The organism is Erysipelothrix sp. HDW6B (genome assembly GCF_011301115.1).
GTDB classification, from domain to species: Bacteria; Bacillota_I; Bacilli_A; order Erysipelotrichales; family Erysipelotrichaceae; genus Erysipelothrix; species Erysipelothrix anatis.
In genome coordinates this window covers 803653-859867 of record NZ_CP049860.1, presented here as the reverse complement: position 1 = coordinate 859867, position 56215 = coordinate 803653, and the positions used below count along the sequence as shown (strand labels likewise).

Below are 56215 nucleotides of genomic sequence, written 5' to 3'. Positions count from 1 at the left end.
CATAAAAGGATGAAGGACTTTCACAATATTCTTCAACATATAAGCAAGTGTTGCTTTTGTTGCATAGACAACTGTTTCATCCTCACTTTGAAGTCCTGATTTGCTAAGTTCGATATACCAACTGCAGAAATCATCCCATACAAAACGTTGTAAAGTATTTCCTACAAGGGCATATTCGTATTTGTCCATATTACGATTAACTTCATCGAGTGTTCGGTTAAATTGATGAATAATGTGACGATCAACCATTGATAGTGTTGCTTTTTCTATATCATATACTTGATCGCTGGTATGCATGTTGACGAAGCGTGAAGCATTCCAAATTTTGTTGATAAAATTCCATGAAGCTTCAACTTTCTCTGGGACATAACGCATGTCTTGCCCTGGTGTCGAGTTTGTCGTTAGGAAGTAACGTAGCGCATCTACACCAAATTCTTCGATAACATCCATTGGATCAACACCGTTTCCTAATGATTTACTCATTTTACGACCGTGTTCATCTCGGATTAATCCATGCATTAGGACGTCTTTAAATGGTTTGGTTCCTGTAAAGTAGCGCCCTTGGAATGCCATTCTCGCAACCCAGAAGAAGATGATATCATAACCTGTGACTAATAAGTCAGTTGGGTAGTATCGTTCAAGATCTGGTGTTTGTTCTGGCCATCCAAGTGTTGAGAAAGGCCATAGTGCTGATGAGAACCAGGTATCTAATACGTCAGGATCTTGTGTCCAATTTTCGCTGTCTTTAGGGGCTGTTTCTCCTACATAGACTTCTTGGGTTTCGTTATGGAACCAAGCAGGAATACGATGCCCCCACCATAACTGACGTGAAATTGTCCAGTCTTCAATATTTTCAAGCCATTGGTTGAAGGTATGGCTGAAGCGTTCTGGGTAAAATTTAATTGGATCTGTTTCCTGGAACTTCAAAACTTCTTGCGCAAGTGGTTGCATTTTAACAAACCATTGATCGGATAAATACGGCTCTACAATAACACCTGTACGTTCCGAGTGGCCGACCGAATGTATGTGTTTTTCAATACTGATTAACTTCCCATTTTCCTTAATGTAAGCTACTAACTGTTTTCGTGCTTCAAAACGGTCTAGTCCTGCAAATTGATGTGCAAGTTCATTCATGGTACCATCTGGATTCATACAAATTGGCATTTCTAAATGATGGCGTTTTCCAATTTCATAATCGTTAGGATCATGTGCTGGAGTACATTTCATAACACCTGTACCAAATTCAATATCGATATAGTCATCCGCAATAATTGGTAAGACATCACCATTTGCAGGATTTATCGCATGTTTCCCAATTAGATGCTGATAACGGACATCATCTGGATGTACAACGATACAAACATCTCCGAACATTGTTTCAGGACGTGTTGTTGAAACCGCAAGTTTATCGCCTGTTTCTTCAACCGTATATTCAAAAGTATAGAAATTCCCTTCAATTTCTTTGTGCTCTACTTCAATATTTGAAAGCGCCGTTTGGGCTTGAACGTCCCAGTTGATGATGCGGTATCCACGATAAATCAAACCATCGTTATAAAGATCAACAAAGACTTTATTAACCGCTTTGTTCAAGCCTTCATCTAGGGTAAAACGTTCGCGCGAATAATCAACCGAAATTCCTAGTTTTTCCCATTGAGCACGAATGTGTGAAGCATATTCTTCTTTCCATTCCCATGATTTATTGAGGAACCCTTCACGGCCTAAATCATATCGCGAAATTCCTTGCTCACGCAGACGTTCGTCAACTTTTGCTTGAGTGGCGATTCCAGCATGATCCATCCCCGGAAGATACAAGGCATCTTTACCTAAGAGTCGTTGATAACGAATTGCAATGTCTTGCAAGGTATTATCCCATGCATGACCTAAGTGTAGTTTCCCAGTAACATTTGGAGGCGGAATTACAAGGGAATATGGCTTTTTACTGATATCTCCAGCAGTAAAATATCCTTTGTCTACCCATTCTTGGTATTTATCTTTTTCAATATCTAAGTGATTGTATTTTTGTGCAAGCTCTTTACGCATCTTACATCCTCTTCTTTCTTTTCTGTTTTATTTGAACTCTTCATCAAGCATCGCATAGTAGACGATATCACTGTAGTGTTCATCAATCTTAACCAATCGTCTACGGACGCCTTCATAAGTAAATCCTTGTTTTTTGATAATATTTCGAGATCCGATATTCTCAGCGTTATGACGAATTTCCATCCGTCGAACACCGAAATCTTCAAACGCAAACTTTAAGACTGCACGGCATGCTTCTGTCATGAGTCCTTGACCCCAATACGCTTGATTAAGGACATATCCCATTTCATACGTATTGTCACCATCAACTCGCCAAAAGTCACAGGTTCCAATCATTTGATGTGTCGTTTTATCAACAATTGCGAATGCTTCAGGAGATCCGTTATCGGGACGTTTCATAAAGATGTTTGCAATCGCCCATTGTGCATCCTCGACAGATGTATGTGTCGGAAATGACAGGTAGCGTGTGACCTCAGGATTTGAAGTATAAGCAAACATATCTAATGCATCATCCATAGTTACAGCTCTTAATATTAGTCGGTTCGTTTCGAGTGTTGGAATTCTTAACTTGTTCATCATTTACTCCTTTTCTAAACACAAAAAAACATCATCCAAAGGACGATGTGTTAGTCGTGGTACCACCTTAATTTACTTGTTTTCAACAAGCCTCAATGTGTTAACGCCACCAACGGATTTACCTACTTAAGTTCAGTATCTCATCTCACATACGACTTTCCCGTTTCCAACGATTGTCTTTCACCAGACGACAACTCTCTAAACGTTTTTACACGGTACTCCTTATGCTCATTGATTTTTTTATATTTTAGCACAGTCTTTTGTGATTAGCAATTTTTCAAAGTTCTTATTTTAAAAGTTAGCTTGTTTTTTCCGCTACTAAATTACTGACGTATGGAACCACGCCATTTTGGACGTCCGTATAGTAGTTTTGTTTCTTTTCAAGAAATTGTAGTGACGCTTCAATTTCTTTTTGTTGGTTCTGTAACTGTTCATATGTTTTTTTAAGCATCGCTTTACGTTCTGAAATTGAGCCCACACCTTCAAGACCTAATTGAATATATTGCTTCATATCCTTCACCGACATACCACATCGTCTTAAACAGACAAGGCCTTCAACACAAGCGAGATCACGTGCATCGAAAATTCGGTGGTTGTTGTGATCACGTTTATGAAAGGGCACAAGGTTTTCATTACAATAGTATTTTAGTGTATCATAACTAATTCCCGTCGCAATACACACGTCACGCATTGTCATTAATTTTGTCATTGTACAATCCTTCCTTGACCGGGAGTAGCTCCCTTAGTTTATGCTTCTATTATAGATGATTCATTAAAATCATCAAGGAGGTCTCTATGACAAATTTGAAATACAATGATACAAAAACGATTTATCTAGTTCGCCACGGTCAAACACTCTTCAACCTCCAAAAGAAGATACAAGGATTCTGCGATTCACCACTTACTGCGCTCGGCATTCAACAGGCACAAGCTGCTCGTAAACATATTGATTCGCTAAACATTGTTTTTGACGATGCTTATTGTTCTACTTCGGAGCGGGCAGTTGATACGCTCAAAATTTTAACTGACATCGCATATACACAGTCAAAAAACCTACGTGAGTGGAATTTTGGACGTCTAGAGGGCGAAGGAGAACATCTCAATCCGCCGCTCCCCTACCAAGATTTTTTTGTGCAATTTGATGGCGAGGGTGAAGCCGACTTTCAAGATCGTATTAGTCTTGAGATAGCACAATGCGTGACTAACTCAAAAGGAAATCAGATTCTTATCGTTTCGCACGGTGCTGCGATTGCACAATTCTATAAACGTTGGGAATCCTATAGCTCCGTGCGCCGTCAAAATCGAATTCCCAACTGTGCGATTTTCAAATATTTATATGTCAATCAGTCATTTATACTCCAAGAGATAATTGAACATGACATTTAAAATCCGGACATTTGTAGTGGTATAAAGGTGTCTTGCATTGTTTCCCTTCTGAGCATTGTTTGTGGTCAATGAATGCGATATAATTGATGACGTATAAGAACTTATGGAAGGTGATATCATGAAAAAATTTAAATATATGATTCAGCGTATTACAAAAATGAATCATAAAGCTATGTATGAAACAGCTAAGGAAGTTCATAAGCGAACGGGCAAGAACACCTTATTGATTCTAATCGATATCATTAAAACCGGATTAAAATATCAAGCTGGATATGTAGATTATTTGGATTTCGAATTATACAACGTTCCCGAATCAAAACGTAGCACTTTCGTGACTCGAGGTGTCAATAATGCTTATGTCGCGAAATTTAACAGTCAAGAAAAATGGGATACACTCGATAATAAGGTTGAATTTCTCAAATTTTTTGATGGGTATCATAATCGCGCCTGGCTTGATTTAAACGCGACCAGCTTTGATGATTTTGAGCATTTCTTCAAAACAAACCCACGAATTGTCGCAAAGCCAGTAGATGGGATTGGTGGAAAAGGTATCGAATTCTTTGATTTTGACGGTACCAATGCAAAAGCCGTATATGACTCGATGCGTGCGAATAACCAAACACTCGCGGAGGCGTACATCATTCAAGATGAACGGATGGGGATTTTACATCCTGCATCGGTAAACACTGTACGGATTGTTACACTGCAAAAGAATGGCCATATTCGAATCCCCTTTGCATGTGTTCGTTGCGGAAATGGAAAAAGCGTTGATAATTTAAACAGTGGTGGATTTGCAGCGCGCATTAATCTAGAAACAGGGGTTGTTGAAACCGATGGCGTTGGTAAATTCAATAAGATCGCTGCCGTTCATCCGCTAACTGGTATCACATTCAAAGGATTTGAAGTCCCTGAGTTTGAGGCAATGATTGAACTTGCGAAGAAAGCTGCCCTTCACATACCTGAATTAGGAATGGTCGGATGGGATGTTGCTTTGACTAAAGATGGACCCATGCTTATCGAAGGTAATCAGTTCCCAGGGCACGATATTTATCAGTCACCAGGATTCCTAGGCGAAGCACAAATAGGTGTCAAACCACTCTTTGACCGTCTAATTGCCGAACTGGATAATACACAAAATACCGAGAAATAGTGATCGAACACTATTTCTTTTTTTTTGACTAATTTACGAGACCTTTTAATACCCCTAAAACTTAAGAATACCCACTATTCAAGCCGTATTATGCGTTTACGCATCTTGTTGTTTATCTTGACACATGAGCCTAAAACCGATAACATAGTAAGGACAGGAAGGTATTTGTATGAAAAAATTATGGTGGCGTATAAAGTACTACTTTAAACGTCTGAAACAAATGGATCGTCAAGGATTCAAAGACGCAATTAACTATGCTCATGAAAAGAGCGGAAAAAGTAAATTTGTAATTCTCATTGATATGATGTGGTGTTCATTCCGATACACTGCGGGCTATGTTGATTACAATGAGTTTGAATTTTATCTTTTAAACGGTAAAGAACGTAAAACTTATATTACATTAGGACATTCTGACAAAGTCGTTAAGTACTACAATGATCGCGAGTATGTTGGACTTTTTGATGATAAATCCCAATTTGATGTATTATTTGCAAAATTCATTAGCCGTAAACACATTGATTTAGAAGAAGTAGATGTTGAAGCATTTAAAGCTTTCGTCGTTGAACATGGCAAAGTTATGGCTAAACGTAAAAACGATTACGTTGGACGTGGTATCGATAAGATTGACTACAACGAAACTCCAGACATCGATTTCGAAAAGCTATACAATGATTTAAAAGCAAATCGCCAATATCTTATTGAAGAATTCTTTACGCAACATCCAAAGATGTCAGAGCTATCACCTACATCTGTTAATACAATGCGTATTATTACATTTTTAGATAATACTCAAACACCTCGAGTGCTTATTGCAGCATTAAAATCAGGTTTAGGTGGTCACGTTGATAATATTGGTCAAGGTGGTATGTACACAATCTTAGATGAAAAAGGGACTGTTGTTTACCCATTCATCGACAAGCATGGTAACCAACATACAAACCATCCACTTACAGGTGAAAACCTTATGGGATTCCAAATTCCAAACTTCGAGAACGTCGTTGCTCAAGTAAAAGAAGCGTGCCTCGTCATTCCTCAAGTACGTTATATCGGTTGGGATGTTGCTGTCTCACAAGACGGTAATGCAGAGCTTATCGAAGGAAACAGTTCTTCAGGACCATTCCAAGTTATTCCATCACTATCAAAAGATCGTGTTGGAATTCGCCCTGTTTACGAAAAATATATGACAGACATTAAGTTCTAATTCTTAAGCTATCCCTTATACGGATAGCTTTTTTGTCATAAAAAAACCTGCTTTCGCAGGTTTTCTTTTATCAAATCTCAACCGCACCACTATTCATTTTTAAAAATTCTATCTCTTAAGCAGTTTTAAAGTCAAATATTTTACGCGGCATTGAGTTGATTTTAAAGGCAATGTCATCAAGATATTGTTGTCCAATGCTGTAAAGTGACTTTCCTTTCGGTATAAATCTTCTAACTATCGCATTGGCTCGTTCATTAGAACCACGCTGAAAAGAACAGTAAGGATCGCATTTATATAGTTTGACACCGAGTCGTTTTGCAGTAATTCCCATTGTATTAAACTCTAATCCATTATCAACGGTTATTGATTTCGTCACTATTTTGTTTTCTTCTATAAATTTTCTAATTAATGAGGATGTGTAATAGTCCAATCGATACTCAGCCTTGATCAGCCAATTCATTCTGGAACATCGATCTACGATTGATATTATTGCTGCACTTTCATTTTTCTTTCCGATTATTGAGTCAATTTCAAGGTGACCGATTTCATCTCGGGCCTCTATATAATTGGGTCTCAGACTAATTGGTAGCACAGTTCGATTTTCCAAATTCCATTGAAAGTGGTTCATCATTCCACTCATTCGCTTCTTTCGTCTACGTCTTTTGTAACACATCCTAAGAGAGTCAATCGTAAGTTTTCCTTGGTTGATCCAGTTATACACTTGTTGAACGGATACACAGGGTTTATGAGGATGATACCTTCTATAGTTGTTGAGGCAGACATCGATAGAACGGACTTTCGGATCATAACGAGAATTGAGGTAATCGATTAAGTGGTTATATTTATGTTGAATATCTATTTTTCTTTTCTTATAATGATTGCTTTTATACCTCGAAACAGTTGAATGCGAAATATTCAGTTCGCGTCCAACTTGTCGCATCGAATATCCTACACTCAATAAAATATCGATTTGGTCTTTTATTTTTTTATTTAATTGCTTATACTTCATATGGGAGCTCCTTTTAGTCGGGTGGGCTCCTTTTATTATACAAAAACAACCGCACCTTGGTGGTGCGGTTGAGATTTGAATTTAGGAACCTGCTTTCGCAGGTTTTATAGAACACTTCGCATATATTCAATAATTGGTTCACGAGTATCATGGTTCAGACTTGAAAACTCAAGCACTTTTACATCAGGATATTCTTTCTTGACAGCACGTCGCTCATTCGCGATTTTATTACGTGACAACTTATCGGTCTTCGTTAGAACGATAGCATGTTCAATGCCATTGTAACGTGCGAAATCAAGCATCATAATGTCATCTTTACCAACGCCACGGCGGACATCAATCAAGATAAGCATCATAGCTGGATGACGTTGTTGGAAATAACTATCCATTAGCACACCATACTGAATTTGTTCTTCTTTAGAACGGTTCGCAAACCCGTACCCGGGAACATCGGTCAACAATAACTCATCATTAATATGATAAAAGTTAATGAGACGGGTCTTACCAGGACGCTGTCCTACGTACGCAAGACGCTTACGGTTTGTAAGTGCATTAATAAGGGATGACTTCCCAACATTAGATTTACCAACCATTACAATTTCCTTCTGTGTCGTTTCAGGAAACTGTGATGCAGATGCACATGAGATAATCAAATGTGCATCTTGCGTATTCCAATTAATCACTAAACAAGTGCCTCTTTGATGACCTGGTCAATGGTTTCAACCGGAATGAACTTAACGTTTTCTTTAACGACATCCGGAACATCAACTAAGTCTTTTTCGTTCATTTTTGGAATCACAATTCGAGTAATACCAACGCGGTGAGCAGCTAATGACTTCTCTTTTAAACCACCAATTGGTAGAACATTTCCACGAAGTGTAATTTCACCTGTCATAGCTATATCTGCAGCAACCTTACGGTTGGTAAGTGCAGAGATAAGCGCTGTGGTGAACGTAACTCCAGCAGATGGGCCATCTTTCGGAACAGCACCTTCAGGAACGTGAACTTGAATGTCATGTTTTTCAAAGAAGTCAGGCGCGATTTTTAACTCTTTGGCATGTGATTTCACATATCCAAAGGCAATTTCTGCAGACTCTTTCATTACATCTCCTAATTGTCCTGTGACGATAAGGCGTCCTTTTCCGTCAAATGAAGTTACTTCGATTGGAAGCACATCACCGCCGAATTGTGTAAAGGCAAGACCTGTGACGACACCCACTTGATCTTTCTTTTCTTTTTGTCCATACTCAAAGATAATTTGACCTAACCACTCAGAGATTAAATCTTTAGTGATTGTGACTGACTCTTTTTCATCTTTAAGAATTGCTAATACCGTCTTACGCGCAAGCGATGAAATGGTACGTTCTAGTTGACGCACTCCTGCTTCACGTGTGTAGTGACGAATTAAATAACGAAGCGATGCATCGCTAATTTTAAACTGCGATTTTTTCAATCCATTACGTTTAAGTTGTTTCGGAATTAAGTGTGCTTTCGCAATGCTTAATTTCTCTTCTTCAGTATAAGAGCTGAGGTTAATAATTTCTAAACGGTCACGAAGTGCTTCTGGAATATCACCAAGATAGTTTGCTGTTGCAACGAACATAACTTGTGATAAGTCATATGGCTCTTCTAAGTAGTTGTCAGAGAACAGTTTGTTTTGCTCTGGGTCCAATACCTCAAGCATCGCACTTGTTGGGTCACCCTTGTAATCTGATGCCATTTTATCAATTTCATCAAGTAAGAATACAGGGTTTACAACTCCTGCTTTTTTCATCCCTTGAATAATTCTTCCTGGCATTGAACCAAGATATGTACGACGGTGTCCACGAATTTCCGCTTCATCACGTACACCACCCAGTGAAGCCTTCACAAACTCACGACCTAGTGAATCTGATATGGACTTCGCCAAAGAAGTTTTACCAACTCCTGGAGGCCCTACAAGCGCGAGAATAGGAGCTTCGAGGTTCCCTGTCATTTGTTTAACAGCCAAGTACTCCATAATACGATCTTTAACTTTATCCAATCCAAAATGATCTTCATCAAGTTTTTTACGAACGTCATTAAGGTCTTGAATATCCGTAGTTTGTTGCCACCAAGGTGTCTTTAACAACCAATCTAGATAGGTTCGAACCACACCTGATTCACCCGATGCTTGAGGAAGCATTTCATAACGGCGAATTTCTTCAAGTGCTTTTTCACGAATGTGATCTGGATAAGGGTTGTTTTCTAGAAGTTCTCGGAACTCATCACTGTCTTCTCCAACATCCGTTGCATCTCCCAATTCTTCACGAATAGCGCGCATTTTTTCACGTAAGTAGTACTCACGTTGATTTTCTTCAACACGATCTTTAACTTTTTCATTAATTGTTGTTTCAATAGTTGCAAGAGTCTGTTCGCGTTGAATTTCTTCAATGATCATTAAAAGACGCTCATTAACATCAAGTTCTTCAAGTAATGCTTGTTTACGCTCAACTTGTAATGGGAAGTACTGTGCAAATTGATCACTCAATTGCGACGCTGACACTCCCAAAGTAAGCTGATTAATCAATTCAGTTGGAATCGTAATGTTTGCGGCGGATACTTTTTCGATTTCTGATGTAATACGACGAATAAGCGCAATTTCTTCATTTTCTGAACCGATGATATCCTCAAGGAGTTCAACAGTTCCAAAAAGCATTTTTCCATCATCTACAAGTTCACTGATACGTACACGTTGCAATCCTGAGAATGTAACACGTAAGAATCCTTGTTTACGTTTAACAGATTTAATATGGACTAAAGATCCATATTGGAACAATTCATCTTTCTTAGGATCGTCAATGAGAATGTCTTTTTGACTTACGAGTATGACGTGTCCGTTGAAGAATTTTTCTGCTTCATCAATCGCATTTATACTTTTATGACGACCTACTTCAATCATTATTTCCTGTTCAGGAAATACGATTACCCCGCGTGTCGCAACGACAGGGACATTCATAATTTTATTTTCTTGTTTTTCGCTCATAGCAATCCCTCCTTTTAGGATAAAAAAGACGCTAAGCGTCTTTTAATTAAGCACGAGTTTCTTTAACTAACTCGATTGCCTTACGAAGTAAAATGTCGTATGTTACAGCGTCGATTGAGACAAGTTCTTTAACTTGTTCGAGTTCGATTCCGTATGCTTCTGAGATCGCAGCAAATTCTTTTTCTACTTCCTCATCATCAACTTTTAATCCTTCAACTTCAGCAATTTTTTCGAGTGTTAAACGTGTGCGAACGCGTTTTTCTGCATCTTCACCCATTTGTGATTTAACATCTTCTTCTGTTTGACCTAAGATTTGTGAGTACAATTCAAAGTTCATTCCTTGTTGTGCAAGACGTTGTTGGAATTCATTGAACATTTGGTTCAATTCTTCTGTAATCATTGCTTCTGGTACATTGATTTTTGCATTATCTGCAACTGTTTGAACTAAAACGTCATTGACACGGTCTTCTTCAGCGTGTTGGCGGTTGTGTTCTAAGTTGTGTTTGATTGATGCTTTCAATGCTTCTAAAGTTTTAACTTCTTCATCATCTAACAATTCTACAAACTCATCGTTAAGTTCTGGTAATTGTTTTGATTTAATTTCATGTAGTTTCACTTTGAAAACAACAGGTTGTCCTTTTAAATCTTCAACATGGTAGTTTTCTGGGAATGTAATATTTAAATCTTTTTCTTCTCCAGCTGCCATACCGATCATTGCTTCTTCAAATCCTGGAATAAATGAGTTTGAACCAATTTCTAATGTATAGTTCTCACCTTTTCCACCTTCGAATGCAACGTCTTCTTTAAATCCTTCAAAGTCAATAACAGTTGTATCTCCTGATTCAACAGTTCCTTCTTCTTTAAGAACGAGTTCTGCTTGTTCTTCTTGTAATTTTGCAAGTTCAGCTTCAACATCTTCGTCTGAGACTGTGATATCTTCTGCTTCTACTTTAATCCCTTTATACTCACCTAATTCAACTTCTGGTTTTACAGTTACATTGAAAAGTAATGTGAGTGAATCAGCTGTCATTTCTTTAACATCTAATTCTGGTGTTGCGACTGGTTCTAATTTATGTTCAACCATTCCTGCAACAAATGCGTCATTAGCAATTAAGTTCATTGCTTCCATCATGACTGAGCTGTCGCTAATTTGTTTGCGTGCAAGTTCTTTAGGAGCTTGTCCTTTACGGAAGCCTTGAACCTCAACGTCTTTAGTTAATTTATCAACTGCTTTATCTTGTGCTTTTTTCCAAGCATTTTGTTCAACTTCAACAGTTAATAATCCTGTTGAGTTTTCGTTTAGTTTCCATGTAGATTTCATGTGTTCCTCCTAGTACGTAACTATTATAACATACCTTTTAGCACAGTCAAGCAATGAGTGCTAAAAGTTTTAAATCATTGATTGAGATAGCGATTTACAGTGTCCAAGATTGATTGTGCATCAATATTTTGGGCTTCTTCTGGAAATGCCTCTAAAACTTTTTGATCCAACTCATCAATGCAAAGCATGAGTAGGCTCGGATTTACAGATTCTAGCATATCACGAAGTGATGCTACAGTTTGTAAATATGCTTCACTGCCAATTGGATTTTCAAGTTTACGAATTTCAAGTGCGTACATTTTATGGTTCAAACGTACATCTATTGAAACATCAATATTTTGCTCCATCAAATAAAAGACTAACTGCTTTTTAAGCCAATCATCAATCAGTTTATCGCGCATAATATCCTCAAGATCATTCAAGACTGCACGTAAATTCATACGTTCGAGTGATATGAGTGCTTTTTGTTTCAGAGCATCATTCCCTTTCAACGCATCAAAAACCTCTTCCATTGACTCGAAGTAACGCGCTTTCGGGTTTCTATCGATTCGTAAGTTATCTCGTAAATCACGAAATACTTGGTCATACGGCTGAGGTATAAATGGCATTGAAAGTTCTTGGTCTAAAAGTGTCAATGCTTCTGCATGATTTTCATCAGCAATACATTGTCGAATCACTTCTAAACATGATTCATAGTAGTTATTCATACGTATCCTTTCATACTGTTTCATTTTATCATAAGTTGCGATATTTTGACATATCAATAGTTTTTTATTCACCTTTGAAATTAATTTTCAATCATAGTGTATTTTATGAGATTTTATACCAAATTGTATTGACTTACAATTAGTTCAATGTTTTAATATAGGTGCATGCATGTGTAGTATATAACTAATAATGAATGTCTCTTCTCTATTAACAAAACTACACTTACACCAAGCGATCCAAGTTCGCTTGGTTTTTTTTATGAGAAAAGCAGGATCTTAAGATCCTGCTTTTGTATTTCTTAATAACCAAACAATTGCACCCAATACCACTCGCCATTGCTTGCTTTAAAGACCGCAACACTTCCCATAGGGAAGTCTGAAAGAATATTCTTCCGATGTGTCGGCGAATTCATCAGTGCATCCATCGCCACATTTACTTTGTAGGCTTTGGTAGCGAGATTTTCAGCATAGATAATATCAGGGTTAAGACTATCCCATGCAGACCCATCAGGTCTTCTGTGGTCAAAGACTACCGAGATCTCTTGTGCTCTAATTTTTGCATAATCATAAAGTTGATTCGACCATCGTAGGCGACTTAATCCGTTTTGTTCCCGGATATCATTCATCGCATCAAACATTGATCGCGCAAGTCCATCATCGTAATTTCCTTGAGGTACTGCTACTTCTTGAGTTGCTGGTTGCTGGCCACTTGAATTTGATTCACTTGACCCTGCACTAACTTTAGTCCCAACAACAACGACTTCATCAATTGGTGCGGTCACTGTATTTTCTGAGACTAATGTTGTTGCTACGAACACATCCCCTTCATATTCATCGTTATATGTGCTTTCAAGCATTCCTTCAACACCTTCCACACTTACATACGAATCTTTTTCTTCACGCGTATCGTCATACACATACTGTGTATCAAACGCGATAGGTGTATTCTCTACACGACTCTTATATGTTTGGACTTTTTCTATTTTTTTGTCATCCGCTTGTGTGCCATTTCCAATTGCCGCATTTATGTTGCCTGAATGGGGGGTGGATACAGGAATTATATTTGGTTGGGATCCCTGTACGTTTGGAGATGTATTTTTCGACACCGAGCCTGCTAATAATGCTTCAGTTACCATCACGCCCAAAATGAGCGTAATTATTAACATGCTTCGTTTTTTCACGTTCTACCTCTTCTGTCCAAACATTGAATCGGTATAAGCTTACAATATCATAATTTATTTAAAAAAGCAGTTTAATGCTTAAAAAAAGAGGTATTTTACCTCTTTAAATCTATTTTCACACCTTGGATAAGATTTTCAATATCAATACGATTCACAAGAACTGCATCACCGTAGACAGTATGTGCCAAAACACCACTCGCTACGCCGTACGTTACGATATCCTCTGGTGCCTTGCCTTCAAGTATACCGGTGAGTGCTCCTACTGCAAACCCGTCACCACCACCAATACGATCTATTATTGTAAGTGGATATCGATCGGATACATTGTACGCATCATTGCTCACAATAAACCCTTGGATGGATTGCTCAAAGCGTTCTGTTCCTAAAACATATTCAAGCGCATAATGTTTCTGGAACGCTTGCATCAATGTTGCTGAATCCCCGTCAATACCAAGTAATTTAACAACGTCTCGAGGACCCGCAAAGACTATATCTGCACGCTTGAGCATCGCTTCATACATTTCTTTGTATAAATGCATGCGATCATCTTGCCACAAAGATGGCCTGAAATTACTATCAAAAACAACCGGAACATGATGGTCTTTCGCAATATCCATCAATCTTAGTGCAGTGTTATATGTGTTTTCGTTAATAAGCGAAATACCACAAATATGTAACATATCCGCATTCGCTACCACAGATTCCCAGTTTTCGAGTTGATAGTTCGTTTTCGCAAAAGAACTTTCAGTACGGTTCAAATATGTTACTTGGGAACTTCGCGCACCTGCCCCAAACTCAATGACGTATGACCCTAAATGATTCCCTGAAAAGTCGATATAACTATCTTTGATACCTAATCGTCGTAAATGCGATGCAGCAGCATATCCGACATTATTGTCAGGTAATGCAGTTAGTAAAGTAGTTTCAAAACCAAGACCATAAAGACCTGCCAAGACATTAACACCCGTTCCTGTAAACATAAAATCAAACGTCTGTGCTTGCTGAAGTGTTGTATACATTGGGGGTGCTAATCGCATCATGACTTCGCCAAACGCGACTATTTTCTTTTTCATTGGGTTAGTTTTTTCATTATGGCGTAGAGTGTCGCAACATCTTCAGGTCGAGTTGCTCCAGTTTCGGGATCAATGATTGATGAATAAACATGAGGAATCACGCGTTTAACACCTGCATCAAGTGCCGTCTTAACGACGATTTCAAAATTTTCTAAATCCAATCCGCCTGTTGGTTCCAACATAAAATCATATTCTGCACATGCATCACAGACTGCTTTGTATTCTTCGAAAGTTGACAATCCATTCATTGGAAAGAATTTAATTGATGATGCTCCCATTTCTTGCATCATACGAATTGCCGTACGAATTGGAACGAGCGCTACCTCTTCTTCACGACTTTTTATACCTGTAGCAACATTTACATATCCTACTTTCCCAGATGGTGATACGAGACTGTTAACAATCGTTTGATCTTGGCCTAGAAGTCCGCGTGTATATCCTGTTGCTGTAAACATTTGATTAATATGTTGAGGTTGAATAATCTCAGAGATTTGAGCAACCATTTTCCATTGCCCTGGATCGCCAGCTCCCAATCCTACAGATATCGCATTATCGGTTGCACTTTGATAGCGTTTCATATCTTCAACCGCAGCTTCAACCGTTGGATAATTTTTGGACAATACACCTACTAATACATGCCCTTCCGCAGCCTCTACGAGTGCTTGAGCATTTTCTACTGAATTGGTTAAGACATTCAGTGCCAGTCTGTCGTTTAAATATTTCACATCTAATGTCATTATTTTAATCCTCCATACAGTGTTTCTATTGCCTGCGCAATTTCTTCTAATTCCGTTTCACTTACATCACGAAGATCCACCTCGATTATGCCTTCATTTTTTCGATAATCGCGAGTATATATTTTGGGATCATTTTCTTGTAACGCTTTCGTAATTTGCATTGCATCTTTGGCATGTGTAAATGTAATTGATGCACGATAAATTGGGCGACCTGCACCGTCTTGAACACTTACAGCACTCACACCATCAAGTGCATTCATCCGAGCCAAAAGTGGTGCCATGAACGCTTCTTGCATCGCTTTGGTTGCTGGTTGACTCTTTTTGAAGTGAAGTAACGCAGCCATTAGTCCGAATATCGATTCCTTTCCCACTTTCATGACTCGACCAATCCCTTGCCCTTGAAGTTTAAGCAGGTCAATAAACGCTGCTTTTCCAACAACAACCCCTGACGTAGGTCCTTCAAGAGCTTTTGTTCCTGAATAGATTACAGCATCTGCACCTTTGTTTAAATAAAGATTTAAATCGCTTTCTGCTGCAGCATCAACGATTACGGGTACTTTATATTTCTGTCCAAGCTCAACGACTTCTGCAAGTTCAAGCATGCCTTTTTGTACTGCATGGTGTGATTTCACATAAAGCAGTGCAGCTGTGTTTTCTGTAATTTTTGTTTCAAAATGTGCTTTTGTGCAAGCATTTGCGAATCCTGCTTCAATGATCGTACCACCACCCATTCGGATTGGTACCTCGATTGATGTTCCGTAATCTACAATATGCCCTTTCGCAATCACAATCTCTCGCTTGGTAACGTTAGGTGCATAGGGATTAAGTATTACATCCAAGTTATCCTGGGCGATTGCTGCAGCAACGGTCTGTGCAATGCCAGAAGATGCGGAACTCACAATCCATGCCGCTTCAACGTTATAATTCGTTTCAATCCATTGACGCGATTTCATCATCAAATCAGACATAACATAAAAATTCTGAGAGCCATCGCACATTGCTTCTGTTACTGCTTCTGATAATTTAGAGCCACCTAAGATGGTCATTTTACCAGATGCATTAATCACTCGAGTTAACGATAATTCGTTTCGGATTTGACTCATAATTCAATATACTCTCCTTTAATCACTACAGCCTCTACTTGAATTCCACGTTCTAATGTTCGTGTCACATCATGAGAATCAACCAAGCTCTGATGGATTGCTTGTTCCTTAAAAATCGTAAGATCTGCATAATTACCAACCGCGAGGGTGCCTAGTTTGGGAAGGCTCATAATCTCTGCCGGTCTTACTGTTACCATCTCAATTACACGTTCTAGGGAATAACCCACACTTAATAGTTTATTCATTGTATGTGCCAAACTATAAACGGGTCCTTCGACGCGGTTATGATGGTAAATATCGCTGCTAATCGTATCGCACAACAAGCATTCTTTGAACGCTTGCACTGCTACATCAAAACTAAAGCTTTCGCGGCCATGACCAATATCAAAAATGACACCGCGGTTGTGTGCATCCCACACTTCTTGGCGAACTTTTCCGAGATGATTTAAAATTCCATTCTCTTTACCGTTAAAGATGTGAGTCACGATATCCCCTGTTTCCAAACGTGTCAAAATATCAACAAGTAGCGGTGGATTTGACCCAATATGAACCATTAATGGTTTCTGAAATTGTGTCTGAATGGATTTTGCGATTTCCAATGGAACAATCCCATTATCCCCAATTACAGATGCACTCATACGTACTTTAAACCCAATGACAAAATCAGGATATTTCATAATCGCTTGATCTATCATTTGGATGTCGATGTTGTTTAAGTCGGCGAGTTCATTTTGAGTTTTAATGCCTTGTTTTGCAATATTTATCATTGCATAGACTCGAGTTTTTTTTAATCGTGTATCGGCATAGAATGTTCCAATATCAAGGGCACCGGTAGTTCCTGCATCAATCACTGTTGTAACGCCTGTTTTATAACCAATTTCATCTGGATCATCATAATACAAATCCATTCGCTCGTAGCAATGTGTGTGCATATCAATCCATCCTGCGGAAATATAGCTTCCGTCAAGATCGATAATTGATGAATATCCACTTTCGTTAGTGGGATTAATTGCAATGATTAATCCATTTTCAACACCAATGCTAATTGCCTCACCATTCACGAGCTTTCCATTTTTATAGAGTCGCATTATTTCACCCCTTTATAACATTATAATGATATCACATTATAGGATGTTTGAGGTATCATTTATCAAAACAATTTTTCCGTTTGTTTGTTTTCGCTCAATTTTTTCATGTGCATCCCGAATAGCCTCAACCGACATTGGAACAATTTCGCCAATGATTGGGTGAAGACTTCCATCATCCAGTCTCGCTACGAGTGCTTCCAATACCTCCACCGATGATTTATTACTAAAGAATCGAACTTTATCTGACTCAACAACTTTTCCAACTATCGTGACAATACTCCCAGTCTTATTCAACACATCTATACTTTTTATCTGAGTATCATTTCCAATCGTATCAAACACTAAATCAATGTTAGATACTACCGTTTCGAATTGTGTTGTATGATAATCGATTACTACATCCGCACCAAGTTCCAACAAGCGGTCATGGTTCTTTGTGGATGCTGTAGTAATTACAAATGCACCTACTTGGTGTGCAAGTTGAATCGCAATACTTCCAACACCACCCATACCGCCATGGATAAGGACGCGTTGTCCTTGTTTTAAGTTACCATGGATAAATAATCCTTGATAGGCAGTAGCTGCAGCTGTTGGAAGTGTCGCCGCAGATTCATAGTCAATGCTATCAGGAAATTTTGCTAGGCGATTTTGGGGTACCACTGTAAATTCACTATAGGTTCCTTGATCCTTAGGCGCAGGATCGCCTACAACACGATCGCCAATTTTAAATTTGGAAACCGCCGAACCCACCGCGATTACATCCCCTGCCACATCACGTCCTAGGATTTTGGGAAAGTGTTTATTTGGAAAACCTAGCATCAATCCAGCTCGGATTTTGGTATCAATCGGATTTACGGATACTGCCTTCACTGCTATTAATACTTGGTCAGATCCAACTTGTGGAATCTCTAGTTCAATTTCATGCAGTGTATCAACACCGCCAAATGTATCGATTGCGATTGCTTTCATAATTTCACCTCTAGTATTATTTTAGCACATAGATTCAATCTGTCATCACCCGTACTTCAGACACTTACTTTTTATGAGAATTAACGTTTGGGGTCATCATAATCACACGGACATGGGTTTACACCATAGTAGTTACGAGGCTCAAATACGCATAATAAAAAAAGGCCCTCATCATAGGGCTATGATGAGGGGCCATTACTGACTGCTGATTCGATTTGAATTACGAACCTTATTCTAGTTCTTATCGAATACTTTCGTGATGAAAGTAATGCAAAGGAAACCTGCAATACCAAAGACTAAGCTCAATAGTAATTCCGGAATTGATCCAAATGATATCTCCGCGAACATACTTATGCAAGATCCTAAGATTAGCCCGAGTATTGAAACATACACAGTTTCTTTGTGATTTGCGATAGCATATTCAATGAATCGCGTAAAGAAAATGACACCCAGTAATATTCCCAAAAGTAATGGAAACAAAAACTCTAAATCAAATGTTGTGATACTTGTTAGGGTTTTCTCGTAAATTCCAAAGACAAGAAATAGATAGGAAGTCGATAAACCTGGAAGAATTAGGGCAACCGATGTCGGAATCCCAATTAAAACCAGTGAAACAAAGCGGAACATACCACTTGCTTCCATAATATTGACCAAACGTCCTTCTGTATAAGTAAGAAGCATCACTAATAAGAACGACACAACAAATGCCATGACATGTCCAAAATCAATTTTAATTCCTTTTAGTAACTTACCAATTTCTAAAACACCACTGAGAATAACACCCAGGAAGAATGTCATCGCATAACCACTATACAAGGATAAAATGATACTCATAACCCCTGCAAAAAGCGTGATTCCGGTCAAAATTCCGAATGCCATAACACAATAATATGCTAGTCTATAGGGTTTAAATTGTAGTAATTGGTTTAATGCATGGATTGCATCGTCAAAGACATTAAGAATAATCATCATCGTCCCGCCGCTTAATCCCGGAACTAAAAATGAAATTCCAATTAAAATGCCTTTGATAAAACTTTTCGTATACGACATGTTACTTTCCTTTTATGTTCATCACAAAAATCCCTGCAACAATTAATGCGATTCCAATCATTTTCCAAACCGTAATACTTTCACCAAGAAAATAGTGTGAACCGGTTAAAATTAATATATTTATTACCGCAACGGATAATGGATAAATAAATGATAAATCAGATTTTTGGACAATTAATAGCCAAAGAATAAAGCTAATACCATAACATAGAATTCCTAAAATCGATTTAATACTGAGGGACACGGATAGTACACTATTGATGTACGTCGCTCCCTGTGTTCCTGCTGTGCCGCCTAATTTAAACAGAATTAAACCAGCTGTCGATAAGATTACATATATGATAAATAAAATCATAATTCAGACTCCTTGTTCTCGCGTGCTTTCATCAAAGACACTTCTTGTATTAGTGTTTTTGAAAGTAATTTTTGTTTGTGAATTGTCATATTTTGTTTAAATATAATGATTAGCATTACAAGTAAACCTGCAAAGAAGACAAAATTTGATGGTGTTTCAAATCCAAGTGTCATTGATAAATCCATCGGTATTGATGGAAATAATGAGCACAAGAAAATTCCCAAAGCCATGATGAGCCAAAAGAATCCATCACTGATTCCAAGTTTTTGTTTTTTTAATGATAAGATAACGATTACTAATATTAGCAATGACGTTATCCCTAACACAATTCTTAAACTGTCTGTCATCTGCTACCTCGCCATACTTGCAATTATTATTGACAAGCCTACTTTGATCATATACTTAACAGAATTTAATGCGCGTATTGATGAGACACCAAACTCACGCTCAAACATTGTTACACCAACTTCCTTGACCGTATAGCCACGTTTGATGACATGAACAATACTTTCTGGCTCTGGATATTCCGTTGGGTATTCATCAGCAAAATACTCGATTATGTCGCGGTTGCATGCGCGATTCCCCGATGTTACATCGAGGATTCGCTTACCTGTTGTGATTTTAATCAACGTTGATAGAATTGTAATCCCAACACGTCTCATAAAGGATGATTGAAATTCACTACTGCTATCCGAGACAAAGCGAGATCCAATTACAAGCTCACCTTCCTTGGAAACAATTGCGTCGATAAGCGTTTGTACTGAATCAATATCATGCTGACCATCACCGTCAAATTGAATTGCAATATCATAATCATTGTCTTTCGCATAACGGTATCCGGTCTGAACTGCACCACCGATTCCTAAATTCTTTACAAGCGTCACGTGATTGATATTGTGTGCTTTCAAAAGCTCGTCTGTATTATCCTTGGATCCATCATTGATGACCACATAGTCAATATCAGGCCGTGCTTGGTTGATTTTTGCAACTAGTGAAACAATGCCTTCGCCTTCATTATAGGCTGGGATTATTAGTAAGACTTTCATTTCGCACTTTCACCTTTCGTTTAATGAATTCATAGAATGTTCCCAGTTCAACCATCAGTGCCACAATCATCAGGAAATGAAGCGTGGCCGCATATCGATTAAACGAGAATGTGAAACTATAAATTATAAGGTTACCATAGTACAGCGACCCGAGTAGGAACATCAATGTTCGCGTTTTCTTCGAAATAAAGAATCCAATCATTGTTGCTAGAATTCCCACTTTGATTAAGCGCGGATGGAATGTACCTAAAGTCTCGATACCAAACACTGAATGCCAGTAAAAGTAGGATTCGACCATTTCTTTTGGTTTAGAATAAACGGTGCTATAAATGTAACTTTTCAGATTTTCACTACGCCATGCATCAAGGCGGGCACTTGCAAAGAGCGCATCATGCTCTAACGCAAAGTACTTACGCATATAACTTGGTGTATAGGTATCCGTTTCAGGATCGTAATACCCTTCACGAGCCTTATCGAAATCATCTTGAATACTTTCTAAAAATCCTTCATCTCGAGACGGATCTGGATATCCATAGCCTTGATAAGTCCCTAAAAGTGTTGGATTCCCTGCTCCATATGTAGTCGGGATAAAATGATCAAATTGAATATAGTTACGAATTGTCCATGGAATCAGGAATGCAATAAGAATCGAGAACATAATGAGTCCATGTTTGAACCAAAGCTTGATTGGATATCTTTCTAAGAGCAGATAAATAAAAGCAAATGCCGGATACACACCAAAGTTCGCTTTCAATAAGAACCCAAACATATAGTAGAAACTAACCCACAGTAAGTCTTTCAACGAGCGAGACTTCGCTAATTTTATGGTATAGTAGACCGCAAATACAAACGCAAATTGAAATGCTGATTCCGTAAGGACAAGATTATCCATCCAAATGTATGGCGGAAGTATAAAAAATAGCATACCCAAATAGCCAAACAGCGGTTTTGCATACATTCTAATAATCGCATAAACTCCGGCTGCAGAAGCAACACCGAAGACAAACATCAAGATTCTTCCGAGAATAAGCGTTCCTTCGAACGTTCTTCCAAAGATTGACAGAATTGCTAACATCCACGTCAAAAGTGGCATAATCTGCGCACTACGGACTCCGTGCATAATGAGCTCTCCTGTTTTAGCAAAGTGCATACCACTCAAAACATAGTTTGCATCATCACTATCGAGATTGTAAGTAGCTCCTAGGTCAAAGAAAGCCGCTACCCTCACTGCAAATAATAAAATAATAATCCCCCAAAAGATATATTTCTCAGTCGTCATTTCCTTAAAATATTTTTTCACGATATTCACCCCATGTATTTATTCACGTATATTTTATTATAACATATTAACTTTTTTATATACATAAGTTCATAACTTTCATTAGAATCAAAAAACTTTGTCTTATCATTGATTTTAGAGGTTCTTATCGAACACTTATACCAGGCTCAACGCACTTCGATCCGACATTACTGATTTTCAACGGAAAACCTGAAACGAGATAATTCTAGAATGATAAGGTATACCTTTTTGGATTACAAATTTGTTTTCCCCTATTCTAGAATAATCCCATCGTCCCATACAATACAACATAAAAAAACACACCAAAGGTGTGTTTACTTATCTTATTGGCGTCCTCGGAGGGATACTAAAAATAGATGTTTATGATGGTGCTTAGTATTAGAAAAGGCTACTAAATAGTGCGTTTCGGCTAATCTAAATTTTCCGATTTATTTACTTGTAGGGGTTCTGTAGGGGTTTTTACCAGTAGATTATTTCCTCAAGAATTAACTTAACAATCACCATGCTATTTCTATAAACAACAATCCCAAATATAATAACTTGCTTTTAGTCATAGATACTGATACAATAAAAACAACATATGACTAAACACATTAAATAATACCTAACACCTGTTATTATATGAGACATATTTTAGAGGGAGGTATTTTTTTATGGAATCAGGAAAAGTAAAATTCTTTAACGCTGAAAAAGGCTTTGGCTTTATTATCGTTGACGGATCAAACCAAGAAATCTTTGTTCACTTCTCAGCTATTGCTGAAGAGGGTTACAAATCATTAAACGATGGACAAGCTGTTTCATTTGATATGGTCGAAGGCCAACGTGGAATGCAAGCAGAAAACGTACGTAGTTTATAATTTCGGTACACAGCTAAGAAGGAGCAATTGCTCCTTCTTTTTATTAAGATTATATTAGTTACATTAAACTAGAATTTGTGTTACTCTTTTAGTAGAAAGTGAGGTATTCAAATGGCAGATAAAGGAACTGACGACAAAGTATTAGGTAAAGCTAAAGAAATTGTTGGTGATGTAACTGGTGATGACAAAACCAAAGCCGAAGGAATTATTGACCAAGTAATTGGAAAAGCTAAAGAAGTCGCTCACGATATTAAAGAAAAATCAGAAGATGTTGTCGACGATGTAAAAGATGCTACAGAAAATATAGTTGAAGACATCAAAGATAAATTTAAAAAATAGCTCGAAAACGAGCTATTTTTTTATTAGTCTACATCTATTTACAATTATATATTCAGAGGGTATCAGTTTTTATGTCAGATTTTCATATTTATTTTTTCATTAAACTCCAATTCAATTAATCCATGATGAGGTTTTCTTTGACTACTTGGCGGGAAAGAAAGATAATCTCCATATGTGTTATGCAGTATGAATTGATAATTATTAGGGATGGGCAGAAGTATCTTTTCAAAAGCATAATAAGAAGGTCTAAGATGATCATGTATTCGCCTTCTATATTCTCTGTATGTTTTAAATCCCTGAGTCATATGCGTTACAAAATCTGAATCACTATGTGTATCATTGTATTTCGTCATGACTTTGGTTTGCATTCTGTTTAACTCTTGCATTGAATTAAGAGATAGAGGGCAATGTATATTCGCTCTCTCCCATAACACTTTATCATTATCCCTGAGTAATTTAACGCGCTTTAACTTCGCTTCTTGTAGAATGTTAATTTCTTCTTCATGCAATCTTATTGCATCAATTGAGGATGGCATAACATCATAGGGGAATATATCAATAAAAATTCCATGATGTATATCGAGATGTGACCATTCTTCTTGTATTGCCTTCGAATTATTCAAACGAAGGCGAGTAAATGAATGGACATATTGCGGGTCAGTGGTATAATTTTGAACAAAAACTTGATCATTATTCCAATTCTTAGTCAATTCTAAAAAGACATCATAATCCCATCTAAGCATCGCTATATCTATATCATCATCCCATGGAATGAACCCGCTGTGTCTTACTGCGCCAATAATTGACCCGAAATCCAGCGTAAAGGGAATCATGTGTTTTGAACAAAAATCATTAAACTCTTTTAACAAGTACAGTTCGTTTAATTGCAACTTTCTGATCAACTCTTTTGACAACGTTTGATCGGAAATAATCATATTTTCAGACCTCCTTTTAAAATCAGAAATCCATAAATATTAGACTAATTAACCTTAGTATATCACTATTAACTCAAATACCCTAGTCATAGGTCATTACAGTAAGTATTATAATAAAAAACACTCTCAGTTAAGAGAGTGGATGATCATTTTTTCTTCTAAAATCTTCTCGTAGCATAATTTGGTTTCTCATAGTTAAGACAACATATGCTTCTCTAATCACCAGAAGAACAATTATTGATTGGTAATTGTCAACAAATAATTTACTCAAAATAAAATAGAATAAAACTACATCTAACGCAATAATCAAACCATCTGAAATCTTCAATCTCAATCACCTCTAACTAGTCTAATACCCTGGGTTGGCATAATAGTAGTAAGTATAATATTTGCTACCTGTAAACGATTGATTTCCCACGTATGTTATCATCTGCCAGGTGTTTTTTGCAGCTGGTGCAGCTGAGTGTAAAGCTTCCCATTTATTTGTTTTTACTGGAGCTAGATATTTTCCAGCCACGGAAGCGACTACCCCTGCTGCAACCGCAGCAACAAGAACGGCTTTAACAAATGTCAATGTAAATGCTGCTTTTATCGCAGCCACGGAAAGTTGACCAATAGAGCTTAACTTTGTAATTGCAGTAGTAAGCCCTGCACTTGTTCCGATAAATGCAATATTTTGATTATGACTCGTATTCACGACCCCAATAAATCTATCAGCTCTATAACCTGTTGTGGGAGGAATCACATCCCAATACGCTTGTGCCATTTGTCTCGACTCCACTTCAGGAGCTACCACATCTTCGACAAATATTTGACTATAATTAGACAAGTAAGTTGTTATCGGATGTTGAGAATTATCTAAAGACTGCTCTGTAACAGCCTCTAAATAGTCTTCTGGTGAATACTTATAACCCGCAACTTTAACATATGAGTCATCTTTAGCATGAATTATTTCTATTTCTTCTCCACTATTTTTTATAACAAACCTGACACCTTCACTGTGTTCTGATGCAGTTAATAACTCATCGGTAATTTTCCCCTCTGCACTAACAGGAATGACCATCACCAATAACAAAAAGAAAGATAAAAGCGAGACACTGCATAGCTTAAAAAGCTTATTCATTTCACTTCCTCCTAAGACCTTTCGGTTCATGATGTGACCATACCATAAATCAAATAAGTTTTGTTAAGAAAACGTTTGCATTGTTGTTTTTGATGATTAATATGTAAAAAGCGCCTTGGAGAAAGGGCGCTTTTTGTACCAAATAATCCCCACCGATCATTTGATTTACAGTTATATACATATTTCTTTATCTGATTAGATAAAAGAGTTGAGAGACAGTATATAACCAATTGTGAATGTACTGATCACGTACATCAGGAAGAAAGGAAGTTCTTCATTGTTCCTTTATCAAATAGCTATTATAGGGAATACTATTCAACAGTAAAATTGTACTTGAAGCTGTACCATTAGTACATAAATCATGTTTAAGTTGTTGAATTCAATGACTAAAGTGTATATGAATATACAATAAAAGACCTCCAATTTGTATACGGAAGTCTTATGCTAAACGATCCACCTAGGTGTACTCTAAGTAGATTATATATATGAGTGAGTAAGCAGTATAAAGCGATAGCTATATTTCTTACAAACATATTATATCATAATTTTAGAATTAGTCCCCATAAGTAAAAAAACACGCCCAGGGGGTGGCCGTGTTTCCGAAGGTGGGTTGAGTTGGAATTCAACCACATGTTAAGCTTAGAATAGTATATGATATTATTTATATTAATCTGTCTTAACAAATTAAATTATAAATTATTTTTTATATAAATCAATAGCCATATTTACTCGTTTGTAATATCCTTCCATATTCATTCACCATCCACAATTATTAATCATTAAGTATCTCTATTTTAAAGTTTGAAGCTTCGAAAGATTTATAAAATGAAATTAGTTCTTTTTTTGTCGGCCCTTCCACTCCTTTAGAAAACGCAAAAATTTCATCCAGTGGATTCACAGTTAATTTCATTAAATTAATTCCGTTTAATGAAGCAAATTCAATTATTTTTTCTACAACGAAAGTAGCTAAACCTAAATTCCTATACTCTTCATATGGTACATATAGTATTTCTATCTTCACAGATTTTTCTGTCAAAAATCCGTCTGTAGTATAAAAATCAACAACAATAACTTCCTTATTATTACTTTTATCTATCAGGCAAAAAGAATAACTAATATCTGTTCTATATTGAAGATCCTTAACTGATTTTGAATTACCGCCAAATTTATATTCAAATTCCCCTTCAAGATTTCCCGGGGTTCCCCAACCTTTTATTATCTCTTCCACGACAACACCTCCACTATTACCTTTCACTATATTTGTATACTACTCTTTTAACACTAAAAAAGCCACCCTCAATCAAGAGAGTGGCTTTTTCTTTTACTTTAATACTATTTTTAATAATGCAGCAACTACGGCACCAACTACAGCAAGAACTAACCATCGCTGGTTATCTTCAAGTTTTGTGGTTCTTCGTTCAATATCTTTAAACCGACCATTCACACTGTCATCGATTTTACTTTCTAAATTAACAACACGTTTATCTACTTTATGAATGGCATCCAACAGACTTAATTCTTTTTCATCCATAGGACTATCCTAGAATCTCGTTTACACGCGCTTGAACTTCATCTGCATCATACCCTTCAGCACGTAACTTATCATAACGGGCTTGACCATTACCATAGTCGCCACGAATTACTGCATGCGCTACATCATCGACTGATTTTGTAGGTGTTACTCCGCCGTTGATAATGTCCTGGATAGCATAGTAGTCATAACCTGCATTTGTAAGACGATTGTAACGATCATCACCATTACCCCAATCACCACGCATAACTTCTGATGCAATCTGTTCATTTGATTTAACAACTGGCTCAGGTTTAGGAGTTGGCTTCACTTCTTCTGAAGTTCCGTTTAATGCAATGTTGTAGTATTTGATAATATCGTTGACGATAGCGCTCATTCCCTTACGCTTGTAGAACGAACCGCATGAGGTGTATACAAACTCACTATGTAATCTTACGGTCTTTGTGGATGGATACAAGCCCAATTGAGCCATTGCGTATCCAAGATACTTAACAAAGTTAACGTAACCTTGTTCAATGTCCTTTTCAACTAATTCGACACCAATTGAACGTTGGTTAATATCCTTATCTCCAGCATGGTGTGATACATCACCAAAACGGACCGTTTCATAAACTTCTTTTGCGTCGGCAACTGCATTGAATGAGTTTGTACCATTGTTGTTCGCAAGGTTTTCTGCTTCATTGACTGCAGGCGCGGTGTTAGCTGTTGTATGAATAACAACCATCTCAATTGGTTTGCGATGTGCTGCACTTGATGCACGTGTTGATCCGTAAACTTCACTTACTTTTTCTGTGAAGTTTTGTTTAACGGTTAATCCCACTTGTTTTACGTAATCTGCGAATTGTAACATTACTTGTCCTCCAGGTACTCATACGTACCGCTTTCTGTTTTAATTACTTTATTCTCATCAATAGTTGTTGGTTGTTTAAAAATTAATAGAAATAATGCGAAGATATCTTTCACGTATACGGCAACTGATCCCGTAATAACGACTGTAACCGCCTGTACGAGTGTTAAACTCGCTCCATTAACATTGACACTCAAGTCATCACTTAGAGCTGCCATGACGGAAAGAACCGCGATTGCCGTGTAAATTAATAATCCTTTATACAATCCACGTTTCAGATAGTTCCAATTCAATTGATTAGATTGTTGTGCATGACCTGCACCTAGTAAATTCTTCGCTAAGATTGCTAGCGGTAATAATGATAAAGCGACCCATAACGGATCGCTCTTAATAAATAATATGATTTCGTTCATGATTGCTCCTTTGTGTCGTTGTCGACATCTGATTGTGTTGGTTCATTGCTTATTTCAAGAATCTTCTCTTGTACTGTTTTCCAGTAAAAAATTTCTGAATTCAATTCATCAACTTGATTTTTAACAAGATTCCGATTATTCATTGCCTCACTAAGTTTCAATTGTTCAGACTCCACGATTTCATTAAGTTCCTTTAATTTTGGGTTAATGTTTTTTAGATCATCTTCCAATTTACTGATGTGCGCTTCAATCATCATTTCCACCTTCCTTCCGCAATAACTGTTTTCCACCCGCCAGTGAAACCATAATTTACAGGTCGCATTTGGTAGATTCCCCAAACTCTTGTTAAAGATATGTTGTCATATCCGAATTGGGCACCTTGACATGATGCTATAACTGCTGGTGGAGCTCCAACAAATGGAATAGGAAAAGTCCAATCACTATTACCAAAATATCGAGTAAACATTGCTTCCCATTTTGATGGCGGTGAGGCATTGTCAGCGTTTAATGATATCCTTTGGACGAGCCGTCCACTCTCATACTTCCACCACTCTCCATTTGAATTTGAACCGTGATCAATAAGGTAGTCTGCGATTGTATTATCGGTTGTAATCTTTTTCCACTGAGACCAAATAGGAACTGTTCCATCTCCTGTGCCCATTTTCCTACTGTAAATTGTTCCGTTTAAGTTTTCGAAAGTTTGCCATGCGTAAAGCCAAGCTCTATTTGGAGATGTTAAATCAGAATAATCACGTAAATTTCTAACAATTAAATACCCTGCACCAGCTTTAGGACTATTAATTGAATTATCAGCGTTAACCGAGGTCGGTATAACATAAATTCCTTGCCTCCAATAATTATTAAAATCAAAAGTACCTGTGATTTCGATTGGAATTGAAAAGAAATCTTTTATTGGATCATTTTCATTTTGGTAAGCCTGACCTTTTACTTGAAATGTATTAGACCCTTTATTGTTAATCATTCCAACACCAACGTCACCATCCCCGCCTATGTATAAGTCAACACTTCCACTCGAAACACTAAAAGAATGAACATTGTCGCTTGTTACCTTGTCTTCGACTTTAATATTAATGACGTGAGCCTTATTGACGTCGACATTTGTTAATGTATAACCTACAGCAAGTTGGTCTTGGGTTATCGTTGTATAAGACCCGATTCCAATTTGAACCTTAAGGATTCCATTCTTGGATAAAAGTGAATTGAACCCAATAGTAGCCTTTATGAACACATTGGTGCCTAACAAGTCATCATTGCCTGCGGCATTTACACGCTTCAATTGTTCCATTTTGACTGTGGGTCTACTATAAGCAATTGCAGTTAATCCAGTGTTCTGATTTATTGATCCACTTTTTTGATGGTTATCTGTCCATTGAACACCAATTATTAGTGGATTTTTCGTAACAGCATGAGAGGTTGATGCACCATTTTTATAAGCACCATTTAGTGCTGTTTTCCAGTTCTGACTTGCGACCCACATGTTCGAATAGGGTTGCGCATTAGCGGTTGCTGTTACTTTAATTTGAGTAAAACCAAAAATTACAAGACCTCTAACATCACTATGCATAGATGCAGGCTGTACCAATTCATGCCGTAATGTTGGATGTTGATACGGTATATCCCAATTAATATTTGATGTATATGTTTGAGTACCAATTGATTTACCACCGACAAAACTCTCCACCTTAAATGAGAAAGCCTTAACATTAGTATTCTCAAAACTTTCAACCATCGTTTTGTATTGTGCGTCAGTAAGAGGAATCGTGGTTGACTCGTTTGCACTAACTTGTTTACTCCAAATGTCGGTACTTCCAGATAATGTAATTTTGCATGAACTTACGGAACTTGGCATCGTTACTGAGTATCCAAATGAACGTGCTCTTAAACTTGTATTCCATCTAGGAGTAAATAACACATGACGCGGAATTGTAGGTAATGTTAAATTGTAACCAAATTCTAAATATCCAAAGCGTGTGAGGTTAAACTTGGTCCACATAGTGATAGCCTTTGTTCCATCAGCATTATGTGCAACACTTCTCCATCCCCATGAGTCAACGGCTTTATAACTAGAACTGCTAAAGTCATAGCTAAAATTTGTGGTATAACTCTCTCCATAACATTGAGAGGTAATACTACTATTTGAACTATTGTCCCAGTACCCATCTCCACTTAACTTACGGACACCAAGTTCCCATCGAACTTGCGTGGTATTATCTTGAATGTTTTGTGAACCAATTTCATACCATATTTCAGCAACGTAACGACTATCATTTGGAAATGGTTTACTAATTGCTTTAACCCATGCCATTCAATCACCCAATCTTTCTAGTGTGTTGCCATATCGTTCCGCTTTTCGCTTCATCGGCATTTTTATGTTTCATAATAATGTGATTCCCCATTACGATTCGTTCCAGGACGATAAGTGCGGTTACATCCATCTGCGGAACCCCATTTACAATTTTCCAACTTGAGATTGGGGTACCTTTGTAATTCAAGCTGATGCCGTCGTTGGTTTGTAGAATCGAAAAATCGCTGTCGCTTTTCCCAATTTCTAGCCCTTCATCACTGAAGTTGAAATATGAAGTAAGTAGATCAACTTTTCCATTTTGATCCGCAATTTCTTTTTGAAATTGAATATTAAAATCACTAATTGTTTGCTCAAGACTCGACTTTACGAACTCATCTCCAGCTTCTCTATTAGCAATTTCCATGTTGATTGCATTATTTGAAGATATATCCAAACTCGAACCAACGTCACTTGCGAGCATATTAGTCGTTATTTCACCAGAAGCAATAAAACTAGCATTAAACCTACCGTCTTGTGTCAAGGCATAACTGTAAGGCCCTTCGTAACCGTTCGGAGAAAACGCTAAACCTCCAAGTCCAAGACGCCATACATTTATTGCATCTTCTCTCGGAAGTTTGTCAAGTATCAATATTTCATTATCATCAATGTATACATAACCGTTTTTATTTAGATTATTGATTAAATCAGTTTGTTCTTTACTGAGCTTTATTGATGTGCTTGCTTTTTCTACAGCGTCATTAATAGATTCTTTCATTGAATCAAACTGTTTTTTTACATCACGGTTGTAGTTACCAAAAACAAGTGTCGCTACACGATTTGTCATGACATTATAGACATATTCTTGCACAGTCGTATTGATTTCCAATTGTGGATGTTTCACAACAACTAAATCACCAATAGTCAAGTTTTGATTTACATCACTTTTTACGGTATACATTACCTTCGGAACCTCATTTTCTCTCAAATAAGCAAGAGCATTTGAGCGAAGTTCTTCAATGATGTTATTTTCTGTTTTTTCTTCATCATCAAGTTTTGTGTCGAAGGAAACTGTCTTGCTATAAGGCTGGGGGTATTGAATATTTGAAACAAGAACCTTTTCAGGAAGCATGATTCCATCTCGACCTGTGGGATAAAGCATGGTTACTACCTGGTTCCAGTTTTCTACAACTTCTATGGATTCGAGTTGTGAACCATAAGTTAAACTAACTTGTCGATCTACTGCCACATCTTCTTTAAATGTTACATTGAAGTTGTCTGCATCGAATACACCAGCCCACCGCTCTTCGATTACAGACCAAGCTTGAATCAATGTCTTGCGAATGAAATATGCTGTGTTTGCCCCGACTACATTTGAAGTGAGCGTAAAAGGACTAGGATTATCCGTAGCATCATTAATATAGTTTAGTGCACTTATAGCACTCATATTAACTGGCCGAACATCTTTAAGGAATAACCGATCTGCATCAAACATAACATGATGAGCCTTAAATACGATTGTTCTTCCTTTAACCTTTATCCCATCAATTCTAAATGCTTGTAAATTAATTTTCGACTTTGATTTTGTAACGCAGAGATTATCTTGTTTGATATGATCTGCATACTCAACCGATACTTCTGCATCGATATACCAACCATTCAATGATTTCTTTTTTGTCTCGATCAGTTTAAGTGGTTTGATTGCAATGTTACCATTACTACTAAAATCTTTATCAGTAGGATTAAATATGCGAATCATAACCATCTATCCTTACGCCGAAACAAGACGTTACAGTCACCACTATGTAATTTAACCTCGTTCTCCCCTACGTTTAATTTCGGATACTCCCACCCAATTTTAAGTTGGCGATTACGAAGGAGGTTTTCAAATAAAGCATTCTTCGTTTGACAATCGATCAAGACATAATCTTCACCGGCAGGAAATTCATAATCAAACCTTGTACCATTAATACTAATATCCACCTTCGCAGCAAGTTTTTTTTCTAATCGGATAATTGGTTCCGAATATACTGTTCCAGTATTGATGCTACTTTTATCAAATATATCTTCTGCATACCAAAATGCATCTCGAATAAATGATATTTTCGCTTCTCGTATTGTTACAACCCTTCGGACATCGATTTGCGAATAAAAGTGACCGAAAGTGTACCGATTCTGGTACTCTATTTTTACCTTTCCAGTAAACAACTGAAGTAATCTATCGACTTTTGAAATGTCGAGAATTTGAATATCGAATGATTTCTCGATAGATGAATACCCAAGTTCAACATAAACTTGCTCTGAAGAACCTTCAATATCAGTCTTTTCAACTTTTAAAGGAGCCCTACCAACAATGTGATGAGGCTCCTTTATGAGGATTCCAAGTTCTTTTTCAGTTATTCCATTAAATTTAATCATTACATTACCTCCAAGAGTCGATTGTCTACTAGTTTTGCGATTCCATCGTCGGCGACTTCGAATTTTAACCCTGTGAATACGCGTCGCATCACAGAGGCAAATTGTTCATAATCAATAAGGTCATGCTGGGCCGCACCACCTGAACTCGTCAATGGCGTTACTTGAGCATTTCCACCACCAACTGTTAAAAGTTCCGCTCCTGCTTCACCAACGATTGCTGAACCACGAACAAGATTCCCTCCATGCTGAAGATATGCGATTTCTCCAAAATTAACCCCTGCACCCCCAATGCCAGGCACCCAATCTGGCACCTTAATTTTGTTGAGTGAACGAATGACACCATTCATCATTGAAATGACACCATTAATAGGTCCTTTAATAATTCCAGCTATCGAAGAGAAAATCGTCGCAATCGAATCACGAATATTCGTAAATGTCCGATAAATAAAGTCACCGGCGTATTTGAATCCATCAATTATTGATGAAATAACACCGTTAACAATCGATGAGATTGTGTTGAATATGTTTCTAAAGAAATTTGCGAGCGGATTCAATACATTAGTCTGTACATACTGCGATGCACTCGACCAAGCATTGCTAAATGTATTAGCAACATTTTGAATGAACGTATTTATATTAGTAAATATTCCGATAACAAACGATTGGATTGCAGTGAATATGTCTGTAAATGTCGTTTTTACTATTTCAAGAATGTTCTTAATTGCATTCATAAAGTTATTGAAATGTTCAGTAACTGCATCTATGAATGATTTAATATTAGTAGATACTATTTCAATAAATGAGTCAAAATTAGACTGTACAGATTCAATAAATTGATTGAACCATGTCTTTATAGACTCAACAGTTTCTGCTATGAATACTTTGAAGTTAGTAAAACCAACTATCAAAGTATCGATAAATGGACTGATCATATTCCATAGTGATTCTAAAAGCATGGCAACGAGTGCAACGATTAGAATCCCAACATTTTTGAGAAAATCAATAGGTCCATTTAATAAAATTAGTAATGAACTTATAAATTCACTAACATTTGTAACTATAGTCTCAATAAGTTGTGTCATAAAATCTAAGATAAATTGTTTAAATATACCGAATTTTTCAGAAATAGAAGCGATAAATAATTCGATGTTTGCACGAATTGTTGTAAAAAGCCCCTGAAACCAGGAAGCCATTGATTCGAATGAACTCATAAACCATTTAACAATCCCTGTTACCAACTCATTAAACCACTTCCCAAAATCATCAAATACTTTACTCATTGATTCAGCAAGTTTCTTTGTATATGATGCGATAGCATCCCAATTAAGAACAACAATAGCAACAAGTGCTGCAATTGCAGCTCCAATCGCGACCACTGCAGCGACTGGGGAAGCAAGAGCGGCTGCTACTGCTGCTATTCCTCCCTTAATGGCCACAAATGCGGGTTTTAATATTGGCATAATTTTTGCAACCAACCCAACAATAGCTCCGACGCTCGTAATGATTTTCCCTAAAAATATTAGGATTGGACCAATTGCTGCGGTTACACCTGCAAATCCGACGACAATCTTTTGAATTGCAGGATCTAAATTTGATAGCCACGTCGCTAGTCCTTGTAGTTTTTCAAGCATCGAGTTAATACTTGGAAGCAAAATATTCCCTACTGTTATCGCTAGATCATTAAGGCTGTTCTTTGTTATTTCCCACTGAGCACTTGTAGTTTCCAAAATATTTGCATACTCGTTTGTAAGTGCCGTATTTTCTTCCCATGCAGATTGAGACATCGTCAATGAATTTGAGAATAACTCATTCGCACCTGCTGCTTTTAAAAGCGCATCACGCATTCTCACTTCTTTGATTCCCATTTCATCTAACATAACAATTGCGCTAGTACCTTGTTTTTCAGCATTTGCAAGACCGTCAATGAACGCTAGCAACGCATTGGCTGCATTATCCTCAAAGGCTTCTTTAAACTCCTGACCGGTCATGCCTGCCATTTTTGCAAAGGCTTCTAAATCGTCTCCACCTAATTCTGTTGCAATTTGCATATTAGATAGTAATTTGCTGAATGCACTTCCTCCAGCCTCTGCTTCAATACCGACACTCGATAATGAGGCACTAATACCAAGTATTTGTGCTTCAGTAAGTTTAGCTTGAGACCCTGCCCCTGCAAGTCTTGATGCCATTGCCATAATTTCTGCTTCAGTTGTTGCTGAGTTATTACCCAATGCGACCAACGACGAAACAAGGCGATCAGTATTTGACACAGACATTCCCGTTACATTGGTAAATCTAGCAATTGCATTTGCGCCTTCTTCTGCAGATAAGTTTGTTGTTTCTCCGAGTTTTATCATTGTCTCGGTAAACATTAAAATGTCTTCAGTTTTGATTCCGAGTTGACCTGCGGTCTCTGCAACCCCTGCAATACTTACAGCTGCAGTTGGCATTTGTTTTGCCATATCGCGAATACCGAGTTCAACTTCTTTTAGTTGCTCCGGTGTTCCGTCAACCGTTTTCTTAACCCCTGTAAATGCTTTCTCAAAATCCATAGCACTTTTAACTGATATGCCACTTGCAGCAGCGTATGCCGCACTAAAGACTGACATTTTTTTACCTGCATTAGTTAGTGCATCCCCTTGCTTGCTTAACTTATCGGACATATCTTTTAGTGATGCGGTACCTGCATCAATTTCTTTTCGTACCGACTCTAGATCTTTTCCGTATTTATTTAAGGTTGCCTGGGCACCTTTAAGCTGTGCTTCTTTATCCCTGATTGCATTGACGTCCTTGTTTTCAGCCTCAAGTAGTTTCTTGTGTTCTTCAGTTAGAATTCGAACTTTATCACTTTGAATTGTGTATCGATCACTTAAAAATGTCAGTCTGTCTGCAAGCTTTTGAGATGTTTTCGTATTTTCATCCCATTGGGATGAAGCAAGTCGAAAGGATTGATAATTCTCTTTGGCTGCTGAACTTACTTCCTTGAGTGTTCCAACGAGACGCTGTGCACCTTGTTCATCAAATATGACCCCTGCTCTTGTCATATCGTTTGACATTATTTGTCTCCTTTAATTGAAGCGTGATATTGTGCCATTTCGTAAAAGTCAGTTGGATTCATATTCATAACTTCTTCAATGGAAAGTCCCATTTGAAGTCCTGCATACTTTATTTTTGTGTAATTTGTTTCTTCTTTTTCTTCTTGCGGGTTGTAGTACTCGACGATGTTTGCTTTTTTTGAAATGCATCTACTTTTTCCTCATTTAACTTTAGAAACTTGTTAATGCGTTCTGTTTGGTCGTTTCCAATAAGGCGTTGTGCTTGTTTAACAGTTAAGACTTCGTCAACATTTGATGCGATTACCGCGTAAACCAAATGACCATATGCCTTTACCCTGTTCTTAGGATTCTTAATATCTTTTTCGAACGCTTTAACACCGCCTTCGTACTCGTCAAGTAACATTGATGTATTAAACGACCAATCAAGTTTAATATTTTCACCTGTTTTTAATGTAATGATTGTCATATTTGACTCCTTTTGTAATTAAAAAGAGAGCTTTCGCTCTCTTACACTTCTGGCAATGGTGCTTCTCCTAAAGCAATAGCTAAATCTTGTGGGGTTAGAATAGGCTTTGCAAAGAACTTATCCTCTGTAAGTCCTTCAGGGGCAATATCCATTTCAGTATCAACATAAGTCTTGAAGTCTTTTGTTTCATTGAATGCATAAGCACGAATGGAAAGTGTTTCGTTCTGCTCTGAGAAAGACTCCTCCGATGTTTTTGATTCATCTGTGTTACTTACTAGTTTACACTTCGGATACCATGTATACCGAACCACTCCATCTTTTTTAATCACAGGTACTCCAACTGCGAAGTAAGGACGCGTTGCAGATCGCCCGCTAAGTACTAGACCTTTTGCATCTACTTTTTCGGCACGCAGTTTTGCAAGATCAGTTGGATCAAATGCTACGACCTCAACTTCTAATTCGATGCTTGAACTCTGATCTACTGTATCGTAATCGATACCACTTGAATTGACTGTTGTACTTTCTGCGTTTTCGCTAGTACCTATTGATTTAATAATAGGTGACTTAATGGTTTCTTGATAATTTACAGGATCAAAGTCATCATTTTCGACTTGATTCATAATGTTATAAAAGAATGCGCCAACAGTAAGTTTTAACTTTGGTTTTTTTTGTTTCATAATTCCTCCTATAGGCCTACTACATCGAGCATGGCTCTGTTTATTTTCGCTGCATTTCTATTAAATGTTGGAACTAGATGCGGTTGATCCCTTGATTTTCGAGTACCGAATTCTACAAGAGGCCCGTACCATTTCCCCCATCCTACGATTGTCTCGTTTCCAACATGCTTATAAGAAAATGTATCAATAAGGTGTGTATATCCAGGACTTCTTATACTAGACATCGGTTTAGGTAAGCGTCTTAAGTGCTTTACTAGCTCTGATGCACCAGCCTCACGCATTTTTTCTGTGTTTTCAAGCTTTTTAGCAATCTCTAATAATTGATCAGATAAATCTAACAGTCCGTCAAAGGACATTTTCAATCACCTGTATTGCAAAGGCACTGTGTACGGTTCTTGTTTCAATATCATGCTCATGAGATACAACAGGAGTAATTCCTATTTCATTTAACTTTTGCAATAACTCCATAAGCTTTGGATTACGCGGTGTTTTAGAAATAAATGACACCTGGTATGTAACTATCGTTGATGATGATAAGCCCGATGCATTATTAGGTTCCCACAGAAAATCCCAGTACACAACTCGCGGTATTTTTGATTCAAAGTCCTTGTTGAACATTGAATCGGCAACAGGGATTTTTAAATCATTGAGTATTTCACTCAATTTTCCTTTAGAAAACTCCATACTTATACCTCCAGTATTGGATTTGGGTAATATGTTAGCGTAATGTCACTGATTGCAAACCCATTTTTATCGTAACCGTGAAAAATATTGAAAATCCGATAGTAAACTTCTTCCAATTTAACTACATATCTGGAGTCAATATTCGGAATCTGTTGAATCCGGATTTTTCGAACTTCATGATTGCTTCGAGTTTCAAACTCAAATTTTAATTTGTCCCCGATTGATATTTCGTTATACCAAATCGCAACAAACAAAGGTTTAAGATAATCTAACGGATAATCTCCTCTAGTTTGATTTTCTTCATAAAGCTCAATCTTTCCGCTCGTGTAAGATGGGATTGAAGTACTTGATTTGGATTTCGGTATATTCACCAGCATACACCTCCTTGAATTCCGCTAGGCGCCCATGTCGTCTGTAATTAACATAATTCTTCAACAACACACGAGCCTGCATATCTTTGTCGTAATCTATTTGTGACCCTGCTATGCGCTCAATGTCATAGATGCCTTCTTTTAAGTATGTCGCAATCATCGAATCAGTATCAAAAGGAGATAAAGCAAATTCTTGCCTTACCTCCTCAATGATTTTCTTGATAATTTCATTCATACTAATCAGCTTTTAGTTTAATAAATGCAGTTTGATGCATATTTTTCCCCAAAAGTGTTGCAATACGTTCATTAGATGATTCTGGATAAGTTTCATCAACTTCATAAACTTTTCCAGAAATTGCATCAATAAATTTAACGACAACTACAAATTCTTTTGTATTTACAACTTCATCTTTAGGCGTATCTTCAGACACGTCAATAGGTGTTGCTTCTGGTGCATTGTCGCTAGTTAAATCCGTTGGAATTTCTGAAGTTCCCACTTCACTTTTTTTGTTTTTAACTTTTGGCATAAGACCCTCCTAAACTGTTGGTGCAGTTTCTGCTGCTTGAGTGATAACGCTTGGAATTAACGGTTCGAGCTTATTAATATCTAATAAGACCGCATCATCATTTGATACAAGACGACCATTACCATACGCAACAATGATATAGGTACGTGTGTGATCTAGGAATTTAAATTGATCAGATGATTCTGCGTTAACTTTTGAGAAGCCGGCGTTGTATTTTTTCGGTAATAGAACAAGTGCTTGCCCATCTTCAACGTGTTTACTTGGAACAAATACAAATTCTTTTGGTAACTTCGCTTTTACATAGCCTTGAGGTCCAAGAACATGAGTGGCTTTAAAAATTCGTGTGTCAATTTCATTTTGATTAGCGATAACAATAACTTTATCCACATTTCGGTCACCTTTGCGGTTTAAAATTGGCAATACATCTTTACCAAATGATTCTGGACCAAAGTCTGTAATCGCCACAGGTGTACGTTTTGGATATACTTCATCTACCACAGAACCTTTCAAATCACGATCAATTCCGATTGGCGAGTCTTTACCAGTACCAGTGATGAACCCTTCCTCTGCACCTTCTGAAAGTGCTTCTTCAAGAATTGTTCGCATGAACTTATCAATCCACTTATAACCAAGATCAATAATTCCACGAGGAATAAAGGAAAATGCTGTGAGTTTTGCAGCGGTTAGATCAATATCACTAATTTTTGCTTCTAATTCCGATGTAATTGATGAAGTAATTTTCCCCCAAACAGCTTTCCCTGTAGATTCAGATAAAATCCATTTTTTCAGTCCTGCTGGCGCCCAGTTCAAATGTATGAACAATGGGTGGTTTTTCTTGAGATCCTCAAACACGAATTCAATTGTTGTTTGTGGGAACAAGGCAGAATCTGATCCAGTTAGTCCCTGTTTAATTGCTGCATCGATGAATGATTCTTCATCTTTTGAAAGTTGGCGAAGTCCAAATTTATCAGCTAATGATGCATCAGCCGATACTTGCTGTGATTGTGTTACAAATTCATTAACTACATCTTGATATTTTTGATCTACTGATGCTTGAATTGCATCAATGATTGCTTGTGATTTATGCTCTTTAGGAGCATTTTCAACTGATTGTACTAATTCTTCAATACTTAATTTACCTAATTTCATAAGGTCCTCCTAGTTAATCAAAATAACCATCCCATGATGATTCTATTTCTATTTCATTTATTTCGTTTTCAAAACTTGTTTCAATTTTACTGCGCAATTCTTTGTTTTCAAGAATTAGCTTAGAAAGATATTGTTCGTCCAAAGATTGTTTTACATCATTACGCTCAACTGCTGTTGCAAAACGCAAATCAAAACATTCTTTAGACGTAAGCCACGTTTCGTTATCCATCAAAGACTTAATGTAATCTTCATCAAGGCCAGTCTTAGATTGATAGATGTTAATGCTTGGAGTTGTAACTTTTTCAAGTAACTCAGCGGCTTTTCGCATTGCATTAGCATCACCAACAGCTGATGACCAAGCGTTATGAATCATCACCAATGAAGACTCAGGAACAACACGTTTCGTTCCTGCCATAAAAATTACACTTGCTATCGAGCACGCAAATCCATCTACGACTGTTTCTACTTCACCTGGAAAATCAGTAAGTTGATTATAAATTGCAAGTCCTTCAGATACTGATCCACCCATAGAATTAATACGAACTGTGACTTTAGGTGTTTCTACCGCTGCAAGTAAATCTTTAAATGAATATGCATCTACTCTAGTTTCATCAGGCCCAAATACTCTCTCCCAAAAATCACCTTTACGAATTTCTCCGTAAAGGTAGATGTTTGTATTCATTTCATTTTCTTTAACAAATTGAAATACATCACTCTTTTGTTTCATTCTCTTCCTCCTTTCCCTCCGATTCGACATTCATATAGTTTTTTGTAACATAACGACGATTTGCCCACTCTTCATCAACCGTTGGTTCATCTAAAGCCTTCATAATGTCGTTATGACTAAACCCAACGCTTCTTAATTTATCGATAGACGTTGCATGAGAAATAATGTTGAAGTATTGAAGCGCGAATTTATTCAAAATAAATCGAGCCCCTTCAAAGTATTCTTGTTCAGTGCTTAATTTTCCATCCAGTTCATTCTGGATGATTTTGATATAAGGCATGCATGCAAAGTTTATGAGATCCGCGGTCCCGTCTGATTTTTCAGTTTTAATTCCGTAAAATACATCTAAAGGGATTCGCGCGGCGGCGGCTGTCGCATCGCCAAATTGCTTCATAAATTTCGTGATATCTTCAGAATTTTTTGAAGTTTTATCTGATACATCTTCTAAATCAATTGCGGATGGAAGAAGAATGATTTCATCATTTTCACTATTAACCTGTCCAGCAAGTTTAGCGGCGTATTCTTTAAATGTTAGTGGGTTTCCCTTTTGATCTGCTAGGGGCATATTTTGATTTTGTGTTCTCAATATTGATTTACGTGATTGGGAGCGTCGATATGACTTTGCAGCAGATGCAATGTAATTACCAACATCTTCATAATAGTTGTTGACGAGGTTTTGAAATTTTTCATTCGGAACTGTAAATTTAAGAATGTCACTGTACGAATAGGACGTTGCTAATTCCTCTGTTTCATCAGCAGGACCCTCAATTACTATTTTTGAATACGTTCTACCAACGGTAACAGATTTGCTTACTTCTGCACTTTTAATCCTGAATAGTGCGCCTCTTGTATTTAGTACCAAACATTCCCCATCAAGCATCATTTTTCGAATAACTTTTATCCAAAATTCTGTAGACGACTCATTAGGGTTTGGTTGAACGTTGAGTATATAGAGAGCGGATTTGGTTTGACCACTCATTTCTTTTTTACTACTTATTTTAAAATCGGCTTTACCAATAGTTTCGGATATTAGCGTCACCGCATGGTCTATCCAAAATTCTTTGATGTGAAGTCTTTTTGCAATATCATCGCCATCATCGAATACCATTGCACCGCCTGAATCACGTTTAAATATTTTGCTAAATAGTGACATACTCACCTCCTAGATATAGACAGTAATAGTTTGTTGCTCCAATAATTCGTGAGCTTGCATTGCATGCACAAAAGCCATGAATGTATCGTTTTTTCGTAGCTTAGGTTCAATTTTCTCAAATGTAATATCACCGTTTTTATTACGCGTTAGTGCTGTATTGTTTATGGACCAGCGCATCATTGCTGAATCTCCAATATTGATTTTTCCTTCTGCGAAGAGACGCTCAATCATCGGGCCTAAAATATTGTAAACTGAAGTATTAAGACGAATCATTCGGAGCAGTCCAAATGAATTGTCTCTAGACTCAACATCGAAACCATACTCATTGAACGACTTTTTGAGCATTGGAAATCTATGACTATCACTGACAATTTTCAGTACATTATACTCTTTCATACCGTCTGTAATCCATTTAACAACATCATTTTCGTCAATGTAATCTTCATCAATAATTTCGAAATCTGTGAAGCCATTACTTCCAATAGAACCAAAATCAAACTTGATACCAGCGAAAAATTTACTGCGCTTACATACCCATGTTTTTGATTTCCATACGTACTCATCATTTTCTTTAAACAAAAATCCTGCTGATACAAAATCATTGAAGGTAGCAAGGTCTATTCCTACTACAGCATTTTTCCCACGTAATTCATCATGTGTTCTTGGAATTTTTAGATCTACATCGGAATATGAAGCACGTCTAATGTTTTCCCAACTTGTTACTGCCACTTCTTCATCATTTAATGTGAAATTCATACGTTTTGAGTAAAATTCCAATTTATATGAAGATTGTTTGGTCATTTTTTTGTAATCTTGAATCACTTGATGCTTCAATACCGGCATATAACGTAGACTTGGATTCGCTTTACACCACGGTGTAATATCAACATCCGCCTCATCATGTGTTTCCCAGTATTTCTTCATTGGTTCATGGATAAGAGGTTCCTCATCTAATCGAATTCTATTGATAAAAGGAAAAATACCTAAATGGTTATGCTCTCCATTCAGAATGGATGTAGAATTATCAATTTTTTCATCGAATGGGCCACCTCTCACATTTCCATTTGTGGAAATCACCCACGTTCGAGCATGTTTAACTTTCCCGAGACCTGATGTAAATACATTAATCTGATCGTAGTTCTCGTAAGCATGAAGTTCATTGATTATTACCATGCCAGTTTTTTTACCATCTTTGGTTCTTGCATTTGTTGTATTGAATCGAAGCTTAGATTTTGTTTGTTTTCCAATGATCACTGTTTTATTCCAATAAAAGAGTTTTTTCATGGCCTCCGCGTTTGATTCCAACATGTCATAAACTACATTGAATGAATCTAGAGCTTGTGTTTCTGCCATCGCAACAATATCGATGTTATAGTTCTTTACACCATACATCGGAGTTAGGAGGAAACAAGCAAGTGGCATCAAATACCCATCTTTGCCGTTGCCACGCGCCATAATATCAAGTTGTTCAGGAAAGGTTACAATATCTTGATTGTCTTTACGATACATAAATGCAAAAGCATACCGAAACTTTTGATAAGGAAAGAGTTTATAGAACCAACGCTCAGCAAATCGGATGCATTTTTCGTATGTTTCGACATCGAAATATACATTTTCGTCAATCAAGATTGGCTCTACTACGTTTTCAATTAACAACAAGACGTCACTAGATACTTCATTTGGATTATCTTTTACAAATTGAATGTATTCATCGATGTATTTATGTATAATCCGATTCATCGTATTTATCTACTCCAGTCAAGGGTTCCTGTAGTTTCAAATCCTGAAGTATTTTAAGCATCATCTTACTTGTTTCTCGAAGTTCCTTTACGGATTCGTTAGTTTGTTTCTTTGGAAAACCATTACCGGATGTAACTGTAACGATTAAACCACGATTCTCAATATCCCTTCGGAATCTTTCTTTGAGGTCATAATAGAAAAGATAATCTTCGATAAGATTCGTATAAAAACTTTGCAGTCTTCCGGAGTCTTCTAATTGATAAATCAGATCTTCTTTGATAGAAAGTCTCTTTTGAGTTTCTTCAGCTTTTTTACCAATCTTTGATGGGTTTGTTTTTCCCGATTTTTCCTTATTATTGGAATTCTTTGTTTCAGTTGGCATTTTCTTAGGCATTTTGACCCCACCCCCTTTCACACGAGAGTTTTGTTTTTTTTGTACAGTCAACCACCACATCCGCTCCTATTAACAAATATTCAATTCGTAGATTTTGACGGGGGTATCTTAGCTTAAACAAGCAACTTCAGTTGCACGATATGAAATTAATCCACCAACTAATTCGATAGTAAATAGAAAACCATCTAGCTCTACACTTCGTTTCTTTGGTAACTTATCATCATTCAATCCAAGATAGTTTAATACATCTGTAGCCTGACCATTCGTTAAGTTAGTAACAGTTGTCGTCAGCAACACCATCAAGGTAAGAGCAATCATTGAATGTTCTTGATCATTGCTTGGTTCAATGAAAACCATAAAACCAGTTACAACTTCATCATCATTGAATACTGTTGCAGCAACCTTAGGTGTGATATTAATTACTGATGCATATTGTTCTACAGATTGAAGTATGGGATTAAACCCTTTTACCTTCAAAAGATTAATCAATTTATCTGTATTCATAATTACCACCTTTCCTCTGTAATTACTTTTCTTTTCTTGAAATTATCACGCCATCTACCTTCAATACGTTCATGCGCTTCGAAGGATAAACTCACTAAGTTTGACACATCAAGTGCCAACTCCGGATATTCTCGTAGAGGCTTGATGTGATGGACTGTAGTCGCTGTTACAAGACTTATGTAGTCTGGAGTGACTTCATGTTTGAATTTGCCTAGAAACCATTGACAAACGCCCTTATCGCGAATCAGCGCACTCTCTCGTGCAATATCCCAGTCTGTTGATTTATAAAATGAATCTACATTCCCCTTCTTGATTTCAGCAATCCAGTCTTTTGGTGGACTTCTTCTTGCTCTTCTTTTCTTCTGCTTAATCATGATGTTTAAAATGAGTTTCAATTAATGCAGAATCCAAGTAGCCAATTCCCTTATTTGCAACCAACACTCTTACTTTATTTCGTATTGATTTTCCAACACTGATTATGTCACCTGGAACAATTTGAATTGTTTCTAAATGATCTGTTTTTGCAACACAGTGCTTATTACATACAAACATATGTTCATCCTTTCTTAATCGTTATCACCATCAATCCTCCGATGGTAACCAAAAAGAAAAGACACAACTAGTGTGTCTTAACGAGGAAATTTGCGAACAAGGGCAATATGGAGATGTGAAGTTCGCAACAACTTCACGCTATCATAGTATCATGATTTTCTTAGCCCAATTGTGCTTTATTTTATTGACGACAAGTACTCTATCTCACTATCAATTCTTCTCTTTATCCATGATCGTTCATACCCCACGATATTAGCAACTTCTTCATCCGTCCTTTTTTCAATCATAAACTTTTGTACAAGTAGATCTTTATTTTTAGGTCTTGCTAATTCCACCCATATTTCGCAAATCTGAATCGTGCTCTTACATTGGTAGATCATTTGCTTATTTATTTGGTCAAACTCGGCCATTTTATCTGATAGTCTAGACAACCTCATGCCGTGGTTGGTCCCTGTAGACACAAACTCTTCATATGAAATGCCCGATATTCCTGTACCTGGTAATGACTCAAAAAATCTTCGTCGCAAATCTGGATATCCTTCTAACCATCTTTTGCAGCTAATATAACTATTAAATGTGTCACGTATCATTTTTCTTCTTCTCCATTAGTGTTCGATTTTCTTAGCGCGTCCAAAGTTGACTTAATAATGATTAATATCAAGGCCCAAATACAAACTACTATCAGTAATCCAAAAGACCACTTCATAGTTTCTGCAAGAGATTCCATTAATGCACCCCTTCGATCGGTTCGTCTTGATTTATTATCCTGTATATTTCTTCAATTAGTTTCGATACCTTTTCTTCTTGGCTTCTACCCCTGAAGGTTGCGACGGTAATCGTTTCATAATCAAATTGCTGCAAAACAATCATTGGAGAAACCCATTCATTTTGAGGTAATGGTTGCTTTATCAATACATCAACATCCACATATCTAAATCCGAAGAAACTGTATTGTCTATCAATAGAAACTCTTTCGATTCTTTCTTTTTCAATGATTGCATTTCCGATTAAAACTTTCATAATTCATCCTCTTTTCTTTGTTTTAGATATTCAAGAATACGTATATCTTTTCTTGAATTTTAATAATGTAATATGAGCCACTATTTAAGCGGTTCTATCGATTGTTTTATAAATTAACCTATTTCTTATAAATCATGATGTTTTGTGCTTCTAAGTACCTGATTGTTAGGTTTATTGCATTTAGTTTAATAAGGTCATTTCCTTGGTTAAAGTCAGTAATTAAAACCTCTTTTTCGATAATGTCTCTTGTCTGTTCCCCGAACCATTTAAAGTTGATTACAATTCTTTCGCCAAGAATGCTTGAGTCATATTCAACCGAAATCAATTCAAAGTCGTAGTCATATTTTTTAGCATTCATGCGTTCCCAAGCTTTAACAACTTCTTCCCATGTAGGTGTTCGATGCATCTCGACCAATTTATCAAATTCTTCCTTTGTAAACTTGTGACCCCAAATAGAAATGTTTTGGGATTCAGTGGACATATTTAATTTACCCTCTTTTAACATTTTCAACCCTCTTTTCTTTGTTTAGATTATTCAAGAATACGTATATCTTTTCTTGAATTTTAATAATGTAATATTAGCCACTATTTAAGCGGTTCAAATGATTGTTTTAGAAAATAACCTATTTCTTCAAAAACATGACCTAATGTATGAATTAAATCAACGATGAACTTTGTAATGATTTGTAATACTTCAGCTACTGGCTCAATAATTTCATTCACGAACAAATGATACAGTTTGTGAATTTTTCCTTTGTAGCTATATTCGATTCGAGTTTGTGTTGCTAGCGAAAGGTATTTCCAATTAGGACCATTCATAAGCTCAATATCTTTTTGTATTGAATTCAGAATGCTGGTAGCATCAGTTCTTTTCATCAACATTCTCCTGCGCTTCTAAGTATCTGATTGTTAGGTTGATAGCATTTAGCATATCCACAGTTATATCCACATACACATCATCATTAGATTCGATACCGTCTTTCAACGATACAAATAATGGGTTTTTCCCATAGCCTACCAAGAAAAGCATTTTAAAATGTTCCCATAAATTTACATTATCGTATCCTAACTTTTCCCAAACAAGCACAATCTCTTCCCATGTCGGTGGTTTATGTTGCTCGATAAAACTTAAAAGTATGTCTGCGTTTTTCCGACCATCGAGACTAAGTTTAGTAAATGATTCCATTGCTTCTTCAAAAGTTACTTGTTTCATTCTTCGTCACTCCTATCTTCTTGACGAAGCCTAAATTCGCCTTTCCACTTTTTACAAAGGCTTTTGAAAAATTTAGCTGCTGTTTCTTCTGTATAACGATAAATTGTTTTACCTGTTGACATGTGGACGATCGTACACCATTCATCATTTAGTAAAACTTCAACATAGTATCTTTGTTTCATTCTTCATCACTCCATTCTTTACAATTAATCATTTGCATTAAGTTGAATACTTGCCATTCTTAATGCTTCAACCCATAAGTAGAATCGTAATGGTGTTGTCTTTCCAAAGTGGTTGAATGTTTCGTGATAGTCGACATCATAATCTGAAATTCGTGATCCGTTTAAAGCAATCCAAAACGACCATTCTCCTCCAGTTCCTGAATACTCAACTTCTCCCAAACATTCACGAAGTATCTCCTCAATTTTTTCCAATTCATCTCTATCAAAGTCTTCACTTTTTTGTTCTTCAATCCATTCTTCAATATCTTTTTCAAGAACATTTACATTCCATGTTGAGTATTGTTCAGACCAAGACACAATCTTTTCTTTTAGATACTGATAAGACTCGGTCCAATTATCAGTGAATCTAGGGAACCACGTTAAATCGAATACAGCACTTCCTAAATCTCCACTTAGATACATATGATTTCTGTTAAGTACGAAACGGATTGCATAATGCGATGATCCAGGACTTTTCCAGTCCATAACTTGGACATCTTCCGTATCAACAATCATTACCGCCTCATGATTTTCAAAGTTTTCTATTTCTTCTTGTAGAATTGCATTTAATATTTCGTTATTCATTTTATTTCCTCTTTCTAACAGGTAGATAACCTGTATCTTATTTGAATTTTTCAAACACTCCTCAAAGCCTTTGTAGAGTTGCTGAAAGTAATGTTTATCACATTTATAGTTTTTGTTGTTTTAAATAACATGCTCTGTATAATATATATAATGGAGGATGGACAGCGATGACAATGATTACCGAAGGTTCAATTGAAGGAATTTGTAGAATAATGGGAGATAACCTGAGCGGAACAGAAATTACTAGGTTACTCGAAACTGCAAATTTTCCTGCAAACAACTACATGGAGGGTGATACTAAATGGCGAAGATTGTATGCCTTATTCACAGAATATTCAGCTACCTATAAATCCCAAAATCACATATATAAAGTAATTGAGGATTTTCTAAATCCCAGAAAATATGTAAGCAACCAAAAAGCGCATAAAGAAATTCTAGATCAAATGAACATCATTCTTGCTTTTGATGGCATTAGAATTTTGGAAAGCGGTAAAGTCAGCACTACCATAGCTGCAACAACACTAAGAGAAGCTAATATCAATTCATCATCATTTAAAATGAAACTTAGTAATTTGAATATTCATCCAAAAATTCTTAGCTATTGTACACCCGAAATCTTAAACAATGATTACCACTCAATTATCTTTGAATCATCCAAAGGCTTATACGATGACATACGAATTCGTACTGGTCTCGTTACGGATGGTTCGAGATTAATTGATGAATGCTTTAAAATTAGTGATCCCTATATCGCGTTCAATACTTTGCAAACTGATACCGAAAGAAATGAACACAAGGGTTTCATAGAACTGTTAAAATCAATCACCAGTATGTTTAGAAACCCTCGAGCTCACACCCCGAAAATTTATTCATCTGATAGTGAATTTGATTGCATTCAAATATTGCATTTAATCTCTTTTGCATTTTATAAACTTGATAAATCGATTGTTGTTAAGACAAACTAAGCACACCATACTAACTTTTGTTTCATAATTTTCTTTTGTAAGTTTTCAAATAACCTGCATGTTATTTCCTTTTTCAGAACACTCGTTACAACCTTTATACAAAGGCTGAAAGAGTGTTTTTATTTTTTTATAGTTTTTATAGTTTCTTATCAACTAACTTACTCTTTTTATTCGTCAGTATCTCAATGCTTGATATTAATGCTCCCGACTTAGTTACCTCTGGTTCCGAGTGAAATAAATTTTTCTTACTCATAACGGCCGAGGTCCCGAAATTAACAAGCATTAGATTTTCAATAGATACATTTTGCTTATCTCGATCAAGGAAAATAATTCGATGACCTTTGGGTACCGGTCCGTTGACAGATTCCCAAACTACTCTATGCTTCGGTTTCCAGTTCTTATAGCTATATCTCTCATCACTAACCTTGATCATAATATATCCGTCTTTATCAATTCTTTCTGAACCAATAGGCCTCTTATTTGTGGATTCTTGCCCCTTTTTGAAACTAGTTTTGTTACCTCCAACATTGAACATGCCTTTTGTACCTTTATTAAAGGGTACATGTCCTTTCTTAAACGTTCCTCGACGCTCCCCTGTTTTAATGTTGTACCTAAGCTTTGCATTGGCAATCTGTGACACAGTGTATTCCTCGCCAAAATAATCTGATGCAAGTGCAGCAATCTCTTTTGTCGTAAGTTTTTTTACATTATTACGTATAAAATCTACAACTTCACTTCTATATTTATTATTATTCTTCATGATCTATCGCTAGAATTCCTGGTAGTTTGGTATTTCGGTTACCGTACCCATATTCATCCTTATGTTTGTGCGCATCCAGAACAACACGTGCATTATCAACTATAGTCTTACCAACTTCGTTAATCTGTTTAGCGCGCTTAATTTCTCTTTCAAGCGATTCTCCTTCTAAATCTTCATTTGAAAGTGCATCTAGCGTTCCAAATAGGTATTCGTTTAGATCATTTAGTGTTGTTTTTGTATTTTTACTCATTTTATTTCCTCCGTTGGCCATTCGCCAATAAATTTCAAATGCCTTATATCTCTACTTGTATCTTTAGGATCCATAAAGTGTAAGTACTTCGATGTTGCCATTTCTTTTAATCTACTGAACAACGACCTGTCAATTCGCTCTAATTGCACGTCTGTAAGCTCTGTACTGATGATTGTTATCAATTTGGGGTTATTGTACCTGGCATTTATGATTGCACGCGCAGTACGTTTCTCTAGGTCACTAAGTTTATTTATGTCGTTATCCATGCATTTGAGAAAATCATCAATGTACAACAATGGTATCGATGACCACATGCTAAACTTTTTGAAGTCAATAGCTCTATAGTTATCAGTCGCTTCCGCCATTTCTCGCTCCCATAAGAGGTATTCAGGGGAATAACCCTTATAGACAAGGTAATTCGCTAAAGTCGAGCACAAGCGTGTTTTACCGCTCCCTGCTATTCCACTCATGAAGAATAATTGAGTAGGATCCTTTCGGAAATCTTTTGCTGAATTGAGGAAGATCTCCTGCCACTTAAATTTCGTAATGAAGTTATTGAAAGAATGATTGATAAAATTTGACATCCCCCCTGCCGTCAATCTATACATGTAGTCGCTTTTGACCTTGCAAATGCACTTTTTTGTATACACCTTATTAAAAACTCCTGTCGGTGTATGTTTCTTTTTCGTAGTGCCGTCTGGCCCATCAATAATTGTTGTAATGATTTCTTCTTTTTCTTCAACAAGTTCTGCATCTTCCTTAGTAGTCACTACGAATCCTCTGTCATTACAAATCTTGCATTTAACTTCATAGTCGTTCTGGATACTATGTGTATCCAATTCCTTCTGTGCTATCTTCTGCATACTTTTCCTTTCTGTCCAAACCATTTGTTCCACTTCTGTAGTTTGATTTTGCTACTTCTTCGTCAGTGAATTTGGATATTCCTCTTTTGAGGAAATCAATTAGCGACCACTTATAATCGAAGTAGTACTCTTTTGATTTTATGATTGCATCATATGTATCAATGGCCATAATAATTTGTTCACTACCGAGTTCATCAATTAGAATCTGAATTTGTTTTGTAAGTTTATCGTCCATCGTTCGATGCACTCTAATTTTCTTAGAGTTCCAATGATCAAAAATACGAACTATATCTTTATTATTTAATTCTTTATATTTCTTATATTTCTTCTTTGTGTCAGGTTGATGTCGGTTTGATGTCACTTTGATGTCACTTTGTTGTTCACTGTCTTGATAATCGCTCCAATTTAACACAGTCACAAGTGTATATTTGTTAGTCGTTTTGATGTTCAACATTTGAGAACTCGCAAACGATTTAAGCATTCGCATTAACGTAATTCCCGAAACTCGATTTGCTTTCTTTACACCTTTATTAAATTGCTCTTCAAGAACATACCTACCAGTAACAAACTCACCAGCATTCAATGTTACTTTTTCACCATTGATTAATTGACTAGTTTGTTCATAAGCAGCGTTGAATAAACAGATCATCCATAACTTCATTTTGTTGGAGTCTGTGAATACATCCGAGTTCATCATTTTCCGATGAACTTTTATATATCCGTTACGTTCAATCATTTAGATTCAATCGCTTTTCTAATCAATTTAAATTGGCCGTCAATAATTTTTTCATTCATCGCATATGACCATTGCAATCGAGTTCTATGTATTTGAGTTTCTTTTTCTATTTCAGGAATTGAACCTGAAGCTACAACTTTTCCAGTTGTGACATCAACTAATAGATACATATTTATCACTCCTTTTCTTTGTTTTTTTTGGTAGATAACCTGTATATTATTTGTAATTTCAAAAACTAGATAATTGGCACTCACCAAGCCTTCTAATAACCTTTTTAAAAATCTATACTTTTTTATATTTAAGTCATTGATTTTCATGCGTCCCCATGTTAAGATTCATATGTGAACGGGGTACCTTAGTACCAGCAAAGGGAGCTACAGCTTCCTTTGTTTTTTTTAGGAGAAAATATGGCTGACATTTTTTTGACTCATAATACTCAACTAAAGAAGTTGAGAAACAAAAATTTAGAAGTTCCTGCAAGAGCAAAACGAATACTAGAATCCGAAGGATACCATGCCGTAATAAATGGATATAGAGATCCCTTTAAGGCAACTACCAGTCCTGAGTTTATTTTTTTACCAGGAACACATTTTGATGAAATATATGCACTTTATGAGATGGATAGAGATTTAAGAAATGTATTCTTAAAAAAAATACTGAAGATTGAACAAGCACTGAGGTCCTCCATCGCATACCATTTTTCTAGTAATAATAAATCTAATAATCGAGCATACTTAGACTTTAGAAATTTTGATTATACTAGAACTCAAAAGAATATTATGAAGCACGGAAAACTAAGGACAAAATATATTGGCACCGATGTACACAATGTAATCGCTACTCTATCAAAAAAAATGTCAAGCTCTCATAATGAAGTAATTAAGCATTATATTACTGAGCATCAATCAGTTCCGCTATGGATACTTGTTAACACTCTAACGATGGGCGAATTGCTTTATCTATATACTTTTCTTATGCCAAATCAAAGAGCTGCTGTAGCCAAAGATTTTAACGTCACTGATGATGAGTTGCATTGGTTTATCGAACAGTTGAAAATTTATAGAAATAAATGTGCTCATGAAGAGAGATTCTATTGTTATAAGCAAAGTTGGGGAATGACAGATGTCTATCATTTACACAACCGTATGAAGTTCTTTTTCACAAAATCTGATGCAAATAAATTGGATAGAAATGTAATAAATACGTTTACAAAGTATTCATCAAGTTTTAAGACAATACCGTTCTCCAATCTTTTGACAGAAATGGGTTATCCTGCCAATTATCTAACTACCTAATATCCTCCATAGATTTTAAATAGTCTTCTAGTGTACCTCTTGTATATACTCTCGTTGTTTCAACGCTCGAGTGGCCAAGGATATCACTTAATTGTGCGAGCTTCAGCTCGCCTTTTTTATTTACAAAGTTGAAACCAAAGTAATGACGGAATGCGTGTGGTTTGACTTTCTTTTTATTGATTTTGCACATACCGGCAACTACTTTTAAACCATCATAGATTTGCCTGTATTCAAGATTAACAACCTTATCGACATCTTTATCCAATGCCTTGGTGAATGTTCTTATTTCACGCCCTAGAGGTCCTGGTAATGGAACTCTACGCACTTTACCCTTGTTATCAACCGATACAAAGTTATTCTTAACTGCAGCAACTGTAAAACTTGGAAGTTCATTGACACGTACTCCAGTTTCGCCCATTATCCGAATGGCAAAGTATAAGTTCATATTTTCTAATGCTTTTGCTTTCATCCACATTCTTTTGTATTCGTGTTCATAGATACGATGCGGAAGCGTGTTGTCGTTTTGACTTTTGACCTTAGAGATTTTCAAATCACCCAGATCACAATAAAATAGGAAACGATTAACCGAAGTTATGTATGAATTAATTGTTGATACTGCTTCATATTCTTCGAGCAAATCTTGCTTCAGTTGAATTAAGTCATCTTTACTCATAAAATCATCAAAACTCGAATATTCGTTGATTAGCTTCTTAGCGCCTCGCATGTAGACTTTTATGGTGCTATCTGCAAACTCGCTTTCATGCAATGATTTAGGATAACTCTCTAAGTATTCCAATAAATCTTCTTTAGTTAGTTCAGGCACTTCATCTAGTTCCTTTTGGATTGCTTCAAGTTGAGCCTGCAAGAACGCTCGTTTAGAGTTCTTGTTTAAGTTTTTGTTTTTCTTAGCCATTAAGGTTCCTCCATTCTCATGTCAAAGCCTCCAATTCTTTGTAATAAAGTTCAGTGAAAGTATTTAAATCACTCTCTCCGCAGTTCTCGCAATAACGATTTCGTATTGCTTTTAAGTCATATCCATAGGTATTGACATAATCTGTTAATAATTCTCGCAGCGCTAAGATGCTTTCATATTTCGCATCAAATATTCGGTAGTTATCCAGGGTACATTGCTCGTTTGGGGATCCGTTGCATTTATAACCACCTGCATTATTGTTGTAGACCCATAGGTCACTTGTTCCATATCCTGTCTCTAGGTTGAATGTAGCGTTCACTAGGGCTTCAAATTGATAATCAACAGTTGATACTTCTACTTCTTCTAATTCTTGTTGTGGCTGGATTAAAGTGGGGATTTTAGCGATTGAACTTGTGATTACCTGTTCTTCATGAGATAATTTAGAAGAACTACTAACACAAGCAGTAGATTCTAAGAACACTACCAGGACAGCAATCGTGATAAGTGTTCTTTTTTTATGCTTCATCGTTAGTCCACATCTCTTTGAGCCATTTAATGACTGCATATGCTAGTAAAATCGTTGCACCTGTTTGTATTGTTACCATTACAGTAGATATTGTTATCATTGCGTTAATCATGACTGTTCTCCTGTTCTATTGTTGGCAATACATCGTTATCTTTTAATAAGTCATATAGGAATAAACGTCCTTTTTGTGTCCACTTAGTATTCATAACTGTTCTCTCTAAACCAATGGCATCTTCAATTACAACTGTCTCGGAATGGGTATATCCTTTTGCTTGGTGTTTTTGATATAGGAGCCATTGATCCGATTGTTTGAACTGAACACCTAGTTTATGTAGTAACTTATTCAATGCTTGGCCACTCATTCCATAGTCTTTAGCAATCTGTGTAATGGTTACCAATGACTTTGATTTTAAAATGCGGTCCATATAGTCGACTTTAGGTTTATATTCACCGATTAATTGATTTTGCATATCGATTAGTTTTTGTTGATTCGCTGCAAGCATTAAAGCATCCGAATACGTTTGGGGAACCTCATATTTTCCGTATAGTCGAATATCTTTTAAAATTTTCTTAATCTGTTTTTTGAACTGTTTTGCGATAGGTTTGCGAGATTGCATCAATACTTCGTAAAGGCCATCCTCAGTTAAGAACCACATTTCTCGATTTTGACCTGACACGTATAATGTACGTTTCAGCTTTTCATCTTCATCAACCAAATTCATCATTCTTGATAAATCGGTATGTTCAATCCATTCCGAGACATCTTGCGCCAAAAATAATGGGGTGTCTGTATTTCCATAAATCTTGAAATTTTTGTTTAACACTTCTGTTTCTTTAATTACTTGTAAATCATTCATTTAATTTCCTCTCTTTCGTTTAGTGTATTAGCTTCACCTCGTGGTATCATTGATATGAAAGGAGGCTATGACTATGTATAATGCAGTTGTTAGGTATTCTAACGGTTTCACTCAGGAACTTATAAATGTTAGCAAAGTGACTACATATGTTCAGAATGGCAAAAAGATCACACACGATATTAAAACCTATATTTCTGACGATGTAACCGCCACCGTTTACGCGATATTATCCGAGAATGGTAAATATGTAATTTTCGATAAAAGTTTGCTTTTAGATATTCAATTCTATAAGAGCAATTAATCTTCAATTGTAGTTAATGAAATAAAAATGCTAACTGCTTGTGCGAGATTCAGTGTATCTTGCGACGTTCTGCAGTTTGTGTTTTCTATTTCTGACAAAAGTTTTGAGACTGTTCTTTCGTACAGAGCAGTTTCTTTTTTTATATAAATAACACCATCAATTACGATTTCTTTTTCTTTATCCATTGCTAGTCTCCTTTCGTTCTTTTTCTGCCAAGTATTGTTTCAACGCGAAATTAAAGTCAATACCTGTAACTTTAAAAACTAATTTCTTCTGAACCTTAGTTGGTCTTGCATCAAACTCTTTTGGAGTTTTCAAACGTTCAATTCGTTTGCATTCATTAAAGATATTGTTAATTACATCTTCATTTGAAGCCCCAATAAAGTGTTTGATGGTTGTTTTGGATACAAATTGAGTTGGATCCTCTAGCATAATTCTGTATGCTCGTTCTTTACTTGTCATCGTATTTCTCCTTCAGAATATCTCGTGACGAGATATTATTGTTTAAAAAAATATACATCTCCTATACTGAAACCATAATGATTAACAAGGTTTAGAATTGTATCGATTTTTACTTTCCTTAATTGCTCAGGATCCTTTTCAATACGCCCTAAATGTTCTCTTGATAACCCAACTGATTTTGCTGCACTTT

Annotated in this window: 72 protein-coding genes and 1 other annotated feature (2 of these 73 running past the window's edge); of the genes, 8 read left to right on the top strand and 64 right to left on the bottom strand. The window is 36.6% G+C overall.

Annotation, left to right across the window (positions count from 1 at the left end):
* From G7061_RS04405 to G7061_RS04395, 3 genes are all read right to left on the bottom strand, one after another.
* A protein-coding gene (locus G7061_RS04405) for a valine--tRNA ligase (protein ID WP_159640983.1) crosses the window boundary here: on the bottom strand, window positions 1-2040 show its 5' portion. It extends 543 nt beyond the left edge of the window; only the first 2040 of its 2583 coding nucleotides appear in the window; the start codon lies at window positions 2038-2040; its stop codon lies off the left edge, out of view.
* A 27-nt stretch (window positions 2041-2067) separates the two neighbouring features.
* Window positions 2068-2616: a GNAT family N-acetyltransferase gene (locus tag G7061_RS04400; protein ID WP_159640986.1), complete on the bottom strand. Its 549-nt coding sequence runs from the start codon at window positions 2614-2616 to the stop codon at window positions 2068-2070.
* Between the two features lie 35 nt (window positions 2617-2651).
* Window positions 2652-2857 (bottom strand) — a binding site (T-box leader).
* 57 nt (window positions 2858-2914) lie between these two features.
* Entirely contained in the window at window positions 2915-3325 is a 411-nt protein-coding gene (locus G7061_RS04395) for a MerR family transcriptional regulator (protein WP_166119273.1), read from the bottom strand.
* An 86-nt stretch (window positions 3326-3411) separates the two neighbouring features.
* Between G7061_RS04395 and G7061_RS04390 the strand changes: the two genes are divergently transcribed.
* The 3 genes from G7061_RS04390 to G7061_RS04380 all read left to right on the top strand — a co-directional run bounded on the left by G7061_RS04390 (window position 3412) and on the right by G7061_RS04380 (window position 6353).
* Entirely contained in the window at window positions 3412-4002 is a 591-nt protein-coding gene (locus tag G7061_RS04390) for a histidine phosphatase family protein (RefSeq protein WP_166083079.1), read from the top strand.
* A 118-nt stretch (window positions 4003-4120) separates the two neighbouring features.
* Window positions 4121-5152: a sugar-transfer associated ATP-grasp domain-containing protein gene (locus G7061_RS04385; protein ID WP_166083080.1), complete on the top strand. Its 1032-nt coding sequence runs from the start codon at window positions 4121-4123 to the stop codon at window positions 5150-5152.
* 169 nt (window positions 5153-5321) lie between these two features.
* Window positions 5322-6353, top strand: a complete 1032-nt coding sequence (locus G7061_RS04380) for a sugar-transfer associated ATP-grasp domain-containing protein (protein ID WP_166119268.1) — start codon at window positions 5322-5324, stop codon at window positions 6351-6353.
* Window positions 6354-6468: 115 nt separating this feature from the next.
* On the opposite strand, the gene G7061_RS04375 is transcribed toward G7061_RS04380, so the two are convergent.
* The 16 genes from G7061_RS04375 to G7061_RS04300 all read right to left on the bottom strand — a co-directional run bounded on the left by G7061_RS04375 (window position 6469) and on the right by G7061_RS04300 (window position 22296).
* Window positions 6469-7362, bottom strand: a complete 894-nt coding sequence (locus G7061_RS04375) for an IS30 family transposase (protein WP_166119262.1) — start codon at window positions 7360-7362, stop codon at window positions 6469-6471.
* Between the two features lie 104 nt (window positions 7363-7466).
* Window positions 7467-8045 carry a ribosome biogenesis GTP-binding protein YihA/YsxC gene (gene yihA / locus G7061_RS04370; RefSeq protein ID WP_236262215.1) on the bottom strand — a complete coding sequence of 193 codons (579 nt, stop codon included), beginning with the start codon at window positions 8043-8045 and terminating at the stop codon, window positions 7467-7469.
* Window positions 8045-10366, bottom strand: a complete 2322-nt coding sequence (gene lon, locus G7061_RS04365; RefSeq protein ID WP_159638370.1) for an endopeptidase La — start codon at window positions 10364-10366, stop codon at window positions 8045-8047. Before lon ends, yihA begins: the two co-directional genes overlap by 1 nt.
* Before the next feature lie 46 nt (window positions 10367-10412).
* Window positions 10413-11687 (bottom strand): trigger factor, encoded by a 1275-nt coding sequence (tig, locus tag G7061_RS04360; protein WP_159638368.1) that lies wholly within the window; start codon window positions 11685-11687, stop codon window positions 10413-10415.
* 74 nt (window positions 11688-11761) lie between these two features.
* A complete protein-coding gene (locus G7061_RS04355) occupies window positions 11762-12394 on the bottom strand; it encodes a DUF3196 family protein (RefSeq protein WP_166119259.1) in 633 nt (210 codons plus the stop codon).
* Between the two features lie 299 nt (window positions 12395-12693).
* Entirely contained in the window at window positions 12694-13575 is an 882-nt protein-coding gene (locus G7061_RS04350) for a G5 domain-containing protein (RefSeq protein ID WP_159641001.1), read from the bottom strand.
* Window positions 13576-13670: 95 nt separating this feature from the next.
* A complete protein-coding gene (locus G7061_RS04345; protein WP_166119254.1) occupies window positions 13671-14648 on the bottom strand; it encodes a sugar kinase in 978 nt (325 codons plus the stop codon).
* The gene (locus tag G7061_RS04340) at window positions 14645-15385 is read right to left on the bottom strand and encodes a KDGP aldolase family protein (RefSeq protein ID WP_166119249.1); all 741 of its coding nucleotides are present in this window, start codon (window positions 15383-15385) and stop codon (window positions 14645-14647) included. Before G7061_RS04340 ends, G7061_RS04345 begins: the two co-directional genes overlap by 4 nt.
* The gene (locus G7061_RS04335; protein ID WP_166119242.1) at window positions 15385-16488 is read right to left on the bottom strand and encodes a DgaE family pyridoxal phosphate-dependent ammonia lyase; all 1104 of its coding nucleotides are present in this window, start codon (window positions 16486-16488) and stop codon (window positions 15385-15387) included. The genes G7061_RS04340 and G7061_RS04335 overlap by 1 nt, the downstream gene beginning before the upstream one ends.
* The gene (locus tag G7061_RS04330) at window positions 16485-17576 is read right to left on the bottom strand and encodes an amidohydrolase/deacetylase family metallohydrolase (protein ID WP_205700112.1); all 1092 of its coding nucleotides are present in this window, start codon (window positions 17574-17576) and stop codon (window positions 16485-16487) included. Before G7061_RS04330 ends, G7061_RS04335 begins: the two co-directional genes overlap by 4 nt.
* A 36-nt stretch (window positions 17577-17612) precedes the next feature.
* On the bottom strand, window positions 17613-18545 hold the full coding sequence (locus G7061_RS04325) for an NADP-dependent oxidoreductase (RefSeq protein ID WP_166119235.1): 933 nt from the start codon (window positions 18543-18545) through the stop codon (window positions 17613-17615).
* Between the two features lie 234 nt (window positions 18546-18779).
* Entirely contained in the window at window positions 18780-19595 is an 816-nt protein-coding gene (locus G7061_RS04320; RefSeq protein ID WP_159641013.1) for an undecaprenyl phosphate translocase family protein, read from the bottom strand.
* 1 nt (window position 19596) lies between these two features.
* Window positions 19597-19950, bottom strand: coding sequence for a hypothetical protein (locus G7061_RS04315; RefSeq protein WP_159641016.1), 354 nt, complete (start codon window positions 19948-19950; stop codon window positions 19597-19599).
* Window positions 19947-20297: a DUF2304 domain-containing protein gene (locus tag G7061_RS04310; protein WP_159641019.1), complete on the bottom strand. Its 351-nt coding sequence runs from the start codon at window positions 20295-20297 to the stop codon at window positions 19947-19949. The genes G7061_RS04315 and G7061_RS04310 overlap by 4 nt, the downstream gene beginning before the upstream one ends.
* A 3-nt stretch (window positions 20298-20300) precedes the next feature.
* Entirely contained in the window at window positions 20301-20996 is a 696-nt protein-coding gene (locus G7061_RS04305; protein ID WP_159641022.1) for a glycosyltransferase family 2 protein, read from the bottom strand.
* On the bottom strand, window positions 20965-22296 hold the full coding sequence (locus G7061_RS04300) for a glycosyltransferase family 39 protein (protein WP_159641024.1): 1332 nt from the start codon (window positions 22294-22296) through the stop codon (window positions 20965-20967). The genes G7061_RS04305 and G7061_RS04300 overlap by 32 nt, the downstream gene beginning before the upstream one ends.
* 653 nt (window positions 22297-22949) lie before the next feature.
* Here G7061_RS04300 and G7061_RS04295 point away from each other — a divergent pair.
* Window positions 22950-23153 (top strand): cold-shock protein, encoded by a 204-nt coding sequence (locus G7061_RS04295; protein ID WP_159638344.1) that lies wholly within the window; start codon window positions 22950-22952, stop codon window positions 23151-23153.
* A 111-nt stretch (window positions 23154-23264) separates the two neighbouring features.
* Entirely contained in the window at window positions 23265-23492 is a 228-nt protein-coding gene (locus G7061_RS04290; protein ID WP_166119229.1) for a CsbD family protein, read from the top strand.
* Between the two features lie 74 nt (window positions 23493-23566).
* Here the strand turns inward: G7061_RS04290 and G7061_RS04285 are convergent, their stop codons facing one another.
* From G7061_RS04285 to G7061_RS04125, 33 genes are all read right to left on the bottom strand, one after another.
* Window positions 23567-24427: a phosphorylcholine transferase LicD gene (locus tag G7061_RS04285; RefSeq protein ID WP_166119216.1), complete on the bottom strand. Its 861-nt coding sequence runs from the start codon at window positions 24425-24427 to the stop codon at window positions 23567-23569.
* A gap of 349 nt (window positions 24428-24776) precedes the next feature.
* Entirely contained in the window at window positions 24777-25550 is a 774-nt protein-coding gene (locus G7061_RS04280) for a hypothetical protein (protein ID WP_166119211.1), read from the bottom strand.
* A 772-nt stretch (window positions 25551-26322) separates the two neighbouring features.
* Complete coding sequence (locus tag G7061_RS04275; RefSeq protein WP_159638336.1) at window positions 26323-26778, bottom strand: hypothetical protein; 456 nt, start codon at window positions 26776-26778, stop codon at window positions 26323-26325.
* Window positions 26779-26871: 93 nt separating this feature from the next.
* Window positions 26872-27081, bottom strand: a complete 210-nt coding sequence (locus G7061_RS04270) for a hypothetical protein (RefSeq protein WP_159638334.1) — start codon at window positions 27079-27081, stop codon at window positions 26872-26874.
* A 4-nt stretch (window positions 27082-27085) separates the two neighbouring features.
* Entirely contained in the window at window positions 27086-27931 is an 846-nt protein-coding gene (locus tag G7061_RS04265) for an N-acetylmuramoyl-L-alanine amidase (RefSeq protein ID WP_159638332.1), read from the bottom strand.
* Entirely contained in the window at window positions 27931-28341 is a 411-nt protein-coding gene (locus G7061_RS04260) for a hypothetical protein (protein ID WP_166119202.1), read from the bottom strand. Before G7061_RS04260 ends, G7061_RS04265 begins: the two co-directional genes overlap by 1 nt.
* Window positions 28338-28598, bottom strand: coding sequence for a hypothetical protein (locus tag G7061_RS04255; RefSeq protein ID WP_159638328.1), 261 nt, complete (start codon window positions 28596-28598; stop codon window positions 28338-28340). Before G7061_RS04255 ends, G7061_RS04260 begins: the two co-directional genes overlap by 4 nt.
* A complete protein-coding gene (locus G7061_RS04250; protein WP_166119197.1) occupies window positions 28595-30667 on the bottom strand; it encodes a hypothetical protein in 2073 nt (690 codons plus the stop codon). The genes G7061_RS04255 and G7061_RS04250 overlap by 4 nt, the downstream gene beginning before the upstream one ends.
* Window positions 30668-30671: 4 nt before the next feature.
* The gene (locus tag G7061_RS04245) at window positions 30672-32402 is read right to left on the bottom strand and encodes a phage tail spike protein (protein ID WP_166119191.1); all 1731 of its coding nucleotides are present in this window, start codon (window positions 32400-32402) and stop codon (window positions 30672-30674) included.
* Window positions 32399-33061 carry a phage tail domain-containing protein gene (locus G7061_RS04240; RefSeq protein ID WP_159638322.1) on the bottom strand — a complete coding sequence of 221 codons (663 nt, stop codon included), beginning with the start codon at window positions 33059-33061 and terminating at the stop codon, window positions 32399-32401. The genes G7061_RS04245 and G7061_RS04240 overlap by 4 nt, the downstream gene beginning before the upstream one ends.
* Window positions 33061-36114 carry a phage tail tape measure protein gene (locus G7061_RS04235; RefSeq protein WP_166119186.1) on the bottom strand — a complete coding sequence of 1018 codons (3054 nt, stop codon included), beginning with the start codon at window positions 36112-36114 and terminating at the stop codon, window positions 33061-33063. Before G7061_RS04235 ends, G7061_RS04240 begins: the two co-directional genes overlap by 1 nt.
* A gap of 109 nt (window positions 36115-36223) precedes the next feature.
* On the bottom strand, window positions 36224-36580 hold the full coding sequence (locus G7061_RS04230) for a hypothetical protein (protein ID WP_159638318.1): 357 nt from the start codon (window positions 36578-36580) through the stop codon (window positions 36224-36226).
* Between the two features lie 41 nt (window positions 36581-36621).
* Window positions 36622-37257 (bottom strand): major tail protein, encoded by a 636-nt coding sequence (locus tag G7061_RS04225; RefSeq protein ID WP_159638316.1) that lies wholly within the window; start codon window positions 37255-37257, stop codon window positions 36622-36624.
* Between the two features lie 8 nt (window positions 37258-37265).
* Complete coding sequence (locus G7061_RS04220; protein ID WP_159638314.1) at window positions 37266-37613, bottom strand: HK97-gp10 family putative phage morphogenesis protein; 348 nt, start codon at window positions 37611-37613, stop codon at window positions 37266-37268.
* Entirely contained in the window at window positions 37603-37941 is a 339-nt protein-coding gene (locus tag G7061_RS04215; protein ID WP_159638312.1) for a hypothetical protein, read from the bottom strand. Before G7061_RS04215 ends, G7061_RS04220 begins: the two co-directional genes overlap by 11 nt.
* 2 nt (window positions 37942-37943) lie before the next feature.
* Complete coding sequence (locus tag G7061_RS04210) at window positions 37944-38312, bottom strand: hypothetical protein (RefSeq protein ID WP_159649109.1); 369 nt, start codon at window positions 38310-38312, stop codon at window positions 37944-37946.
* A complete protein-coding gene (locus G7061_RS04205) occupies window positions 38251-38547 on the bottom strand; it encodes a hypothetical protein (RefSeq protein ID WP_159649110.1) in 297 nt (98 codons plus the stop codon). Before G7061_RS04205 ends, G7061_RS04210 begins: the two co-directional genes overlap by 62 nt.
* Before the next feature lies 1 nt (window position 38548).
* Window positions 38549-38839: a hypothetical protein gene (locus tag G7061_RS04200; protein ID WP_166119179.1), complete on the bottom strand. Its 291-nt coding sequence runs from the start codon at window positions 38837-38839 to the stop codon at window positions 38549-38551.
* Between the two features lie 9 nt (window positions 38840-38848).
* On the bottom strand, window positions 38849-39988 hold the full coding sequence (locus G7061_RS04195) for a hypothetical protein (protein ID WP_166119176.1): 1140 nt from the start codon (window positions 39986-39988) through the stop codon (window positions 38849-38851).
* A 13-nt stretch (window positions 39989-40001) separates the two neighbouring features.
* The gene (locus tag G7061_RS04190; RefSeq protein WP_166119172.1) at window positions 40002-40715 is read right to left on the bottom strand and encodes a head maturation protease, ClpP-related; all 714 of its coding nucleotides are present in this window, start codon (window positions 40713-40715) and stop codon (window positions 40002-40004) included.
* A complete protein-coding gene (locus G7061_RS04185) occupies window positions 40699-41868 on the bottom strand; it encodes a phage portal protein (protein WP_166119167.1) in 1170 nt (389 codons plus the stop codon). The genes G7061_RS04190 and G7061_RS04185 overlap by 17 nt, the downstream gene beginning before the upstream one ends.
* A gap of 9 nt (window positions 41869-41877) precedes the next feature.
* Window positions 41878-43608, bottom strand: coding sequence for a terminase TerL endonuclease subunit (locus G7061_RS04180; RefSeq protein ID WP_236261723.1), 1731 nt, complete (start codon window positions 43606-43608; stop codon window positions 41878-41880).
* Entirely contained in the window at window positions 43589-44002 is a 414-nt protein-coding gene (locus tag G7061_RS04175) for a P27 family phage terminase small subunit (RefSeq protein ID WP_240914427.1), read from the bottom strand. Before G7061_RS04175 ends, G7061_RS04180 begins: the two co-directional genes overlap by 20 nt.
* Window positions 44003-44110: 108 nt before the next feature.
* On the bottom strand, window positions 44111-44506 hold the full coding sequence (locus G7061_RS04170; protein WP_166119164.1) for a hypothetical protein: 396 nt from the start codon (window positions 44504-44506) through the stop codon (window positions 44111-44113).
* Between the two features lie 2 nt (window positions 44507-44508).
* Entirely contained in the window at window positions 44509-44901 is a 393-nt protein-coding gene (locus G7061_RS10830; protein ID WP_205700111.1) for an HNH endonuclease, read from the bottom strand.
* Window positions 44873-45058: a hypothetical protein gene (locus G7061_RS04160; RefSeq protein WP_166119161.1), complete on the bottom strand. Its 186-nt coding sequence runs from the start codon at window positions 45056-45058 to the stop codon at window positions 44873-44875. The genes G7061_RS10830 and G7061_RS04160 overlap by 29 nt, the downstream gene beginning before the upstream one ends.
* Window positions 45059-45234: 176 nt before the next feature.
* Window positions 45235-45648, bottom strand: coding sequence for a hypothetical protein (locus G7061_RS04155; protein ID WP_166119158.1), 414 nt, complete (start codon window positions 45646-45648; stop codon window positions 45235-45237).
* A gap of 136 nt (window positions 45649-45784) precedes the next feature.
* The gene (locus G7061_RS04150; RefSeq protein ID WP_166119155.1) at window positions 45785-46078 is read right to left on the bottom strand and encodes a hypothetical protein; all 294 of its coding nucleotides are present in this window, start codon (window positions 46076-46078) and stop codon (window positions 45785-45787) included.
* Window positions 46079-46196: 118 nt separating this feature from the next.
* The gene (locus G7061_RS04145; protein ID WP_166119152.1) at window positions 46197-46559 is read right to left on the bottom strand and encodes a hypothetical protein; all 363 of its coding nucleotides are present in this window, start codon (window positions 46557-46559) and stop codon (window positions 46197-46199) included.
* 104 nt (window positions 46560-46663) lie between these two features.
* Window positions 46664-46954, bottom strand: coding sequence for a hypothetical protein (locus tag G7061_RS04140; protein WP_166119146.1), 291 nt, complete (start codon window positions 46952-46954; stop codon window positions 46664-46666).
* Window positions 46941-47291 (bottom strand): hypothetical protein, encoded by a 351-nt coding sequence (locus G7061_RS04135; protein WP_166119140.1) that lies wholly within the window; start codon window positions 47289-47291, stop codon window positions 46941-46943. The genes G7061_RS04140 and G7061_RS04135 overlap by 14 nt, the downstream gene beginning before the upstream one ends.
* Window positions 47288-47473 carry a hypothetical protein gene (locus G7061_RS04130; RefSeq protein WP_166119137.1) on the bottom strand — a complete coding sequence of 62 codons (186 nt, stop codon included), beginning with the start codon at window positions 47471-47473 and terminating at the stop codon, window positions 47288-47290. The genes G7061_RS04135 and G7061_RS04130 overlap by 4 nt, the downstream gene beginning before the upstream one ends.
* A 24-nt stretch (window positions 47474-47497) precedes the next feature.
* Window positions 47498-48097, bottom strand: a complete 600-nt coding sequence (locus tag G7061_RS04125) for a hypothetical protein (RefSeq protein ID WP_166119133.1) — start codon at window positions 48095-48097, stop codon at window positions 47498-47500.
* 167 nt (window positions 48098-48264) lie between these two features.
* Here G7061_RS04125 and G7061_RS04120 point away from each other — a divergent pair, with 167 nt between their 5' ends.
* Window positions 48265-49062, top strand: coding sequence for a TIGR02391 family protein (locus G7061_RS04120; protein WP_166119129.1), 798 nt, complete (start codon window positions 48265-48267; stop codon window positions 49060-49062).
* A gap of 136 nt (window positions 49063-49198) precedes the next feature.
* Here the strand turns inward: G7061_RS04120 and G7061_RS04115 are convergent, their stop codons facing one another.
* From G7061_RS04115 to G7061_RS04095, 5 genes are read right to left on the bottom strand one after another with little or no spacing between them, the layout of a single operon-like run.
* Entirely contained in the window at window positions 49199-49822 is a 624-nt protein-coding gene (locus G7061_RS04115; RefSeq protein ID WP_166119125.1) for an HNH endonuclease signature motif containing protein, read from the bottom strand.
* A complete protein-coding gene (locus tag G7061_RS04110; protein WP_159740739.1) occupies window positions 49812-50072 on the bottom strand; it encodes a hypothetical protein in 261 nt (86 codons plus the stop codon). The genes G7061_RS04115 and G7061_RS04110 overlap by 11 nt, the downstream gene beginning before the upstream one ends.
* Window positions 50069-50935 carry a hypothetical protein gene (locus G7061_RS04105; protein WP_166119121.1) on the bottom strand — a complete coding sequence of 289 codons (867 nt, stop codon included), beginning with the start codon at window positions 50933-50935 and terminating at the stop codon, window positions 50069-50071. The genes G7061_RS04110 and G7061_RS04105 overlap by 4 nt, the downstream gene beginning before the upstream one ends.
* Entirely contained in the window at window positions 50898-51671 is a 774-nt protein-coding gene (locus tag G7061_RS04100; protein WP_166119118.1) for a hypothetical protein, read from the bottom strand. Before G7061_RS04100 ends, G7061_RS04105 begins: the two co-directional genes overlap by 38 nt.
* The gene (locus G7061_RS04095) at window positions 51668-51988 is read right to left on the bottom strand and encodes a hypothetical protein (RefSeq protein WP_166119113.1); all 321 of its coding nucleotides are present in this window, start codon (window positions 51986-51988) and stop codon (window positions 51668-51670) included. Before G7061_RS04095 ends, G7061_RS04100 begins: the two co-directional genes overlap by 4 nt.
* A gap of 90 nt (window positions 51989-52078) precedes the next feature.
* Between G7061_RS04095 and G7061_RS04090 the strand changes: the two genes are divergently transcribed.
* A complete protein-coding gene (locus G7061_RS04090; protein WP_159645643.1) occupies window positions 52079-52966 on the top strand; it encodes an Abi family protein in 888 nt (295 codons plus the stop codon).
* Here G7061_RS04090 and G7061_RS04085 read toward each other — a convergent pair.
* Genes G7061_RS04085 through G7061_RS04075 form a run of 4 tightly spaced genes read right to left on the bottom strand, consistent with a single transcriptional unit; the run spans window position 52959 to window position 55262 of the window.
* The gene (locus G7061_RS04085) at window positions 52959-53879 is read right to left on the bottom strand and encodes a tyrosine-type recombinase/integrase (protein ID WP_159645645.1); all 921 of its coding nucleotides are present in this window, start codon (window positions 53877-53879) and stop codon (window positions 52959-52961) included. The genes G7061_RS04090 and G7061_RS04085 overlap by 8 nt on opposite strands.
* Window positions 53880-53895: 16 nt before the next feature.
* A complete protein-coding gene (locus G7061_RS04080; RefSeq protein ID WP_159645648.1) occupies window positions 53896-54405 on the bottom strand; it encodes a glucosaminidase domain-containing protein in 510 nt (169 codons plus the stop codon).
* Entirely contained in the window at window positions 54395-54517 is a 123-nt protein-coding gene (locus tag G7061_RS10930) for a hypothetical protein (protein WP_255466698.1), read from the bottom strand. Before G7061_RS10930 ends, G7061_RS04080 begins: the two co-directional genes overlap by 11 nt.
* A complete protein-coding gene (locus G7061_RS04075) occupies window positions 54510-55262 on the bottom strand; it encodes a phage antirepressor KilAC domain-containing protein (protein WP_166119110.1) in 753 nt (250 codons plus the stop codon). Before G7061_RS04075 ends, G7061_RS10930 begins: the two co-directional genes overlap by 8 nt.
* A gap of 73 nt (window positions 55263-55335) precedes the next feature.
* Here G7061_RS04075 and G7061_RS04070 point away from each other — a divergent pair, with 73 nt between their 5' ends.
* Complete coding sequence (locus G7061_RS04070; RefSeq protein ID WP_166119106.1) at window positions 55336-55563, top strand: hypothetical protein; 228 nt, start codon at window positions 55336-55338, stop codon at window positions 55561-55563.
* On the opposite strand, the gene G7061_RS04065 is transcribed toward G7061_RS04070, so the two are convergent.
* The 3 genes in view from G7061_RS04065 to G7061_RS04055 are tightly spaced (at most 35 nt apart) and all read right to left on the bottom strand, a layout consistent with a single transcriptional unit that may run on beyond the window.
* Window positions 55560-55748: a hypothetical protein gene (locus G7061_RS04065; protein ID WP_166119103.1), complete on the bottom strand. Its 189-nt coding sequence runs from the start codon at window positions 55746-55748 to the stop codon at window positions 55560-55562. The two genes, G7061_RS04070 and G7061_RS04065, sit on opposite strands and share 4 nt — an antisense overlap.
* A complete protein-coding gene (locus G7061_RS04060) occupies window positions 55741-56025 on the bottom strand; it encodes a hypothetical protein (RefSeq protein ID WP_166119098.1) in 285 nt (94 codons plus the stop codon). Before G7061_RS04060 ends, G7061_RS04065 begins: the two co-directional genes overlap by 8 nt.
* Before the next feature lie 35 nt (window positions 56026-56060).
* Window positions 56061-56215, bottom strand: the 3' portion of a protein-coding gene (locus G7061_RS04055) for a helix-turn-helix transcriptional regulator (protein ID WP_166119093.1). Its footprint extends 55 nt past the window's final position; only the last 155 of its 210 coding nucleotides appear in the window; its start codon lies off the right edge, out of view — the gene reads right to left on this strand; it ends in the stop codon at window positions 56061-56063.

What these genes read in the sequence shown, in the direction of transcription:
- G7061_RS04185 (WP_166119167.1), bottom strand. Translation starts at nt 41,868, where the DNA reads ATGTCACTATTTAGCAAAATATTTAAACGTGATTCAGGCGGTGCAATG.
- G7061_RS04395 (WP_166119273.1), bottom strand. Translation starts at nt 3,325, where the DNA reads ATGACAAAATTAATGACAATGCGTGACGTGTGTATTGCGACGGGAATT.
- G7061_RS04260 (WP_166119202.1), bottom strand. Translation starts at nt 28,341, where the DNA reads ATGAACGAAATCATATTATTTATTAAGAGCGATCCGTTATGGGTCGCT.
- G7061_RS04085 (WP_159645645.1), bottom strand. Translation starts at nt 53,879, where the DNA reads ATGGCTAAGAAAAACAAAAACTTAAACAAGAACTCTAAACGAGCGTTC.
- G7061_RS04090 (WP_159645643.1), top strand. Translation starts at nt 52,079, where the DNA reads ATGGCTGACATTTTTTTGACTCATAATACTCAACTAAAGAAGTTGAGA.
- G7061_RS04150 (WP_166119155.1), bottom strand. Translation starts at nt 46,078, where the DNA reads ATGAAAGTTTTAATCGGAAATGCAATCATTGAAAAAGAAAGAATCGAA.
- G7061_RS04070 (WP_166119106.1), top strand. Translation starts at nt 55,336, where the DNA reads ATGTATAATGCAGTTGTTAGGTATTCTAACGGTTTCACTCAGGAACTT.
- G7061_RS04355 (WP_166119259.1), bottom strand. Translation starts at nt 12,394, where the DNA reads ATGAATAACTACTATGAATCATGTTTAGAAGTGATTCGACAATGTATT.
- G7061_RS04080 (WP_159645648.1), bottom strand. Translation starts at nt 54,405, where the DNA reads ATGAAGCATAAAAAAAGAACACTTATCACGATTGCTGTCCTGGTAGTG.
- G7061_RS04105 (WP_166119121.1), bottom strand. Translation starts at nt 50,935, where the DNA reads ATGCAGAAGATAGCACAGAAGGAATTGGATACACATAGTATCCAGAAC.
- G7061_RS04380 (WP_166119268.1), top strand. Translation starts at nt 5,322, where the DNA reads ATGAAAAAATTATGGTGGCGTATAAAGTACTACTTTAAACGTCTGAAA.
- G7061_RS04060 (WP_166119098.1), bottom strand. Translation starts at nt 56,025, where the DNA reads ATGACAAGTAAAGAACGAGCATACAGAATTATGCTAGAGGATCCAACT.
- G7061_RS04400 (WP_159640986.1), bottom strand. Translation starts at nt 2,616, where the DNA reads ATGAACAAGTTAAGAATTCCAACACTCGAAACGAACCGACTAATATTA.
- G7061_RS04120 (WP_166119129.1), top strand. Translation starts at nt 48,265, where the DNA reads ATGACAATGATTACCGAAGGTTCAATTGAAGGAATTTGTAGAATAATG.
- G7061_RS04325 (WP_166119235.1), bottom strand. Translation starts at nt 18,545, where the DNA reads ATGAAAGCAATCGCAATCGATACATTTGGCGGTGTTGATACACTGCAT.
- G7061_RS04115 (WP_166119125.1), bottom strand. Translation starts at nt 49,822, where the DNA reads ATGAAGAATAATAATAAATATAGAAGTGAAGTTGTAGATTTTATACGT.
- G7061_RS04280 (WP_166119211.1), bottom strand. Translation starts at nt 25,550, where the DNA reads ATGAATAAGCTTTTTAAGCTATGCAGTGTCTCGCTTTTATCTTTCTTT.
- G7061_RS04065 (WP_166119103.1), bottom strand. Translation starts at nt 55,748, where the DNA reads ATGGATAAAGAAAAAGAAATCGTAATTGATGGTGTTATTTATATAAAA.
- G7061_RS04315 (WP_159641016.1), bottom strand. Translation starts at nt 19,950, where the DNA reads ATGATTTTATTTATCATATATGTAATCTTATCGACAGCTGGTTTAATT.
- G7061_RS04295 (WP_159638344.1), top strand. Translation starts at nt 22,950, where the DNA reads ATGGAATCAGGAAAAGTAAAATTCTTTAACGCTGAAAAAGGCTTTGGC.
- G7061_RS04195 (WP_166119176.1), bottom strand. Translation starts at nt 39,988, where the DNA reads ATGAAATTAGGTAAATTAAGTATTGAAGAATTAGTACAATCAGTTGAA.
- G7061_RS04230 (WP_159638318.1), bottom strand. Translation starts at nt 36,580, where the DNA reads ATGACAATCATTACATTAAAAACAGGTGAAAATATTAAACTTGATTGG.
- G7061_RS04125 (WP_166119133.1), bottom strand. Translation starts at nt 48,097, where the DNA reads ATGAATAACGAAATATTAAATGCAATTCTACAAGAAGAAATAGAAAAC.
- G7061_RS04170 (WP_166119164.1), bottom strand. Translation starts at nt 44,506, where the DNA reads ATGAATACAGATAAATTGATTAATCTTTTGAAGGTAAAAGGGTTTAAT.
- lon (WP_159638370.1), bottom strand. Translation starts at nt 10,366, where the DNA reads ATGAGCGAAAAACAAGAAAATAAAATTATGAATGTCCCTGTCGTTGCG.
- G7061_RS04270 (WP_159638334.1), bottom strand. Translation starts at nt 27,081, where the DNA reads ATGGATGAAAAAGAATTAAGTCTGTTGGATGCCATTCATAAAGTAGAT.
- G7061_RS04390 (WP_166083079.1), top strand. Translation starts at nt 3,412, where the DNA reads ATGACAAATTTGAAATACAATGATACAAAAACGATTTATCTAGTTCGC.
- G7061_RS04320 (WP_159641013.1), bottom strand. Translation starts at nt 19,595, where the DNA reads ATGTCGTATACGAAAAGTTTTATCAAAGGCATTTTAATTGGAATTTCA.
- G7061_RS04285 (WP_166119216.1), bottom strand. Translation starts at nt 24,427, where the DNA reads ATGATTATTTCCGATCAAACGTTGTCAAAAGAGTTGATCAGAAAGTTG.
- G7061_RS04110 (WP_159740739.1), bottom strand. Translation starts at nt 50,072, where the DNA reads ATGAGTAAAAATACAAAAACAACACTAAATGATCTAAACGAATACCTA.
- G7061_RS04180 (WP_236261723.1), bottom strand. Translation starts at nt 43,608, where the DNA reads ATGAATCGGATTATACATAAATACATCGATGAATACATTCAATTTGTA.
- G7061_RS04335 (WP_166119242.1), bottom strand. Translation starts at nt 16,488, where the DNA reads ATGAGTCAAATCCGAAACGAATTATCGTTAACTCGAGTGATTAATGCA.
- G7061_RS04160 (WP_166119161.1), bottom strand. Translation starts at nt 45,058, where the DNA reads ATGTTTGTATGTAATAAGCACTGTGTTGCAAAAACAGATCATTTAGAA.
- G7061_RS04265 (WP_159638332.1), bottom strand. Translation starts at nt 27,931, where the DNA reads ATGTTACAATTCGCAGATTACGTAAAACAAGTGGGATTAACCGTTAAA.
- G7061_RS04190 (WP_166119172.1), bottom strand. Translation starts at nt 40,715, where the DNA reads ATGAAACAAAAGAGTGATGTATTTCAATTTGTTAAAGAAAATGAAATG.
- G7061_RS04375 (WP_166119262.1), bottom strand. Translation starts at nt 7,362, where the DNA reads ATGAAGTATAAGCAATTAAATAAAAAAATAAAAGACCAAATCGATATT.
- G7061_RS04240 (WP_159638322.1), bottom strand. Translation starts at nt 33,061, where the DNA reads ATGATTAAATTTAATGGAATAACTGAAAAAGAACTTGGAATCCTCATA.
- G7061_RS04140 (WP_166119146.1), bottom strand. Translation starts at nt 46,954, where the DNA reads ATGAAAAGAACTGATGCTACCAGCATTCTGAATTCAATACAAAAAGAT.
- tig (WP_159638368.1), bottom strand. Translation starts at nt 11,687, where the DNA reads ATGAAATCTACATGGAAACTAAACGAAAACTCAACAGGATTATTAACT.
- G7061_RS04290 (WP_166119229.1), top strand. Translation starts at nt 23,265, where the DNA reads ATGGCAGATAAAGGAACTGACGACAAAGTATTAGGTAAAGCTAAAGAA.
- G7061_RS10930 (WP_255466698.1), bottom strand. Translation starts at nt 54,517, where the DNA reads ATGATTAACGCAATGATAACAATATCTACTGTAATGGTAACAATACAA.
- G7061_RS04340 (WP_166119249.1), bottom strand. Translation starts at nt 15,385, where the DNA reads ATGACATTAGATGTGAAATATTTAAACGACAGACTGGCACTGAATGTC.
- G7061_RS04075 (WP_166119110.1), bottom strand. Translation starts at nt 55,262, where the DNA reads ATGAATGATTTACAAGTAATTAAAGAAACAGAAGTGTTAAACAAAAAT.
- G7061_RS04155 (WP_166119158.1), bottom strand. Translation starts at nt 45,648, where the DNA reads ATGATACGTGACACATTTAATAGTTATATTAGCTGCAAAAGATGGTTA.
- G7061_RS04130 (WP_166119137.1), bottom strand. Translation starts at nt 47,473, where the DNA reads ATGAAACAAAGATACTATGTTGAAGTTTTACTAAATGATGAATGGTGT.
- G7061_RS04310 (WP_159641019.1), bottom strand. Translation starts at nt 20,297, where the DNA reads ATGACAGACAGTTTAAGAATTGTGTTAGGGATAACGTCATTGCTAATA.
- G7061_RS04250 (WP_166119197.1), bottom strand. Translation starts at nt 30,667, where the DNA reads ATGGCATGGGTTAAAGCAATTAGTAAACCATTTCCAAATGATAGTCGT.
- G7061_RS04175 (WP_240914427.1), bottom strand. Translation starts at nt 44,002, where the DNA reads ATGCCTAAGAAAATGCCAACTGAAACAAAGAATTCCAATAATAAGGAA.
- G7061_RS04245 (WP_166119191.1), bottom strand. Translation starts at nt 32,402, where the DNA reads ATGATTCGCATATTTAATCCTACTGATAAAGATTTTAGTAGTAATGGT.
- G7061_RS04345 (WP_166119254.1), bottom strand. Translation starts at nt 14,648, where the DNA reads ATGAAAAAGAAAATAGTCGCGTTTGGCGAAGTCATGATGCGATTAGCA.
- G7061_RS04095 (WP_166119113.1), bottom strand. Translation starts at nt 51,988, where the DNA reads ATGAAAATCAATGACTTAAATATAAAAAAGTATAGATTTTTAAAAAGG.
- G7061_RS04200 (WP_166119179.1), bottom strand. Translation starts at nt 38,839, where the DNA reads ATGCCAAAAGTTAAAAACAAAAAAAGTGAAGTGGGAACTTCAGAAATT.
- G7061_RS04135 (WP_166119140.1), bottom strand. Translation starts at nt 47,291, where the DNA reads ATGAAACAAGTAACTTTTGAAGAAGCAATGGAATCATTTACTAAACTT.
- G7061_RS04220 (WP_159638314.1), bottom strand. Translation starts at nt 37,613, where the DNA reads ATGTCCTTTGACGGACTGTTAGATTTATCTGATCAATTATTAGAGATT.
- G7061_RS04100 (WP_166119118.1), bottom strand. Translation starts at nt 51,671, where the DNA reads ATGATTGAACGTAACGGATATATAAAAGTTCATCGGAAAATGATGAAC.
- G7061_RS04215 (WP_159638312.1), bottom strand. Translation starts at nt 37,941, where the DNA reads ATGGAGTTTTCTAAAGGAAAATTGAGTGAAATACTCAATGATTTAAAA.
- G7061_RS04235 (WP_166119186.1), bottom strand. Translation starts at nt 36,114, where the DNA reads ATGTCAAACGATATGACAAGAGCAGGGGTCATATTTGATGAACAAGGT.
- G7061_RS04145 (WP_166119152.1), bottom strand. Translation starts at nt 46,559, where the DNA reads ATGTCCACTGAATCCCAAAACATTTCTATTTGGGGTCACAAGTTTACA.
- G7061_RS04330 (WP_205700112.1), bottom strand. Translation starts at nt 17,576, where the DNA reads ATGCGACTCTATAAAAATGGAAAGCTCGTGAATGGTGAGGCAATTAGC.
- G7061_RS04225 (WP_159638316.1), bottom strand. Translation starts at nt 37,257, where the DNA reads ATGAAACAAAAAAAACCAAAGTTAAAACTTACTGTTGGCGCATTCTTT.
- G7061_RS04205 (WP_159649110.1), bottom strand. Translation starts at nt 38,547, where the DNA reads ATGAATGAAATTATCAAGAAAATCATTGAGGAGGTAAGGCAAGAATTT.
- G7061_RS04305 (WP_159641022.1), bottom strand. Translation starts at nt 20,996, where the DNA reads ATGAAAGTCTTACTAATAATCCCAGCCTATAATGAAGGCGAAGGCATT.
- G7061_RS04385 (WP_166083080.1), top strand. Translation starts at nt 4,121, where the DNA reads ATGAAAAAATTTAAATATATGATTCAGCGTATTACAAAAATGAATCAT.
- G7061_RS04255 (WP_159638328.1), bottom strand. Translation starts at nt 28,598, where the DNA reads ATGATGATTGAAGCGCACATCAGTAAATTGGAAGATGATCTAAAAAAC.